General features: G+C 69.9%; 54 protein-coding genes and 1 tRNA gene (1 of these 55 cut by a window edge). 20 read left to right on the forward strand and 35 right to left on the reverse strand.

What is annotated here, in order from left to right; all coding sequences use genetic code 11:
- The 5 genes from holA to AB0269_RS05910 all read right to left on the reverse strand — a co-directional run.
- Positions 1-480 carry the beginning of a DNA polymerase III subunit delta gene (gene holA, locus AB0269_RS05890; protein WP_366210295.1) on the reverse strand. 579 nt of this gene lie to the left of the window's left edge, so only the first 480 of its 1,059 coding nucleotides appear in the window; its start codon is at positions 478-480; its stop codon lies off the left edge, out of view.
- Between the two features lie 9 nt (positions 481-489).
- Positions 490-2,874 (reverse strand): ComEC/Rec2 family competence protein, encoded by a 2,385-nt coding sequence (locus AB0269_RS05895; RefSeq protein WP_366210296.1) that lies wholly within the window; start codon positions 2,872-2,874, stop codon positions 490-492.
- Positions 2,875-2,885: 11 nt separating this feature from the next.
- The gene (locus AB0269_RS05900) at positions 2,886-3,482 is read right to left on the reverse strand and encodes a ComEA family DNA-binding protein (protein ID WP_366210297.1); all 597 of its coding nucleotides are present in this window, start codon (positions 3,480-3,482) and stop codon (positions 2,886-2,888) included.
- A gap of 117 nt (positions 3,483-3,599) precedes the next feature.
- On the reverse strand, positions 3,600-6,179 hold the full coding sequence (leuS, locus tag AB0269_RS05905; protein WP_366210298.1) for a leucine--tRNA ligase: 2,580 nt from the start codon (positions 6,177-6,179) through the stop codon (positions 3,600-3,602).
- Positions 6,180-6,225: 46 nt separating this feature from the next.
- Positions 6,226-7,578 carry an anthranilate synthase component I family protein gene (locus AB0269_RS05910; RefSeq protein WP_366210299.1) on the reverse strand — a complete coding sequence of 451 codons (1,353 nt, stop codon included), beginning with the start codon at positions 7,576-7,578 and terminating at the stop codon, positions 6,226-6,228.
- 32 nt (positions 7,579-7,610) lie between these two features.
- Here AB0269_RS05910 and AB0269_RS05915 point away from each other — a divergent pair, with 32 nt between their 5' ends.
- The 3 genes from AB0269_RS05915 to AB0269_RS05925 are packed head-to-tail and all read left to right on the forward strand — an operon-like array spanning position 7,611 to position 10,277.
- Positions 7,611-8,294 (forward strand): DedA family protein, encoded by a 684-nt coding sequence (locus tag AB0269_RS05915; RefSeq protein ID WP_366210300.1) that lies wholly within the window; start codon positions 7,611-7,613, stop codon positions 8,292-8,294.
- A gap of 5 nt (positions 8,295-8,299) precedes the next feature.
- Positions 8,300-9,328, forward strand: a complete 1,029-nt coding sequence (locus tag AB0269_RS05920; RefSeq protein WP_366210301.1) for a phosphatase domain-containing protein — start codon at positions 8,300-8,302, stop codon at positions 9,326-9,328.
- Between the two features lie 10 nt (positions 9,329-9,338).
- Positions 9,339-10,277: a 3-methyladenine DNA glycosylase gene (locus AB0269_RS05925; RefSeq protein ID WP_366210302.1), complete on the forward strand. Its 939-nt coding sequence runs from the start codon at positions 9,339-9,341 to the stop codon at positions 10,275-10,277.
- On the opposite strand, the gene AB0269_RS05930 is transcribed toward AB0269_RS05925, so the two are convergent.
- The 3 genes from AB0269_RS05930 to AB0269_RS05940 are packed head-to-tail and all read right to left on the reverse strand — an operon-like array spanning position 10,181 to position 13,121.
- On the reverse strand, positions 10,181-11,368 hold the full coding sequence (locus tag AB0269_RS05930) for a glycoside hydrolase family 3 N-terminal domain-containing protein (protein WP_366210303.1): 1,188 nt from the start codon (positions 11,366-11,368) through the stop codon (positions 10,181-10,183). The two genes, AB0269_RS05925 and AB0269_RS05930, sit on opposite strands and share 97 nt — an antisense overlap.
- Before the next feature lie 5 nt (positions 11,369-11,373).
- Positions 11,374-12,030, reverse strand: a complete 657-nt coding sequence (locus AB0269_RS05935) for an NAD(P)H-binding protein (protein WP_366210304.1) — start codon at positions 12,028-12,030, stop codon at positions 11,374-11,376.
- A 26-nt stretch (positions 12,031-12,056) separates the two neighbouring features.
- A complete protein-coding gene (locus AB0269_RS05940) occupies positions 12,057-13,121 on the reverse strand; it encodes an NAD(P)-binding domain-containing protein (protein WP_366210516.1) in 1,065 nt (354 codons plus the stop codon).
- Between the two features lie 127 nt (positions 13,122-13,248).
- On the opposite strand from AB0269_RS05940, the gene AB0269_RS05945 reads away from it, so the two are divergent.
- The 8 genes from AB0269_RS05945 (at position 13,249) to AB0269_RS05980 (ending at position 23,560) form a co-directional block, all read left to right on the forward strand.
- Positions 13,249-13,324, forward strand: a tRNA-Ala gene (locus AB0269_RS05945).
- Positions 13,325-13,442: 118 nt separating this feature from the next.
- Positions 13,443-15,779, forward strand: coding sequence for a hypothetical protein (locus AB0269_RS05950; protein ID WP_366210305.1), 2,337 nt, complete (start codon positions 13,443-13,445; stop codon positions 15,777-15,779).
- The gene (locus tag AB0269_RS05955; RefSeq protein ID WP_366210306.1) at positions 15,776-18,475 is read left to right on the forward strand and encodes an FtsX-like permease family protein; all 2,700 of its coding nucleotides are present in this window, start codon (positions 15,776-15,778) and stop codon (positions 18,473-18,475) included. Before AB0269_RS05950 ends, AB0269_RS05955 begins: the two co-directional genes overlap by 4 nt.
- Positions 18,476-18,504: 29 nt before the next feature.
- Positions 18,505-19,419: an ABC transporter ATP-binding protein gene (locus AB0269_RS05960; RefSeq protein ID WP_366210307.1), complete on the forward strand. Its 915-nt coding sequence runs from the start codon at positions 18,505-18,507 to the stop codon at positions 19,417-19,419.
- Complete coding sequence (locus AB0269_RS05965) at positions 19,416-20,096, forward strand: ABC transporter ATP-binding protein (protein ID WP_366210308.1); 681 nt, start codon at positions 19,416-19,418, stop codon at positions 20,094-20,096. Before AB0269_RS05960 ends, AB0269_RS05965 begins: the two co-directional genes overlap by 4 nt.
- Positions 20,097-20,209: 113 nt before the next feature.
- Positions 20,210-21,352, forward strand: a complete 1,143-nt coding sequence (locus tag AB0269_RS05970) for a calcium:proton antiporter (RefSeq protein WP_366210309.1) — start codon at positions 20,210-20,212, stop codon at positions 21,350-21,352.
- A gap of 413 nt (positions 21,353-21,765) precedes the next feature.
- Entirely contained in the window at positions 21,766-23,427 is a 1,662-nt protein-coding gene (locus tag AB0269_RS05975) for a sodium:solute symporter family protein (RefSeq protein WP_366210517.1), read from the forward strand.
- A gap of 1 nt (position 23,428) precedes the next feature.
- A complete protein-coding gene (locus AB0269_RS05980; RefSeq protein WP_366210310.1) occupies positions 23,429-23,560 on the forward strand; it encodes a putative transporter small subunit in 132 nt (43 codons plus the stop codon).
- A gap of 58 nt (positions 23,561-23,618) precedes the next feature.
- Here AB0269_RS05980 and AB0269_RS05985 read toward each other — a convergent pair whose 3' ends face one another.
- Positions 23,619-23,753, reverse strand: a complete 135-nt coding sequence (locus AB0269_RS05985; RefSeq protein ID WP_366210521.1) for a hypothetical protein — start codon at positions 23,751-23,753, stop codon at positions 23,619-23,621.
- Here AB0269_RS05985 and AB0269_RS05990 point away from each other — a divergent pair.
- The 3 genes from AB0269_RS05990 to AB0269_RS06000 all read left to right on the forward strand — a co-directional run bounded on the left by AB0269_RS05990 (position 23,709) and on the right by AB0269_RS06000 (position 25,177).
- On the forward strand, positions 23,709-24,050 hold the full coding sequence (locus tag AB0269_RS05990) for an ATP-binding protein (protein ID WP_366210518.1): 342 nt from the start codon (positions 23,709-23,711) through the stop codon (positions 24,048-24,050). The two genes, AB0269_RS05985 and AB0269_RS05990, sit on opposite strands and share 45 nt — an antisense overlap.
- A complete protein-coding gene (locus AB0269_RS05995) occupies positions 24,047-24,730 on the forward strand; it encodes a response regulator (protein WP_366210311.1) in 684 nt (227 codons plus the stop codon). The genes AB0269_RS05990 and AB0269_RS05995 overlap by 4 nt, the downstream gene beginning before the upstream one ends.
- Before the next feature lie 99 nt (positions 24,731-24,829).
- Positions 24,830-25,177: a LuxR family transcriptional regulator gene (locus tag AB0269_RS06000; RefSeq protein WP_175988140.1), complete on the forward strand. Its 348-nt coding sequence runs from the start codon at positions 24,830-24,832 to the stop codon at positions 25,175-25,177.
- A gap of 62 nt (positions 25,178-25,239) precedes the next feature.
- Here the strand turns inward: AB0269_RS06000 and AB0269_RS06005 are convergent, their stop codons facing one another.
- From AB0269_RS06005 to rplU, 12 genes are all read right to left on the reverse strand, one after another.
- On the reverse strand, positions 25,240-25,542 hold the full coding sequence (locus AB0269_RS06005) for a DUF2188 domain-containing protein (protein ID WP_366210312.1): 303 nt from the start codon (positions 25,540-25,542) through the stop codon (positions 25,240-25,242).
- On the reverse strand, positions 25,535-25,708 hold the full coding sequence (locus tag AB0269_RS06010; protein WP_366210313.1) for a hypothetical protein: 174 nt from the start codon (positions 25,706-25,708) through the stop codon (positions 25,535-25,537). Before AB0269_RS06010 ends, AB0269_RS06005 begins: the two co-directional genes overlap by 8 nt.
- 97 nt (positions 25,709-25,805) lie before the next feature.
- Positions 25,806-26,495 (reverse strand): SDR family oxidoreductase, encoded by a 690-nt coding sequence (locus AB0269_RS06015; protein WP_366210314.1) that lies wholly within the window; start codon positions 26,493-26,495, stop codon positions 25,806-25,808.
- A gap of 1 nt (position 26,496) precedes the next feature.
- Positions 26,497-26,874: a ribosome silencing factor gene (rsfS, locus tag AB0269_RS06020; protein ID WP_366210315.1), complete on the reverse strand. Its 378-nt coding sequence runs from the start codon at positions 26,872-26,874 to the stop codon at positions 26,497-26,499.
- A complete protein-coding gene (locus tag AB0269_RS06025) occupies positions 26,874-27,950 on the reverse strand; it encodes a hypothetical protein (protein ID WP_366210316.1) in 1,077 nt (358 codons plus the stop codon). The genes rsfS and AB0269_RS06025 overlap by 1 nt, the downstream gene beginning before the upstream one ends.
- Positions 27,947-28,549 carry a nicotinate-nucleotide adenylyltransferase gene (gene nadD, locus AB0269_RS06030; RefSeq protein WP_175988688.1) on the reverse strand — a complete coding sequence of 201 codons (603 nt, stop codon included), beginning with the start codon at positions 28,547-28,549 and terminating at the stop codon, positions 27,947-27,949. The genes AB0269_RS06025 and nadD overlap by 4 nt, the downstream gene beginning before the upstream one ends.
- A gap of 5 nt (positions 28,550-28,554) precedes the next feature.
- Entirely contained in the window at positions 28,555-28,779 is a 225-nt protein-coding gene (locus tag AB0269_RS06035; RefSeq protein ID WP_175988686.1) for a hypothetical protein, read from the reverse strand.
- 51 nt (positions 28,780-28,830) lie between these two features.
- Positions 28,831-30,084 (reverse strand): glutamate-5-semialdehyde dehydrogenase, encoded by a 1,254-nt coding sequence (locus AB0269_RS06040; protein ID WP_366210317.1) that lies wholly within the window; start codon positions 30,082-30,084, stop codon positions 28,831-28,833.
- Between the two features lie 27 nt (positions 30,085-30,111).
- On the reverse strand, positions 30,112-30,903 hold the full coding sequence (proB, locus tag AB0269_RS06045; RefSeq protein WP_366210318.1) for a glutamate 5-kinase: 792 nt from the start codon (positions 30,901-30,903) through the stop codon (positions 30,112-30,114).
- On the reverse strand, positions 30,900-32,411 hold the full coding sequence (gene obgE / locus AB0269_RS06050) for a GTPase ObgE (protein ID WP_366210319.1): 1,512 nt from the start codon (positions 32,409-32,411) through the stop codon (positions 30,900-30,902). The genes proB and obgE overlap by 4 nt, the downstream gene beginning before the upstream one ends.
- Positions 32,412-32,485: 74 nt before the next feature.
- Positions 32,486-32,743, reverse strand: a complete 258-nt coding sequence (gene rpmA, locus AB0269_RS06055) for a 50S ribosomal protein L27 (protein WP_175988678.1) — start codon at positions 32,741-32,743, stop codon at positions 32,486-32,488.
- An 18-nt stretch (positions 32,744-32,761) separates the two neighbouring features.
- Positions 32,762-33,070: a 50S ribosomal protein L21 gene (rplU, locus tag AB0269_RS06060; protein WP_366210320.1), complete on the reverse strand. Its 309-nt coding sequence runs from the start codon at positions 33,068-33,070 to the stop codon at positions 32,762-32,764.
- A gap of 214 nt (positions 33,071-33,284) precedes the next feature.
- Here rplU and AB0269_RS06065 point away from each other — a divergent pair, with 214 nt between their 5' ends.
- On the forward strand, positions 33,285-33,554 hold the full coding sequence (locus AB0269_RS06065; RefSeq protein ID WP_366210321.1) for a DUF4031 domain-containing protein: 270 nt from the start codon (positions 33,285-33,287) through the stop codon (positions 33,552-33,554).
- Here the strand turns inward: AB0269_RS06065 and AB0269_RS06070 are convergent.
- The gene (locus AB0269_RS06070; RefSeq protein WP_366210322.1) at positions 33,516-35,915 is read right to left on the reverse strand and encodes an Rne/Rng family ribonuclease; all 2,400 of its coding nucleotides are present in this window, start codon (positions 35,913-35,915) and stop codon (positions 33,516-33,518) included. The genes AB0269_RS06065 and AB0269_RS06070 overlap by 39 nt on opposite strands.
- Positions 35,916-36,194: 279 nt before the next feature.
- Here AB0269_RS06070 and AB0269_RS06075 point away from each other — a divergent pair, with 279 nt between their 5' ends.
- Complete coding sequence (locus AB0269_RS06075; protein WP_366210323.1) at positions 36,195-36,806, forward strand: vitamin K epoxide reductase family protein; 612 nt, start codon at positions 36,195-36,197, stop codon at positions 36,804-36,806.
- A 55-nt stretch (positions 36,807-36,861) separates the two neighbouring features.
- Here AB0269_RS06075 and ndk read toward each other — a convergent pair whose 3' ends face one another.
- The 7 genes from ndk to AB0269_RS06110 all read right to left on the reverse strand — a co-directional run bounded on the left by ndk (position 36,862) and on the right by AB0269_RS06110 (position 44,656).
- Entirely contained in the window at positions 36,862-37,278 is a 417-nt protein-coding gene (gene ndk, locus AB0269_RS06080) for a nucleoside-diphosphate kinase (RefSeq protein ID WP_366210324.1), read from the reverse strand.
- A 1-nt stretch (position 37,279) separates the two neighbouring features.
- On the reverse strand, positions 37,280-37,696 hold the full coding sequence (locus tag AB0269_RS06085; RefSeq protein ID WP_366210325.1) for a DUF4233 domain-containing protein: 417 nt from the start codon (positions 37,694-37,696) through the stop codon (positions 37,280-37,282).
- Positions 37,693-39,045 carry a folylpolyglutamate synthase/dihydrofolate synthase family protein gene (locus AB0269_RS06090; protein ID WP_366210326.1) on the reverse strand — a complete coding sequence of 451 codons (1,353 nt, stop codon included), beginning with the start codon at positions 39,043-39,045 and terminating at the stop codon, positions 37,693-37,695. The genes AB0269_RS06085 and AB0269_RS06090 overlap by 4 nt, the downstream gene beginning before the upstream one ends.
- Positions 39,038-42,388, reverse strand: coding sequence for an isoleucine--tRNA ligase (gene ileS / locus AB0269_RS06095; RefSeq protein ID WP_366210327.1), 3,351 nt, complete (start codon positions 42,386-42,388; stop codon positions 39,038-39,040). The genes AB0269_RS06090 and ileS overlap by 8 nt, the downstream gene beginning before the upstream one ends.
- 388 nt (positions 42,389-42,776) lie before the next feature.
- Positions 42,777-43,622 (reverse strand): DUF559 domain-containing protein, encoded by an 846-nt coding sequence (locus tag AB0269_RS06100; RefSeq protein ID WP_366210328.1) that lies wholly within the window; start codon positions 43,620-43,622, stop codon positions 42,777-42,779.
- Between the two features lie 192 nt (positions 43,623-43,814).
- A complete protein-coding gene (locus AB0269_RS06105) occupies positions 43,815-44,507 on the reverse strand; it encodes a hypothetical protein (RefSeq protein ID WP_366210329.1) in 693 nt (230 codons plus the stop codon).
- Entirely contained in the window at positions 44,504-44,656 is a 153-nt protein-coding gene (locus AB0269_RS06110; RefSeq protein ID WP_366210330.1) for a CopG family transcriptional regulator, read from the reverse strand. Before AB0269_RS06110 ends, AB0269_RS06105 begins: the two co-directional genes overlap by 4 nt.
- A gap of 39 nt (positions 44,657-44,695) precedes the next feature.
- On the opposite strand from AB0269_RS06110, the gene AB0269_RS06115 reads away from it, so the two are divergent.
- Positions 44,696-45,346, forward strand: a complete 651-nt coding sequence (locus AB0269_RS06115; protein ID WP_366210331.1) for a pentapeptide repeat-containing protein — start codon at positions 44,696-44,698, stop codon at positions 45,344-45,346.
- On the opposite strand, the gene AB0269_RS06120 is transcribed toward AB0269_RS06115, so the two are convergent.
- Genes AB0269_RS06120 through AB0269_RS06135 form a run of 4 tightly spaced genes read right to left on the reverse strand, consistent with a single transcriptional unit; the run spans position 45,343 to position 50,276 of the window.
- On the reverse strand, positions 45,343-46,947 hold the full coding sequence (locus AB0269_RS06120; protein ID WP_366210332.1) for an ABC transporter ATP-binding protein: 1,605 nt from the start codon (positions 46,945-46,947) through the stop codon (positions 45,343-45,345). The two genes, AB0269_RS06115 and AB0269_RS06120, sit on opposite strands and share 4 nt — an antisense overlap.
- Positions 46,842-47,654 carry an ABC transporter permease gene (locus AB0269_RS06125; RefSeq protein WP_366210333.1) on the reverse strand — a complete coding sequence of 271 codons (813 nt, stop codon included), beginning with the start codon at positions 47,652-47,654 and terminating at the stop codon, positions 46,842-46,844. The genes AB0269_RS06120 and AB0269_RS06125 overlap by 106 nt, the downstream gene beginning before the upstream one ends.
- Positions 47,651-48,637: an ABC transporter permease gene (locus AB0269_RS06130; protein ID WP_366210334.1), complete on the reverse strand. Its 987-nt coding sequence runs from the start codon at positions 48,635-48,637 to the stop codon at positions 47,651-47,653. The genes AB0269_RS06125 and AB0269_RS06130 overlap by 4 nt, the downstream gene beginning before the upstream one ends.
- A gap of 7 nt (positions 48,638-48,644) precedes the next feature.
- On the reverse strand, positions 48,645-50,276 hold the full coding sequence (locus AB0269_RS06135) for an ABC transporter substrate-binding protein (protein WP_366210335.1): 1,632 nt from the start codon (positions 50,274-50,276) through the stop codon (positions 48,645-48,647).
- A gap of 170 nt (positions 50,277-50,446) precedes the next feature.
- Between AB0269_RS06135 and valS the strand changes: the two genes are divergently transcribed.
- A complete protein-coding gene (gene valS / locus AB0269_RS06140) occupies positions 50,447-53,023 on the forward strand; it encodes a valine--tRNA ligase (protein ID WP_366210336.1) in 2,577 nt (858 codons plus the stop codon).
- Positions 53,023-53,256 carry a hypothetical protein gene (locus AB0269_RS06145; protein WP_366210337.1) on the forward strand — a complete coding sequence of 78 codons (234 nt, stop codon included), beginning with the start codon at positions 53,023-53,025 and terminating at the stop codon, positions 53,254-53,256. Before valS ends, AB0269_RS06145 begins: the two co-directional genes overlap by 1 nt.
- Positions 53,257-53,262: 6 nt before the next feature.
- Here the strand turns inward: AB0269_RS06145 and AB0269_RS06150 are convergent, their stop codons facing one another.
- Complete coding sequence (locus AB0269_RS06150; RefSeq protein WP_366210338.1) at positions 53,263-53,496, reverse strand: hypothetical protein; 234 nt, start codon at positions 53,494-53,496, stop codon at positions 53,263-53,265.
- Complete coding sequence (locus AB0269_RS06155) at positions 53,493-54,113, reverse strand: helix-turn-helix domain-containing protein (protein WP_366210339.1); 621 nt, start codon at positions 54,111-54,113, stop codon at positions 53,493-53,495. Before AB0269_RS06155 ends, AB0269_RS06150 begins: the two co-directional genes overlap by 4 nt.
- Before the next feature lie 79 nt (positions 54,114-54,192).
- Between AB0269_RS06155 and AB0269_RS06160 the strand changes: the two genes are divergently transcribed.
- Entirely contained in the window at positions 54,193-56,241 is a 2,049-nt protein-coding gene (locus AB0269_RS06160; protein ID WP_366210340.1) for a M3 family metallopeptidase, read from the forward strand.
- The last annotated feature ends 67 nt before the right edge of the window (positions 56,242-56,308 follow it).

Raw genomic sequence — 56,308 nt, forward strand, 5'->3', positions numbered from 1 at the left:
GCTGTCGCGCTTGATCGTCGGGCAGGCGATCTCGATGCCGTCGCCCGATCCGGCACGGAGTGCGTCGAGCAGTTTCTTGCCGCGCACGCTCGCCCCGGTGTGGCGGAGGATGACGGTAGCCCCCTCCTGCGGATGGTCGAGGTAGGCCACGGCCTCCTGGATGAACGCGTCGTTGCACTTCTCGACACCGGACACACGGACGAGCCGCGGCTCGCCGAACAGAGAAGGAGAGGTCAGCGAGAGGAGAGTTCCGGGCGCGTAGTCGTCGGCGCGGACGTCGCTCACCTCGAGTGCTGGGTCCTCGGCGCGCAGATAGTCGCGGATGCCGGCGATCGCCCGTTCGGCGCAGACCTCTTCAGGACCCGACACGAGCACGACCGGTGCCGGACGCGGTTCGCGCCAGGAGACCTGCGGAACCCTGGTCGCCTTCGCTCCGCCGCGGGCTGTGCCACCACGGGCTGAAGAACGAGGAGCGGCCATGGTTCGAGCCTACTCGGGGTGATCGACATCGGCGGTCTCGGCGGGGTTGTCTTCGCGCTCGGTCCAGACGGCGAGTTCGTCGCCGCCTCCGCCGATGAGGATGCGCCCCTGCCGATCGGTGCGAAGCGTGACGGCGCCTGCGGCCTCGGTGATCGCGATGGTCTCATCACGCGGATGCCCGTAGTCGTTGTCGACGCCCGCGCTGAAGATCGCGACGGCGGGACTGATGCGCGCGTACAGCGCAGGGTCCTGATCGGCGCTCCCGTGATGGGCGACCTTGACGACCGCGTACGTGCCGCGCAGCCGGGTGGAGAGCATGCGCTGCGGCGTCTCGGACAGGTCGCCGAGGAAGAGCGAGCGCGGAACTCCGCCGCCCTCGAACTCCAGGACGAGGCTGGCGTCGTTGCCGGTCGGGAACGCCGCCGAGTCCTTCTGCGGCCACAGCACCTCCCATCGCGCCGCGCCGAGCGACCCGTGCATGCCGGCCGACGCCGCGACGACCTCCGCACCGCCCTCCCGGAGCCGGGCGAGCAGACGCTGCTCGCCCGCTTCCTGCGCAGGGCCGTGCAGGACGATGTCGGTGCGGCCGACGATCGCCCCGGCCGCACCGACGTGATCCTCGTCGAAATGAGTGAGGACGAGCAGCTCGATCCGGTCCACTCCCAGAGCAGCCAGACAACTCAGGAGAGACTCCGGCTCCATGCCTGTGTCGATCAGCGCGATGCGCCCCTCCGACCGCACGACCAGCGCGTCGCCCTGCCCGACGTCGCACGCCGCGATCGCCCAGTCCTCGGGGATCGTGGCCGTGACGAGTGGTCCGGTCAGCAGCATCCGCGCGCCGAGCAGACCGCCGGCGAACACGAGGACCGCCGTGGCGGCCACACGCGACCACCGATCCAGACCGCCTGCGAACGGCGTCGTCCCCGCGAGTGCGACCCCGATCGCCGCGCTGAGCACGGCCACCACGACAGCCGAGCCGATCCCCGGGACGACCAGCGCCGTACCGCCCGGCACGGCCGACGAGACGGTCGCCGTCGTCGCGATCCATGCGGCGGGGAGCCAGGCCGAGGCCGCGAAGAGGTCGGCGAGCGGCGGAATCGGCGCGGCGAGGCACGCCAGCAGCCCGACGACCGTGGCGATGGGTGCGGCGGGGCCGGCCAGCAGGTTCGCGGGGATGCCGATGATGGACTGCTGCTCCGCGAACAGCGCGATGATCGGCCCGCACGCCAGCTGGGCCGCGACGGGGATGCCGATCGCCAGGGCGAGCGGTTGCGGCATCCATCGCGACATCCCTCGGGCGAGTGGCGGGGCGAGGACGATCAGAGCGGCGGTCGCCGCCGCGGACAGCGCGAAGCCGGGCGTCGTCGCGAGCCATGGATCGGAGATGAGGATGCCCGTCACGGCCAGGCACAGCACGCCGACGCCCGCACTCGGTCTGCCGCACAGGAGCGTCAGCATCGCCAGCGCCGCCATCACCGAGGCGCGGACCACGCTCGGCTCGGGAGTGACGAGCACGACGAAAGCGGCCAGCGCGGTCAGCGCGACAACGACGCGCAGCCGACGACCGCCGCCGCACAGGCCGACGAGCCAGAAGACCGCTCCCACCACGATGGCGCAGTTCGCCCCGCTCACCGCGGTGAGATGACTGAGCCCGCTCGTGAGCATCGCGGCGTTGAGCTCCTCGCTGACGGCCCTCGTGTCGCCCACGGCGAGGCCCGGCAGCAGACCTGCACCGGGTTCGGGAAGCCGCGTCGCCCGCTCGACGAAGTCCTCGCGGACCTGCGCCGCGATGTCGAAGGCGCCCTCCGCCGGGCGGAGGATCTCGACCCGCATGCCGAACACGACGACGGCGGCCCGCTCCCCCGGATCGGTAGCCATGGCATCGCCGGTCACGCGGATCAGGGCGCCGAGGTCGAGACCGGCAGCAGGATCGACACCCACCCGCATCGGCACGACGAGGGGCTCCGGCGCACCGAGAGTCCCGGCGCGCACGCTCTGCACGTCGAACCACATCCGCCCGTCACTGCCGACGGACGACGAGGACGAAACGTCTGCGATCACCTCGACCACGCGGCCGTCGAGATCGGATGCGGCGGTCCGCTGCGGCACCGCGAGGCCCGTTGTCACCGACGCCGCGGCCACCCCGAACAGCACGACGACGGCAACCCCGCCTCGCGCACGGTCGCGTCGCGCCGGCCCTGATTGCGCCGGGTCTGCTTCCCCATCAGGGTTCCGGCGGAGCATGAGGAGGAGCACCCCGATTCCCGCTGCCGTCGCAAGACCGGCGCACCACCAGGAGAGGTCCGGCACGAAGACGCATGCGAGCGCCGCGCCCCACACGAGCAGCGCGAGCGGAACCAGACGCAGGTCGCGCACTCTGGTCACGGCGTTCACGACTCCACCCGTCACACCCGCACCAGGTCGCGCAGCCCCGCCAGCAGCTTCTCGCCGATGCCGGGAACGGCGAGCAGATCGTCGACCGAACCGAACCGTCCGTTCGTCTCGCGCCAGTCGATGATCCGTTGCGCGAGCGCCGGGCCGATCCTCGGCAGCGTCTCCAGCGCCGCCTGATCCGCGTTGTTCAGATCGATGAGGCCGTCGCCGACCGGGGCGCCCTCGCCTCCTTCCGGGGCAGCGCCCACCGCGGGGACGATGAGCTGCTCGCCGTCGCTGAGGGTGCGCGCGAGGTTGACCGCCTGGAGATCGGCATCATCGAGCGTTCCGCCGGCTGCGGCGATGGCGTCGACGACCCTGGCATCGGGCTCGAGGACGTAGAGGCCGGGACGGGCGACTTCGCCCAGCACGTGCACGTACAGCTCTCCGCCGGCCACGACGCCCTCATCGGAGGCGTCGACCTGCACGGTCTGCGTGGGCTGCGCCTGCCCGCGCATGATGCCGAGGCCGACTGCCCCCGAGAGCACCACCAGACCGAGCACGACGGCTGCGCCGATGCTCAACCGCAGACGCGCGCGGGGCGCAGTCGCGGTCTCGGTCGCTGGCACCCCGCCACGCTAGGCGCGCGTGCGCGTCATCGGATGCCGGATGCACCGGTTCCGTGGATACCCGAGTGTTCGAGCCGAATGTGCAGGACGAACGGCTGCGATTCGCCTCGGGCCCGCTCAGCCCTTGACGGCGAAGTTCACGAGCTTCGGCGCGCGGACGATCACCTTCACGATCTCCTTGTCGCCGATCGCCCGGATCACGCGCTCGTCGGAGCGGGCCAGAGCCTCGAGCTCGTCGGCGGTGATCTTCGCCGAGACCTCGAGCTGCGCGCGCACCTTGCCGTTCACCTGCGCGACCGCGGTGATCGTGTCCTCTACGAGCAGAGCGGGGTCGGCCTGGCGCCAGGTCACGAGACCCACGGACGGCTCGTGACCGAGCGCCTCCCACATCTCCTCCGCCGTGTGCGGAGCGATCAGATCCAGCATCACCGCGACCGTCTCGACGGCCTCGCGCACGGCGGGGTCACCCGCGCCGGCACCGGTGTCGACGGTCTTGCGGGTGAGGTTGACGAGCTCCATCAGGCGCGCGACGAGCACGTTGAACTTCGTCTGCTCCACCAGGGCCGGCGCATCCGCCAGCAGCCGGTGCGTGCCGCGTCGCAGCGCTGCATCGCCGTCTTTGAAGACGACGTCGACGGGGCTCGCGACCTCGTGACTGAGCCGCAGAGCACGCGAGAGGAACTTCTGCGCGCCCGTGGTCGACACATCGGCCCAGTCCTTGTCGTCCTCGACGGGACCGGCGAAGGCCAGGCCCGTACGCAGCGCATCGGCGCCGTACTTGTCCAGCTCCTCCTGGAAGAGCACGAGGTTGCCCTTGCTCTTGGACATCTTCGCGCCGTTCAGGATCACCATGCCCTGGTTGATCAGGCTGGAGAACGGCTCGGTGAAGTCGATCAGCCCCATGTCGAAGAGGACCTTGGTGATGAAGCGCGCGTACAGCAGGTGCAGGATCGCGTGCTCGACGCCGCCGATGTAGGTGTCGACGGGCGCCCAGCGCGCCGCCTCGGCCGGGTCGAACGCGAACTGATCGCTGTTCGGCGAGAGGAAGCGCAGGAAGTACCACGAGCTGTCGACGAACGTGTCCATCGTGTCGGGGTCGCGCAGCACGGGATCGCCCGAGACGGGATCGACCGTGCGCACCCACGACTCGGCCGCGCCCAGCGGCGATGATCCCTTCGGCGAGAGGTCGAGACCGGCGGCGGCGGGCAGCTTGACCGGCAGCTGCTCGACGGGCACCGGCGTGACGGTGCCGTCATCGTGGTGCAGCATCGGGATCGGCGTGCCCCAGAAGCGCTGGCGCGAGATCAGCCAGTCGCGCAGCCGGTAGTTCTTCGCCGCACGGCCGGTCCCTGCCGCGGTCAGCTGCTCGATCGCCCTGGCGATCGCATTGCGCTTGGACAGCCCGTTCAGGTCACCGGAGTTGATCATGCGCCCCTCGCCGGACAGCGCGATGCCCGTGGATGCCGGGTGCTGCGCATCGAGCGTCTCGACGGGCTCGATCGGAACGCCGTCCTCGTCGAGGTCGATCACGGGGATGACGCCTGTGATGGGGGCCGTCGTGTCGACGACGACCTTGACGGGCAGGTCGAACGCACGGGCGAAGTCGAGGTCGCGCTGGTCGTGCGCCGGGACGGCCATGACGGCGCCGTGTCCGTAATCGGCCAGCACGTAGTCGGCGGCCCAGATCGGAAGCCGCTCGCCGCCCACCGGGTTGACCGCGTACCGCTCCAGGAACACACCCGTCTTCGGGCGGTCGGTGGACTGCCGGTCGATGTCGGTCGTCTTCTGCACGGTCGCCAGGTACTCGGCGAAAGCGGTCTGCACCTCGGCCGGAGCATCCGCCGCGATCTCGGCGGCGAGATCGGAGTCGGGGGCGACGACGAAGAAGGTCGCGCCGTGCAGCGTGTCCGGGCGCGTCGTGAACACGGTCACGGGCTCGTCGCGGCCCTCGATGCGGAAGTCCACGTCGGCGCCGATGGAGCGGCCGATCCAATTGCGCTGCATCTGCAGCACCTTGTGCGGCCAGCGGCCCTCGAGCTGATTCAGGTCGTCGAGCAGCCGGTCGGCGTAGTCGGTGATCCTGAAGTACCACTGCGTCAGCTTCTTCTTGACGACCTCGGCGCCGCAGCGTTCGCAGCGGCCGTCGACGACCTGCTCGTTCGCGAGCACGGTCTGATCGTTCGGGCACCAGTTGACCGGGCTCTTCTTGCGATAGGCCAGGCCGCGCTCGTGCAGCTGCAGGAACAGCCACTGGTTCCAGTGGTAGTACTCCGGGTCGGAGGTGTGCAGCTCACGGGTCCAGTCGAACGAGACGCCGTACGCCTTGAACCCGGTCTTCTGCTGCTCGATGTTCTGGTAGGTCCACTCGCGCGGGTCGGCGCCGCGGCGGATGGCGGCGTTCTCGGCGGGCAGGCCGAACGAGTCCCACCCGATCGGGTTCAGGACGTTGTGGCCCCGGTGACGCCAGAATCGCGCCACGATGTCGGAGTACAGGTAGTTCTCCGCGTGCCCCATGTGAAGGTCGCCGGACGGGTACGGGAACATGGCGAGCACGAACTTGCGGGGTCGGCGGTCGTCGTCGCCCCCGGCGAGGAAGGTCTCGTTCTCCGCCCAGTACTTCTGCCACTTGGCTTGGATGGCGTGCGCAGACGTGGACTCGTCGGCGGGCTCGGTGGAGGAGGCGGAGAATTCAGACAACGAACGACCAATCTCAGGAAAAGTCAGGAAGTTCCAGGATATCGGATCACCCGCGCCGCCAGGCCGCGGGAAGGCTCGCCCCCAGCGCAGCCAGCGGCGCCCGCGCCTTGGTCGCGGCCTCGTCCACCTCGTCGTCCGCGACGGAGCCCCAGGTGATGCCGCCGCCGGCGCCGATCACCGCGCGATCGGCGGTGAGGAGGATGCTGCGGATCACCATCGCGAGATCGATCGCGCCGTCCGCGCCGACGTAGCCGAAGCACCCGCTGTAGACGCCGCGCGGTCGTGCATCCTCGAGCCCGTGCAGCAGGGTCATCGCAGAGAGCTTCGGCGCACCGGTCATGCTGCCGGCAGGGAAGGCGGCATCCCACAGGGTCTGCACGTCGAGGCCACCGATCGCACGCCCGCTCACGGTGCTGACGAGTTGGTGCACGGCCGGGTACGACTCGACCTCCCAGAGACCGTCCACGCGGATCGACCCCGGCTCGCAGACCTGCGAGAGATCATTGCGCATGAGATCGACGATCATGACGTTCTCCGCGCGCTCCTTCGGGCTCGCGAGGAGCTCGGCGGCGAGCGCCGCATCGGAGGCCGCATCCGCTCCGCGAGGCCGCGTGCCCTTGATGGGGCGCGTGCGGATGCTGCCCCCCGAGGCATGCAGGAACGTCTCCGGACTCGCGCTGAGAAGCGCACGGTCGCCGATCCGGACGAAGCCGCCGTGATGGGCGGGGCTCGCCGTCCTCAGGCGCAGATACGTCTCGACGGCGTCGTGCGCGCCGGGGACCGTGAAGCGGGTCGTGAGGCACAGCTGGTACGCGTCGCCGGCGCGGATCGCGTCGCGGCACCGTTCGACGAGCGCGGCGTACTCGGAAGGCGTATGACGTGCCTCGGCTTCGACGGGCGTGGAGGCATCGACGGCCAGTCCGCCCTGCGGGGCGTTGAGCGAAGCGGCCGAAGGCCGCGCAGACGAAACGGGTTGAGCGACCGCAGGGAGTCGAAACCCCGCTTCTCCCCCCAGAAGCCGCTTCCCCAGCTCCCACACCGCGCCGATCGCGTGGTCGACCGCCACGGCGCCCGTGACCCGCAGCCAGGCCGGGCCGCCTTCGGACGGTGCGGCCGGCGCGCCGAACCGCTGTGCGCCGCTCTCGTAGTCCAGCCATCCGACCCATCCGCCACGGAACGGAGGCATGCCGGCCACGGCATCCTCTGCGGCGTCGAGCCGCACGTCTCCGGGGCCTGCGGGGTCCGGCTCTCCGACGCCGATGATGCTCCAGCCGTCCGCAGCTCCCGCACCGGCATCCAGCCAGAACACGTCCTCCTGCTCGGCGGCGAGAGCACGGAACAGCTCCGGGAGATCGACGGTCTCCCAGACGGGGCGGGCGGGCAGCAGGTCTCGGGGCACGGTCTCAGCGTAGGGTGCGTATTCTCGACTGCGTGGACGACTTCCTGCTGTGGATCCTGGATGCCGTGCAGGCGGTCGACCCGGTCGCCCGCACCCTCATCGCCGGGCTCGCCGTCATGCTCGAGACGAGCATCCTCATCGGTCTGATCGTCCCCGGCGACACGATCGTCATCATCGCGTCGATGGGTGTCGACGGCCCCGTCGAGATCGTCGCGATGGTCGTCGCCGTCGTGGTGGGCGCCCTGATCGGCGAGAGCATCGGCTTCTGGCTGGGGCGCTGGCTCGGTCCGCGCATCCGCCGCTCCTGGGTGGGCAGACGGATCGGTGAGGCCCACTGGGCTCGCGCCGAACGGTACCTGCAGCGTCGCGGCGGCCTGGCGATCTTCCTCTCGCGCTTCCTGCCGGTGCTGCACTCTCTCGTGCCCCTCACCGTCGGCATGAGCAGCTACTCGTACCGGCGCTTCCTCGCGTGGACGGCCCCGGCCTGTCTGCTGTGGGCGGCGGCGTACGTCAGCGTCACCTCGCTCGCCGCCGGCGGGTTCCGCGAACTCGTCGACCAGGTGCACTTCGCCGGTTACGTGTTCGTCGGCGTCATCGTCGTGTTCGTGCTGCTCGTCTACGTCGGCAAGAAGCTGCTGGAGAAGTGGGAGGCCCGGCACATGCACGTCACGGACGCCGCCGGCGACGAGGGCGCTCAGCCGGGCATGAAAGACTGAGGGCGATGTCCGAAGACACCGCCAAGAAGCCCAGGATCCACTGGTTCGCACGCCTCGAGCACCGTCTGCACGTGTGGCGCGAGAGCCGGGCGCGCCGACGCGGACGGACAGCGACGGTTCTGCCTTTCGCCGGCTACGGCGGCACGGGCTGGGTGCGTCTGGTCGGGCGCGTGCTGATCGTTCCCCCGCGCCGACGCGGTGCCGACGGCGAGTACGAGTCCGTGCGCGGCTGGCGCAGCTTCGTGGGCATCCCGGTCGGCTTCGCGAAGGTGAGCATCGTGATCGCCGGTGGCACGCACGAGGTGGTCGCCGACCGCGGCGGTGTGATCGACGCCGTCATCGATGCCGAGCTCCCTGCCGGATGGCAGAGCTTCACCATGTCGGTCGAGGGCCAGGCGCCCGTCGAGGGCACGGCGTTCATCGTGGGCGACGACGTGCGATTCGGCGTGGTCTCCGATGTCGACGACACCGTGATGGTCACCGCTCTCCCCCGGCCGTTCATCGCGGCGTGGAACTCGTTCGTCGTGGACGAGCACGCCAGGATCCCCGTCCCCGGCATGGCGGTGCTGATCGAGCAGCTGATGCGCCAGCATCCGGGCGCCCCGATGGTGTACCTGTCGACCGGCGCCTGGAACGTCGCCCCGACGCTGAGCCGTTTCATGAGCAGGCATCTGTTCCCGAAGGGCTCGATGCTGCTCACCGACTGGGGCCCGACGCACGATCGCTGGTTCCGCAGCGGGCGCGAGCACAAGCTGCGCAATCTGCGACGCCTTGCGGAGGAGTTCCCGAACGTGAAGTGGCTGCTCATCGGCGACGACGGTCAGCACGATGAGGCGATCTACACCGAGTTCATGACCGATCACCCCGATTCGGTCGCCGGCGTCGCGATCCGCCAGCTGTCCGTGACCGAGGCGATGCTCGCCGGTGGCCGCGCGACCTCCGACGACCACTCCGAGGACACCGCACCCTGGGTCGCTGCCTCCGACGGCGCAGGTCTCCGCGAACGTCTCACCGACGTCGGCATCCTGCACTGACGAGCCCACCATGGCGACCCTCGACCGCAGCGTCTGGTCCGAGCGCGAGCGCGCGCATCACGCACGCGCGGACGCCCTGACCGCTGCGCATCGCGAGCGCGCGAGCCGGGGCGAGAAGCATCCGGTGTGGGACTTCCTGTTCAGGTACTACTCGTACTCGCCGTCGCAGTTGCGGCGCTGGCATCCGGGTGCCGGCGTCGAGCTCGCGGACGCTCCGGAGCGCGGCGCGTGGCGCTGGTACGCGCCGGGGTCGGCGCCGGGGTCGGTCGTGCCGGATGCCGCGTCCTTCGCGCGCGCGAAGGCGCCGCTCGCCGGCCTCATCGAGCGGATGCTGCGCCGCACCGCCGCGCGGCCGGGACAGTTCGGCTGCTTCGGACTGCACGAGTGGGCGATGGTATACCGCGAGGCCGAGCATCGGCATCCCGCTCCCCTGCGCCTGGGTCAGGCGGGCACGGATGCCGTCGTGGAGGCGCACGACCTGCGCTGCACGCATTTCGACGCGTTCCGGTTCTTCACCCCTGAGGCGGTTCCGCGCAACCGGACGGCCCTCACCCGCGACGATCAGCCCGTCCTCGAGCAGCCGGGTTGCCTGCACGCCGGCATGGACCTCTACAAGTGGGCGATGAAGCTCGGGCCGCTCGTCCCGGGCGAGCTGCTGCTGGACGCGTTCGAACTCGCCCACGACATCCGGCTGCTCGACATGGAGGCGGCCCCGTACGATCTCGCCGACTGGGGCGTCGTCCCCGTGCGCATCGAGACGGCGGACGGCAAGGCGGAGTACGTGCGTCGGCAGCGGGAGTTCGCCGAGCGAGGCAATGCACTGCGCACCCGGATGCTCGACGCCTGGCTCGGTCAGGATCCCGGTTCGCACTCCGCGCAGGGCGCCCACACCGAGCCGGATGCCGCGAGTTCCAGTCGCAGCGTCATGACGCGCTCCGCCGCCTCCTGAAGACGGTCCGGCGGCAGCGTCCCCTCGTCGACCGCTTCGGCGATGCCCGCCGCCATCTGCCCGGCCGTGCTCGGCGTGGAGTGGGCGATCATGAGCACGAGGTCGCTACCCGCCGCGACGGCCGTCACGGCGTTGCGCACCGGATCGGCGTACTCCCGGATGCCTGTGGAGATGAGCATCCCCAGGTCGTCCGTCACGATCACCCCGTCGAATCCCAGTTCGTCGCGGGCGATCTCGTGCCAGCGCGGCGACAGCGAAGCGGGCGCGTCGTCGATCGCGGTGTAGGCGAGGTGCCCGAACATGAGGAGCCTCGCACCTTCGTCGATGCCCGCCTCGAACGGCACGGCGTCGGTGCGACGCCATTCGTCGAGAGACTCAGCAGTGCTCGGGATCAGCTCGTGCGAGTCGCCGGGCGCAGCCCCGTGGCCGGGGAAGTGCTTCAGCGTCGATGCGACGAACGGCTCCTCCGCACGGACGGCCGCCGCGACCCGATCGGCCGCCGCCACCGGATCGGCGCCGAGCGATCGACGGTGGATGAACGAGCCGGTGTCGCCGGTGGTGTCGGCGATCACGCCGAAGTTCACGTTCGCCCCGCCGCGCGCGACGAGTGAGGCGCGAGCGGCGTATGCTGCCGACGTCGCAGCGACCGGGCTGCCCTTGAGCGTGGCCGATGACGGCAGACGATCCCACGGCAGCCGCGAGACGTCGCCGCCCTCCTGATCGATGGCGATGAGCGGCGGGATGTCGCCCGTGGCGCCGAGCGCGGTGGTCACCCGTCGCAGCTCCGCCTCGCTCTTCGGCACGTTCGCACCCATGAGGATGAAACCGCCGATCCTGGTCGACGTCATGTAATCGCCCAGCCGCGCGGCATCCGTTCCGGGGATGTGCCCCATCACGATGCTCGCCGCCTGTTCGGCGGTGGTCATCCCCGCCACCAGGCGGGCCGCCTCCGCTTCGGGTCCGCTCGTCGGCGTGTCAGCGGCGGTGGCGGCGGTGGCGATCGGGGCTGCGGCGGATCCGGGTGCTGCGCCGGCGGTCGCTGCCAACGCGCACGAGAGCGCGACGACGGCGACCGTCAGCGTGCGGCGCATGGCGGTCAGCGCGCGAGCGCGGCGGCGATCGGCTCGGCGGTGGCCTGCGTGCCGTTGCCGAAGCGGATCGTGCGTCCGATCGTCAGCGGCTCGACCAGTGTCGCTGCGACGACCGCGGCGACGTCGGCGCGTGCGACCCGCCCGCGGTCAGGAGCCTCGAGTTCGATGAGTCCGGTCGGCTCGTCGAACGTCAGTGTTCCGGGGCCCAGGATCGTGCCGTCCAGATCGGTTCCACGGAGGTGCTCGTCCGCTGCCCACTTGGCGTCGGCGTACGGGAAGAACGAGTCGCCCTCCGGCACACCATGGTCTGCCGTGGAGCCCAGCCACGACACCATGACGTAGCGCTTCACGTCGGCAGCGGCCGCGGCATCCATCGAGCGGATCGCGGCGTCACGATCGACGGCGTAGGTGCGCTCCGGGGATCCGCCGCCTGCTCCGGCCGACCACACGACGGCATCATGTCCGCGGATCAGGTCGGCGATCCCGGCGGTGTCGAGATTCTCGATGTCGGCGACGAGCGCGGTGGCGCCGGTCTGCTCGACATCGGCGACGTGATCGGGGTTGCGGATCACCGAGGTGACCTCGTCGCCTCTGGCGACGAGGAGCGGGGCGAGCAGAAGCGCGATGCGGCCGTGGCCGCCGAAGACGATGACACGGGACATGACTCCAGGCTAACCCGCACCGAGCATCACGGCACGGGCGTCGGGATACCGCGCAGCGCGCGCTGCACGCCCACCGCGGCCGTGCGACCGGCGCGATTGGCCCCGATCGTGCTCGCCGACGGGCCGTACCCGACCAGCTGGATTCGCGGGTCCTTCACGGCCGTCGTGCCGCGCCCGTTGCGGTCGAGCTGGATGCCGCCCGCTCCGCTGCGCAGATGCAGCGGCGCCAGATGCGCGATGGCAGGCCGGAACCCGGTCGCCCAGAGGATGACGTCGACGCGCTCGAAGGAGCCGTCCGCCCACCGCACGCCGTCCGCCTCGATGCGCTGGAACATCGCCCGGCGGTGGGCGTATGCGCCGAGGCGCTCGGCCTCGCGCTCCTGGGGACGCAGCATGAGCCCGGTCACCCCGACGACGCTCTGCGGTGGAAGGCCCTGCGCCACCCGCTGCTCGACGAGCGCGACCGCCGCCGCGCCCGCTTCGGGGGTGAACTCGTCGTCGCGCCAGACCGGCTCGCGACGCGTCACCCAGATCGTGTCCGTGATCGGCGCGAGCGCTCCGAGGAACTGCACGGCGGATGCGCCGCCGCCGACGACGAGCACGCGCTTGCCGCGGAAGTGCTCCGGCCCCGGGTAGTCGACGGTGTGGAGCTGCTCTCCGATGAACGTCTCCATGCCCGGATAGTGCGGCAGGAACGGATGCGTCCACGTTCCCGTCGCGTTCACGAGCGTCCTGGTGCGCCATTCGCGCTCCGCCGCCCGCACGACGAGGATGCCGTCGTCGTCGGTGACCGCATCCACGCGCACGGGACGGAGGACCGGCAGCCCGTGACGCTGCTCGTAGTCCGTGAAGGATGCCGGGACGACGACGTTCGCACGCTGCGCGTCGCGTGCCGGCGCCTCGGCGTCGGGGAGCTCGGCGACGCCGTGCACGTCGTCCATCGTCAACGCGTCCCAGCGGTGCTGCCATGCGCCCCCGGGCGCGCCGTTCGCGTCGAGGACCAGATGGTCGATGCCCAGTCGCTTCAGGTGGAACGAGGTCGAGAGCCCGGCCTGTCCCGCGCCGATGACGATGCTCTCCCTGATCTGCATGTTCATGACAACGCATGGATCTGCGGGAGTGTTCCCGCTGAACCGCCCGGCCGTGCTCCGATTCGCGCGGACGCCGGAACGTGTTGTATTCTTTTCAAGTTGCCCCGGTCGCCCGGGGAAGCGAGATGGGCCTGTGGCGCAGCTGGTAGCGCACCTGCATGGCATGCAGGGGGTCAGGGGTTCGAGTCCCCTCAGGTCCACCATCAAACCCCCGGTCATCCGGGGGTTTTCTCGTTGCTGCGCCGAATCGCGGATTGCCCGTTGCGCGCCCGCGCGCACCGGACGAAGATGTTCTGCAGTGTGTGCACCGGATGAGGAGCGATGGCGTTTGAAGCGAGACGGGCGGGAGTTCACCTCGCCCGACTGTCACTCCTCGCCCTCGTGGCCGCCCTGTTCGTCCTCGGCGCCGGAGGCCTGGACGCGGTCGCCGATCGGCTGATCACGGCCGGCGCCGCACGCATGCTCGACGACGCCGAACCCGCATCGCAGACGGTGCGCCTGGTCGCGCTCGAGGCATCCGACGGCGCCGCTCAGGATGCCGAGATCCGCGACGCGATCGACGCCGCCTTCGACGGCGCACCCATCACGGTCTCGCGCCGGACAAGCCTCGAGGTCACCCTGGAGCCGCCGTCCGGCGAGCCGGTCGCGGTCCGCCTCATCGACGACGCCCGACTGACCGACCTCGCAGAGGTCACCGCGGGCGCGTGGCCGCGAACCGCGGATGAGCTCGCCCTCTCGGACCGCGCCGCTCAGCGACTGGACCTCGGCGTCGGCGACGAGGTCACGGTCGCAGACAGAGAGCTGACCGTCGTCGGCACCTGGAGCGCCGCCGATGCGACGGACCCCGCCTGGCAGAGCGATCCGTCCATCGCGTCCGGCCTGAGCGGAGAGACCTTCGGCCCCGCTGCGGTCGTCGAGGGCACCCTGGCCGATCTGCCGGGAACCCCGAGGACCACCTGGGCGATCGCCCCTGCGAGCTCTGCGCTGACCGACATCCCGCGTGTGATGCACGGCATCACCGCGCTGCAGGCGCTCCCGGAGTCCGTCGACCCGCAGCGGACCCAGAGCACCCGCGTGGAAGGCGGGCTCGGCGACACCATGCACCGTCAGGCGTCGGCGGTCGCGTCCGCGCAGGGTCTGCTCGTCGTCCCGCAGCTGTCCGTGGCGCTGCTGGCCGCTCTCGTGATCGGCACAGTGCTGGGTACCCTGACCGTCGCGCGCGGCGACGAGCTGGATCTCCTGCGCGCACGAGGGAGCTCGACACGCCGGCTCGCGCTGAGCGCCGCCGCCGAGGCCGCGCTGTTCGCCGCCGTCGGCGCGGCCTCCGCCCTCATCGTGCTGACGATCGCCGCAGGCATCGGCGCCGTCGCGCTGCTGTCAGCGGCCGGAGCCGTGATCCTCAGCGGCGCCGCGGCCTCCCTGCTCACAGTCCGGAGCGTGATCCGCACCCGCGCGTCGGCCGGGCGCAGCGATGCCGGCATGCGCTCCCTCCGAGCGCTGATCCTGCCCGCGGCCGTCGCGGTCGGTCTCGCCGCCCTCGCGAGCTGGCAGCTCTTCGCGACGCGTGCCGTCACACGACCCGACGGCACGCCCGACCCGCTCGCGACGTCGGCCCCCGCACTGCTCCTCATCGCCGGATGCTCCCTCGCACCCGTCATCGCCGTCCCCGTGGCTGCTCTCATCGAACGCCTCGTGCGACGCACCAGGGGCATCGCACCGGTCCTCCCGCTGCGGCAGGTCGCGCGCCGCATGGGCATCGTCGCCGTCGCGATCCTGTGCCTCGCGCTGGCCGCCGGATCCGCGACACTGGCGATCGCGGCCCCTGCCGCATCGGGCGCCGCTCAGCAGCGGATGCACACGGCTCTGCTCGGGTGGGACGTACGCATGATCGGTGCGTACGGCATCCAGGAGATCGCCGATGACGCGACGGCCTGGAGCGAGGTCGAGGCGGCGGCCGAGGTCGTGCACACGCCGCTCGCAGTCGGGTCCGACACCGCGACCCTCGTGGCCGCACCGCCGGAGGTCCTGGGGATCGACGCGACCTCGACGGGCGCCGGCGACGGACAGGTCCCCGTCGGTGTGACCCGCAGCCTGGCCGACCGGCTCGGCGCCGAGGTGGGCACCGTGTTCACGGCCCGCATCCGCTCGGTCGCCCGCCCTGTGCCGTTCGAGGTGCGCGGCATCGTGGATGCGCTGCCCGGAATCGGCGCCGGCCTCGGCGTGGCCGCCGATCCGGAGGGGCTGGAAGCGGCCGGTGTGAGCGTGGCCCCCGGCGAGCTCTGGATCCGCACAGAGGCACCCGAAGAGGTCGCCGAGCGACTGCGCGCCGAGGCGACGCATCCTGCGCGCATCCTGACCGTGCCGCAGGTGAGCGCAGCACCGGTGACCTCGGTGGTCCCGGCGATGCTGACGCTCGGGGCGCTCGGCGCGGCCGTCCTCGGCGTGTTCGGATTCCTCGCCGCGTCCTCCGCGGGTGCACGCGCGCGCCGGGATGAAGCGATCGTTCTGCGCGCACTGGGCCTGCGGAATGCGCGCAGGCGCCTGCTGCGACTGGGCGAGGTGACCGGCGTCGCCGTGTACGCCGTCGGCTTCGGTGCGGCCGTGGGCGTCGCCGTCGCGGCTGTCGTCCTGCCCCTCGTGCTGGGGGTCAGCGCATGAACGAGCGGATGTCGGTGCTGACCCGGAGCGCACGCACGACGCCGATGCTGTCGGTGTTCCTCGTCGTGGTGATCGCGGCGCTGTCGTTCCTGGGGGTCTCCGCACCCGTGCTGCTCGCGGACGGAAGGACCGCCACCGTGCAGCGCGCCGCGACCGCCCTGCCGCTGCTGGCCAGATGGCCCGCAGACACGATCCCGGGGCTGCCGGCCTTCGATGAGGGCGCGGACTCCGGGGCCGACGTGTGGAGTGCTCCTCTCGCCGCCGCCGAGCAGCTTCGGCAGGCGCAGCCCGAACCTCTGCGCAGCATGCTCGGGACGCCGCGGATGACGATGAGGATAGACCCCGTGCCGACGCTCGGCACCCCCGACGCTCCCGTCCCCCTGAACAAGATCGGGCTCGTCGCCGATCCCGGTCTCGAGGATCGCGCCACCCTGGTCGAGGGTCGCCTCCCGAACATCGTGCCCGCAGACGACGGCATCGAGATCGCCCTGACGACGACCGTCGCCGAAGATCTGGAATGGCGCGTGGGCGACACGCGGCAGTGGGACGGCACGACGCTGACGCTGACCGGACTCGTCGGCCCGTCCGGCCACGACGACGGCGACTGGTCGTTCATCGCGGGCTCGATCACCCCGCTCGTCGAGATCGGTGCCGCCGGCGACCGCATCCTCGTCGGCGCCGCATTCCTGAATCCCGCCCAGACGGATGCTCTCGCCAGTCGCGTCCGCAACGTCAAGATCACGTCCTGGATGCCGTTCGACACCGGCGCGATCGATGCCGCATCCGCCGCGACGACTGCCGCGCAATTGCGACTGCTCTCCGCCGATCCCGTCGAGCTCACGATGCACGACGAGACGTTCTTCGATGTCGGACTGTCGTTCAGCTCCTCGCTCCCCCGGGCCATCGACGAGGGCGTGTCCCGCGGCGACGCCCTGACGGCGGTGGTGTCCGTCGTGGCCGTCGGTCCAGTCGCGGTCGCGCTGGTCGTGCTGGCCCTCGTGAGCAGGCTCATCGCCGTGCGCAGAGTCACGACCACTCGTGTGCTCCGCGCGCGCGGAGCGTCCGTCGCAGGCCTGGTGGGGATGCTGGGCGCAGAGGGCGCGGCGCTGGGCGTCCTCGGCGCCGTGATCGGCAGCATCGCGGCAGCGGCAGGCGTCGGCTGGGCGGGCCCGCTGGTGCTGCTCATTCCGGTCCTTCTCGCCGCGGTTCCGGCGATCGTGGTGCCGTGGAGTGCGGTGACGGACGCAGAGCGGACCGGACGCCGTGACCTCGGCGACCCCGCTGACGCCGGGTTCGGCGGGCCCGGCCGGGGACGGCTGGCGCTGCGGCTCCTCGTCCTCGCTCTGACCGTCGCGCTCAGCATCCTCGTCGTCGTGCGCGGCGGCTCGGGAGGCGTCGATCCGCTGCTCATCGCCCTGCCCGTCCTCCTCGGCGGCACCGGCAGCATCCTGTCGCTGCGCCTGCTGCCGATCCTGCTGCGTCTGGCCGAACGCCGAGGGCGGCGCCGCGTCGCGCTCACGGCCCTCCTCGGTCCCGCACGAGCACGACGCGACCCCGTGGTGCGCACCGCGCCCGTGCTCGCCGCCGTGATCGGTCTGGGCGTCGCGGTGTTCTCGGTCGCGTTCGCCGCGACCGTCTCGAACGGCATCACCCGTGCCGCAGAGGTCGGCGTCGGTGCGGATGTGCGGATCGATGCCTCATACATCACCGACGACGGCGCCGAGCTCGTGTCCGCTCAGGGCGGCGTCGCGGCCACCGCCGCCCTGCGCGGCGTCTCGACCACGGATGCGAGGGCCGACGGGCAGAAGGAGCGGGCCACCGTGTACGCGGTCGATGCGGCAGACCTCGCGGACGTGCAGCGCGACTCCCCCGGCGCGATTCCGCTACCGCCGGAACTCGCGGCCGAGCAATCCGACGGCGCCGTGCCGGTCGTCGTGTCCGAAGCGCTGCTCGCCCGCCTGGGGATCGAGGACCCGGACGACGCCGAGCTCGAGATCGCCGGCGAGCCGGTCAGGATCATCGCCGTCGCGCCGTCGTCGGTCCCGTTCGGGTCCGCTGAGCAGTGGGTGATCGTCGACTCCGCGAATGCGTCGGCTCTCGGGGACCGCGGCAGGGGGATCTCACAGCTCTACATCGCTCTGACGGCGGATGCGGATGCCGATGCGGTCGGCGAGGCGGCCGTGGCCGCGCTCGCCGGGGACGCTTCCTTCTCGACGCCCGCCGCCACCGCGGCCGTGTACGAGCAGGATCCGGCATTCGGGCTCGTGCAGGGCGCGCTGCTCGCCGCGAGCGCGCTGGTCGCCGCGCTGCTGGCGGTGGCCATCGTCGCGACGCTCGTGCTCGGCGCCTCGTCGCGCGCGAGGATGCTCGCGATCCTGCGCACGCTCGGGCATCCGGTCGGAGGCGCGGGCCGCCTCGTGGCATGGGAGGTCGCCCCGGCGCTGCTGCTGGCGCTGCCGTTCGGCGTCGGCGCAGGGATCGGCATGGCGTGGCTCGTCATCCCGCAGCTGGATCTGCGCGGGTTCGTCGGCGGCTCGGCGCAACCGCCTGTCGTGCTCGGCGGTGTGTCGCCGGTGCTCGTGGTGATCGGGTTCGCGCTGGTGACATCGTCGGCGGTCGCTGCGGCGACGGTGCTCGCCTCGCGGGTGGGCACCGCAGCGACCCTTCGCGCCGACGGCGAGGAACGGGAGCAGTGATGGGAGAAGGACGCATGGGAACGGATGGCATGGCTGACGGAGCGATCCTCTGCGAGGGCGTGGTGCGCATCTTCACGGCGCAGGGCGTCGAAGTGCAGGCGCTGCAGGGTCTGGATCTGCGGATGACGACCGGTGAGATGGTCGCGCTGGTCGGCGCGTCCGGCTCGGGGAAGAGCACGCTTCTCGGCATCCTCGCCGGGCTCGATCGGCCGACGGCGGGGTCGGCGAGCGTCGCCGGCCACGACCTGACGACCATGCGCGGCGCCGAGCGTCTCGAGTACCGCAGGCGCAGCGTCGGGTTCGTCTGGCAGCAGTCCGCGCGCAACCTCCTCCCCTACCTGACGGCGAGGGAGAACGTGCGGATGGTGCACGAGGTCGCCCGCGTCGTTCCACGCTCGGAGCGCGAGGCGTACGGCGATGAGCTGCTGGAGCTGCTCGGTGCGGCGGAGGTGGCGGGCAAACGGCCCGCCGAGATGTCGGGCGGGCAGCGGCAGCGCGTCGCGATCGCCGTCGCCCTCGCGAACCGGCCCCGTGCGCTGCTGGCCGACGAGCCGACCGGCGAGCTCGACGAGCAGACCAGCGCCGAGGTGCTGGGGGCGATGGAGACGGTCAATCGGGAGCGCGGTGTGACCACGCTCATCGTCACCCACGACGCGAGTGTCACGGAGCATGTCGAGCGCACCGTCCGGATCCGCGACGGGCGCACCTCGACGGAGACGCTGCGCCGCACGAGCACGGATGACGACGGCCGCTCCGTGCGCACGGCGCAGGAGTATGCGGTGCTCGACAGGGCGGGGCGCATGCAATTGCCCGCCGACTTCGTCTCGGCCCTCGACCTGCGCGAACGCGTGCGTCTCACGCTCGAGCCCGACCATGTGCGCGTCGCACCGGGGCAGCATGCCTCTCGGAATGATGCGCGTGACGCGAACGGGGATGCATCGTGACCGCCGTGCTGCGCGCCGAGAGCCTGTCGCGCACGTTCGCGAGTCCCGCCGGTGACGTGGTCGCCGTGCGGGATGCCGATCTCGCGGTCTCCGCCGGCGAGCTCGTCGTCGTCGCGGGCCGGTCCGGTGCCGGTAAGACGACGCTGCTGACGATGCTGGGCGGCCTCGACCGGCCCACCTCCGGCCGCGTGCTCATCGACGGCACGGATCTCGCCGATCCCGCGACCGACGTCGCGGCGCTGCGCGGTGCGCGGATGGCCTCGATCTTCCAGACCGCCGGGCTCATCCCCGTGCTCTCCGCAGCCGAGAACGTCGAGGTGCCGCTGCGCATCCGCCGCGTGGACCCGTCCGAGCGCGATCGTCGCGTCGCGGATGCCCTGCGCGACGTCGGACTCGAAGAGCATGCCGGGCAGCGGCCGGGCGAGCTCTCCGGCGGCCAGCAGCAGCGGGTCGGCATCGCCCGTGCACTGGTCATGGCACCGGGCATCCTGCTCGCAGACGAACCGACCGCGCAGCTGGACAGCGAGACGGGGGCGCAGATCATGGACCTCATCGCGCGCCTCGTGCACGAGCGGGGAACAGCCGCGGTCGTGGCCACGCACGACCCCGCCATGCTCGCCAGGGCCGATCGCGTGTTCGATCTGCACGACGGCGTGCTGCGCCTGCGCGGGAGCTGAGCAGCCCGCGCGACACCATGTGAGACACTGGTCTGGTCGATCGGACATCGCCGCGCGGGACGACCCGCTGTGCACACCACGACCAGGGGACGGCCCCGCAGGAGGAGATCTCCATGCGCATCCGCATCCCGTTTCTCACCGCATCCGACACCGTCAGGATCGTTCTCGGCTGGGGAGCTTTCGGCATCCTGCTGCTCGCTCATCCGCTGCTGGCGGCGCCGGTCCCGGCGCCCGTGCTGATCATGACGCTCGTCGGCATCGTCGCGGTCATCCTCGTGTGCGCCTTCGGCGTCGTCAAGCAGGCCGAGGCGCTGGCCCACCGCCTCGGCGACCCGTACGGTTCGCTCGTGCTTACCCTGTCGATCGTGCTCATCGAGGTCGTGCTCATCTCCGCGGTGATGCTGGGGCCCGGCGAGCACACGACGATCGCGCGCGACTCCGTCATGGCGGTGTCGATGATCATCCTGAACCTCGTGATCGGCCTCGCGCTGCTCGTGGGCGGCACGCGTCATCGCGGGATGGCGCACAACCGCACCGGGACCTCGATGTACCTGGTCATGCTCGTCGTCCTGGCGTCGCTGGCGTTCGGGCTCCCCGCGCTCATCGGCCGCGACGGCGCCTACTCGACGGCGCAGGCGATCCCGGTCATCGTGATCACGGCCGGTCTGTACGGCTACTTCCTGTTCCGCCAGATGGGCGCGCAGGCATCCGATTTCACGGAGGTCGATCCCCGAGTGCAGAGCGCTGCTGCGACGGGCACGGATGCCGATGCGGGCGGCATCCGCCAGATCCTCCGCGATCACCGCACCGAAGTCGTCGTTCGCGTGGCGCTGCTTGTCGTGACCGTCGTGCCGATCGTGCTCCTCTCCCACGACATGGCGGCGCTCCTGGACGACGGGCTCGGCCGCTTGGGAGCGCCGGTCGCGCTCTCGGGCGTGCTCATCGCCGCCATCGTCTTCCTTCCCGAGTCGATCACCGCGATCCGCGCCGCGCTCGGCGGCGAGATCCAGCGCGTGATCAACCTCTCGCACGGGGCCCTGGTCTCGACGGTGGGCTTGACGATTCCGGCGGTCCTCGTGATCGGCATGCTCACGGGTCAGACCGTCGTGCTCGCCGAGACCCCGGCGGATCTTCTGCTCCTCGGCGCGACGCTCCTCATCTCGGTGACGACGTTCGCGGCGAAGCGCGTGACGGCGATCCACGGGTCGGCTCACCTCGCCCTGTTCGCGGTGTACCTCATCGTGCTGCTGGGCTGAGGCCGGTTCGTCCCCTTCCTGAGAGCTTGCTATGGTCAAAAGGATGCTTGTGCATGCATGAGCAGGGAGCGCATCGTGCGCTCTCGTGCGACGCGCCCGACTGCGCGCCCATCGCGATCAATCGACTTCCGCTGAGGATGCACCGACGTTCGGCGCGCCTGCGGACGACTGGAAAGGAGCCGCACCCCGGGCCTCTCGTCTGCGCGTTCCCACGCGCCTCAGTGGTCCAGGTTCGTTCGCCATGCTGACAGCATCAGATCGCCCCATGTCCATCTACGTCCCCCGAGTGCCCTCCCCCACCTAGCGAGCGCTTTCTCCTTCGACCGGCGGCTCCAGCCGCATCACGACGAGAAAGTGAGAACCATCCGGTGGGCGACCTCCAAACACTCTCAGGGCCAGTGACGGTCCTGCTCATGCTGCTGTTCTTCGGCGGCAGCCTTTACATGTCGATCCGCATCTCCCGCAAGAAGGAGAACGCCGACGGCTACATGACCGGCGGCGGCAAGATCGGCTTCGGCATCTCCGCCGCTTCCATGACCGCCACATGGATCTGGGCATCCTCGATGTACGCCTCCGCGACATCCGGGTACACCTACGGCATCTCCGGCCCGATCCACTACGGGCTCTGGGGCGCGCTGATGATCCTGCTGATCTATCCCTTCGGCCGGCGCATCCGGCAGGTCGCGCCGAAGGCGCACACGATCGCCGAGGTCATGTTCGCCCGGCACGGACGCTCCAGCCAGCTCATGCTCGCAGGATCCAACGTCCTCGGCAGCCTCATCAGCCTGACCTCCAATCTCATCGCCGGCGGAGCGCTCATCTCGATGCTCTCGCCGTTCACCTTCACGCAGGGCATCGTCGCGATCGCGATCGGCGTGCTCGCCTACACCCTCTGGTCGGGCTTCCGCGCCTCGGTGCTGACCGACTTCGCCCAGGTGCTGGCGATGCTGGGAGCCGTCGCCATCATCATTCCGGTGATCTTCTTCGCCGCCGGCGGCCCCGACCTGTTCGTGACGGGCGCTGCGAACCTCACCCCGCAGCAGGGCGACTTCTTCTCGTCCGACGCGTTCTTCAACCAGGGCGCGCCGTACATCGCGGCCGTCCTGGCGTACGCGATCGGCAATCAGACCATCGCGCAGCGCCTGTTCGCGGTGCGCGAGGACCTGATCAAGAAGACCTTCGTCACCGCCACGATCGGCTACGGCGCGACGATCATCGGCGTCGGGATGCTCGGTGTCATCGCCCTGTACGCGGGCATCGAACCCATGGGCGGCGACGTCAACAACCTCATCCCGCAGATGGCTGCCACCTACCTCAGCCCGATCCTCATCTGCGTGTTCTTCGTGATGATCATCGGCTCGCTGTCGTCGACCGCGGATGCCGACATGACCGCGCTGTCGTCGATCATGATGGCCGACATCTACGGCCAGAACATCGCCGGAAAGAAGAACGCGAACCCGAAGACGATGCTGCTGGTGGGGCGGATCACGATGGTCGGAGCGACCGCCGCGGCGCTCGGCTTCGCGTCGATGCAGTTCAACATCCTCGACCTGCTCGTGTTCGTCGGAGCGCTGTGGGGTGCGCTGGTCTTCCCCGTTATCGCCAGCTTCTACTGGAACCGCGTCACGAACGTCGCCTTCACCATCGCGGTCGTCGCCGGTCTCGCCGCGTTCCTGCCGGTGCGCTTCGAGTGGGTCGATCTCACGGGCGGTCTGGGGATCGTCAGCGACGTCGTCGCCGTCATCGGCATCGGCGTCGTGCTCGGCCTCATGGCGTTCGGGTTCTTCGGTCTCAGGGTCGCCCTGGTGGTCGGAGCCGTCGCCGCCGTCGCATCCGCGCCGTTTGCGATCGGGTTCCTGCACACCTATCCCGTGCTCTCCGGTTCTCTGGTCGCCTACGCCGTCAGCACGGTCGTGTGCGCTGCGCTCACGATGCTGAACACCGACAAGCGGTTCGACTTCTCGGTGATCCGGCACCGCACGGGCGACTTCGACACCGCCGAGACCGAGATCATCGCCAGCGCGGAGAACGTCGTGCACGACGCCGATGCCGCCTACTCCGGAAAGGAGCAGTGACATGGAGACCATCCTCATGACCGCGTATGCGCTCGTGTGGCCGGTGATCGTCATCGGAACCCTCGCCGTGATCATCCGCGCGTTCGCGAAGGACGCGCGGGAGGCGAAGAAGGAGGGGCGTCAGATCATCTGAGCGCCCGCAGGGGACGGCCATGTCCGCGGCCGTCCCCTGTTCCGTCGAGGATGCGCTCTCAGCGGTCGCGCAGCTGCTCGGCGATCTCCTCATCCACGGTGCGGATCGTCGCGGTGTCGACCTCGGCCAGTGCCTGCTCGAACCGCGCCTGACGGCGCTTGAGCCAGACGCCGAGGACGATGATGACGATCATGACGCCGCCGGGCGCGGTGGGCGGGTCGCGGTGACGATCGCGCGAGACGACGAGGGCATGACGGTGCTCGAGATCTCGGACGACGGGCCCGGCGTCCCGATCGAGCACCGCGGCGACGTGTTCCGGCTCGGATTCTCGACGAAGAGCGACGATCGCCAGCGCGGCTACGGGCTCACGCTCGTCGCGCGGGTCGTGGAGCGCCGCGGAGGGACGATCGACCTCTCCCCCGCAGCGCTCGGCGGAGCGCGCTTCGTCGTGCGGCTTCCGGTCAGGGATCTCGCCGGGGCAGCGCGATGAGCCGGCTGCGCACGCTCATCGTCGAGGACGACTTCGCCGTCGCCCATGTGACGCGCGGGTTCGTGGAACGGCATCCGCATTTCGAGGTCGTCTCGGTCGCACCGACCGGCGGTGACGCACTGCGCGCGCTCGACGATCTACGTCCCGAAGTCATGCTGCTGGACGTGTATCTGCCCGACATGTCGGGCATCGACGTGCTGCGACGGCTGCGCGCGACGGGAGCGCACGTGGAGGTCATCGCCGTCACCGCCGCGCGGGACCTCGACACCGTGCGCCGCGCCCGCGCGCACGGCGTCCATCACTATGTCGTCAAGCCCTTCCCGATGCAGGCTCTGCACGAGCGTCTCGACGACGTCTGGCGCGTTCTCGCCCGCGATGCCGAGTTCAGCGACACCGGCGAGCTCGATCAGGTGACCGTCGACGCGCTGATGCGACGGGATGCCGTCGCCCTCGCCGGCAATCGCAAGGGGGTGTCACGGGTGACGCTGCAGCGCGTCGCGGAGACCATGGAGGAGCAGGCTCACCCCGTCTCGGCGACCGAGGTCGCCGAGGTCCTCGGCATGTCGCGCGTCAGCGCGCGGCGCTACCTGGAGCGGCTCGTGGAGTCCGGACTCGCCGCGAGCACACCGACCTACGGCGGTGTGGGCCGCCCGGAGCTGCGCTACCAGCTTCGCGCGTGACGGACCTCAGACCCCGGGCCGGACCGGCGGCCGCCGTCTTGCATTTCGCGGGTTCGATGCGACGATGGCAGGGATGTCGCTCATCGAAAGGAGCAGGTCATGACCGGATCTCCGCTGACGCCCACCAACCTCGCAGAACTCGAGGAGAAACTGCTCGGAAAAGCTCGCGGATCGAGCTCCCGCAGGGCAGCCGAGACGCTGTACGGCGACCGCGATGCGGTGCTGCGGCAGACCGCCATGGCGCTGCTGGGCGAGGCGGAGCTCCCCGAGCATGACAGCCCGCCGGAGGCGACCCTGCACGTGCTCACCGGTCACCTGCGGCTGACCGGCCAGGGACGGTCCTGGGAGCTCACCGCCGGGCACATCATGCCCATTCCCCCGGAGCGGCACAGTGTCCTCGCGCGGGAAGACAGCTTCTTCCTGCTGACGGTGCGCCGCTCCGTGTGAGGCGGCGGGCCGGTTGCGCTACCGGCTGCGCGCCTGATCGGCGAGATCGGCCGGAGTTCCCATCATCCTCCGGAAGGATTGTCCAGCGGCATCCCGTTCTGGTCGGTCGTGTCCGGGAGCGGGCCGTCCAAATCCTTCTCCCCCACGATCACCGGCGCCTCGCCTTCACCGCCGCCGTCGCCGATGCCACCGGTCGGCTCCGTTTCCTCGACGATATGCCGGGTGCCACGCTCGGAGGCGAAGCTCGCGCCGGCGATCACGGCCTCCTCGCGGTTGCTGAAGCTCAGCGAGTTCTCCGGTTCGCCTTCGACGTGGTTGACCCACTGACCGTTCTTCGAGCGGGTGATCACATCTCCGTCAGCCATCGGTGTCCTCCGTCGTGTCTTCGCCTTCCGCCTGCGATGGGTGCCCGTCGAGCGCCGGATCCGGGTGCTGTCCTGCGCGTGCGGGATCCTCTCCCTCTGCCTGCGAGGGATGCCCGCCTTCGGCGTCGGGCGTCTCGTGCGGACGATGCTCGTCCATCTCATCCATGGGTCAGCCTCCTTGGTCGATTGATCCCACGCTAGGTCGCAGCCCGAAGCCCTTCGAGGGCCTTGCGCGCCTGCCGGCGAAGAGGTAGTCCGCGACGTCAGACGCCGGGCCGGACCGACAGCTCGGTGATCTGCGCGTCACGAGGCAGATCGAGGGCGGTGAGGATGGCCGTCGCGACGGATTCGGGATCGATGAAGCGCTCGGGCACGTAATCGGCACCCTCCTGCTGGTGCACCCGCTCCTGCATGGGCGTCGCGGTGCGCCCGGGGAAGACCGAGGTGACCCGGACCCCGTTCGCGGCCTCTTCGGCCCGCAGCGCGTCCGCCAGTGCCTTGAGGCCGTGCTTGGAGGCCGCGTACGCACCCCAGTCGGCATGGGCACGCAGCCCCGCTCCCGAGTTCACGAACAGCACCTGCCCGCGCGAAACCCGGAGCACCGGCAGGAACAGCCGGGTCAGCTCGGCCGGAGCGACGAGGTTCACGGCCAGCTGCTGCTCCCACAGCGTCGGCGGAAGATCGGCGACGGGACCGAGGTCGACGATGCCGGCCACGTGCACGAGCGAATCGATGCGCTCAGGCAGCTGCTGCTTCGAGAACGCCCAGGACAGGCGCCCTGGCTGCGCCAGATCTCCCACCAGCGTGGATGCTTCGGGAAACCGCGTCGCGAGTTCTCGCGCCCGGCCGGCGTCGCGCGCGAGCAGCACCAGGTCGTCACCGCGTTCATGCAGCCGTCGCGCGACTGCCGCGCCGATACCGGAGCCGGCACCGGTGATCAGGTGCAGCGCCATCTCAGGAGCGCTCTGCGCCCTCGGTGAGCTCGATCGGCACGACGGGGCAGTCCTTCCACAGCCTCTCGAGGCCGTAGTACACGCGCTCCTCGCCGTGGAAGACGTGCACGATGAGGTCGCCGAAGTCCATCAGCACCCAGCGGGCCTCTGCACGGCCCTCGCGGCGCACCCGCTTGTGGCCGGCTGCGACCAGGCGATCCTCGATCTCGTCGGCGATCGCGGCGACATTGCGCTCGCTGTTCCCGGTCACGAGCAGGAAGATGTCGACGAGCGGCAGCGGCTCCGAGACGTTGAGGGCGACGAGGTCCTCTCCGCCCTTGGAGACGGCGGCGTCCGCCGCGATCTGCAGCATGGCCTCGGCGTTCTCAGGTGATTGCATCATCCCAATACATTCGTGGTGAATGCGACGACGAGCGCCGCGGCGACGAGAAGGGCGAGACCGCCGGCGGTGATCGCCAGCGTCAGCATGAGCTTGTTGCCCTTCTCGGGGGCAGGAGGGCGGATGACCTCGCCGGCGGGGCGGATCGTGCTCACCGCGGAGCTCGCCGCGATCGGCGTCGGCGAGGATGCCGGCGGCAGTTCGCCGTCGATGAGGACGGCGTCGATGTCCTTGCCGTCGGTCGTGCCGTGCGCGTGTCCCTGGGATCCGAGGCCTTCCGGCAGGTCGTAGCTCCCGGTGATGAGGATCTCGCCGGTCGAGGCCACGGGACCCGACAGCGAGCCCTCTCCGGGGTGGGTGAAGATCAGAGTGTTCGGCGCGCGGTTCGAGCCGCCGGAGTCCGAGGTGATGAGGTCGTCGAACGAGGGCGCGAACGCGGGGACGTCGGCCTGCTCGCCGAGCACCTGCTTGCCGAACGCGGGGCTGACGACCGGACGCTCCTCGACGGCCTCGTCGTCTGCTTCGTCGTCGGCAGGCGCCTCGTCCTCGCCGGTCTCGGTCGCCGTCTCGACGTCGGCATCCGTCTCGACGTCGGCGTCAGCAGCGTCGTCTGCTTCGTCGTCCGCCTCGACCGCGGCGTCCTCCGCGGCGTCCTCGGTGCGATCCCCGGTGTCCACGGCGCCGGCACCGACCGGGGCGAACGTCGGCACGGCAGAGACGAGCTCGGAATCCTCAGTCTCCTCGGCCTCGGTCGCCTCAGCGGGCTCGGACTCGGGCTCAGCGGTCTGCTCCGGCTCGACCACGGGGACCGACGCCGTGCGCAGCCGCTCGAGCGTGCGGGCCTGGCGGCGCGTGAGCGGAGCGGCGTCCGGATCGGTGATGACCTCGGCGGGAGCCGGCGCGACCTCTGCCGGTTCGGCGGCGCGCGGAAGGGGCGCGGCCGGTGCCGGGGGCGTCTTCTTCGCGGCGGCCGCGGCTTCGTCTTCTCCGATCACCGGCGTCGCGCCGGTGAGACGGATCTCCCGCAGCTGCTTGCGGGTCAGCGGCTGATTGCCCTGCTGATCCGATGTGCTCATGCCTTGCTCCGATACAGATGATGCTTCGCGATGTACTGAACGACTCCGTCGGGAACCAGGTACCACACGGGCTGGTCCTCCTCGACGCGCTCTCGACACGCGGTGGACGAGATCGACAGCGCGGGGACCTCGAGCTGGCTGACGTTGTCGCTCGGGAGGCCGTCGGTGCTCAGAACATGTCCTGGGCGGGAGACCGCGACGAAGTGGGCCAGTTCCCACAGTTCATCATGGTCCCTCCAACTGAGAATTTGCGCTACGGCGTCGGCACCCGTGATGAAGAACAGCTCGGCGTCGGGACGCTGCGTCTTCAGATCGCGGAGCGTGTCGATCGTGTACGTCGGGCCTTCGCGGTCGACGTCGACGCGGCTGACCGTGAATCGCGGGTTGGATGCCGTGGCGATCACCGTCATCAGGTAGCGGTGCTCACTGGGTGAGACGTTCGACTTCTGCCATGGACGCCCCGTCGGAACGAACACGACCTCGTCGAGGTCGAACTCGTGCGCGACCTCGCTGGCCGCGACCAGGTGCCCGTGGTGGATCGGGTCGAACGTCCCGCCCATCACTCCGATGCGTGGGGCACGCGTGGCCGTCGTCTCCATGCGCCCTAGTGGCCGTGTCCTGCCCCGTGAGCGTCAGCGCCGTGCTTCTGCGCCCAGGCCTCGGCCTTGGCGGAGTGGCGGTTGGCGACGTGGCGGTACGAGAACGTGACGAGCCCGAGAACGGCGAACAGCGCGGCGGCGATAACCCCGAAGATCAGGGTCTCGAGCGCCACGTTGCCGTGATGCTCCGTTTCAGCGGCTGCCATCGCGATCTGTGCGACGAGGTTCATCCTGACTCCGTTTCGTGGCGGGTGCGAGAAGAGGCTCACCCATCCTATCGCTCAGGCGCGGGTCTGACCCGACCCACGCGCGAGCCATTTGGTGCTGGTCAGCTCGGAAAGCCCCATGGGACCGCGGGCATGCAGCTTCTGCGTGGAGATCCCGACCTCCGCCCCGAATCCGAACTCGCTCCCGTCGGTGAAGCGAGTGGAGGCGTTGGCCATCACGACGGCGGAGTCCACCTCGGCGAGGAACCGCTCAGCATTGCGGGCGTCGGCCGTGACGATGGACTCGGTGTGACCCGTGCTGTAGCGGCGGATGTGGGCGAGCGCGTCGTCGAGGGTGTCGACGACCTTCATGGCCACGTCGAGGCTGAGGTACTCGGTCGCCCAGTCCTCCTCCGTCGCGGGGATGACGTCGCTCACGAGTCCGCGGACCATGTCATCCCCGTGGACGGCGACGCCCTCGCTCTGCAGGGCGCTGGCCACGAGGGGAACCAGGCGGGGTGCGGCCTGGCGCAGCACGAGCACGGTCTCGACGGCGTTGCAGACGCTCGGCCGCTGAACCTTGGCGTTGACGACGATCTCGCGCGCCCAGTCGTCGGGCGCGGTCTCGTCCAGCACGATGTGCACATTGCCGGCGCCCGTCTCGATCACGGGCACGGTCGATTCGGTGACGACGGTCTCGATGAGTGCGGCGCTGCCGCGCGGCACGAGCACGTCGACGTATCCGCGACCGTGCATGAGGGCCTTGGCGCCGTCGCGGCCGAAGTCGTCGACGGTCTGGACGGCCTCGGGCGTGACGCCGGCGCTCTCCAGCGCGTCGCGCATGACCCGGACGAGGACGGTGTTCGACTCGCGTGCGGCACTCCCCCCGCGCAGAACGCTCGCGTTGCCGGATCGCAAGGCGAGGGCTGCGATGTCGACCGTCACGTTGGGACGCGCCTCGTAGATCGCACCGACCACGCCGAAGGGCACCCGGACCTGCTGGAGGTTCACGCCGTTCGGCATCCTGTGCCCGCCGACGACCTGGCCGACGGGGTCGGGCAGCGCGGCGATCTCGCGCACGGCCGATGCGAGTGCGGCGACGCGCTTGTCGTCGAGGCGGAGCCGGTCGATCAGCGCGTCGCCGATCCCGTTCTCCCGTCCGGCTTCGATGTCCTGCGCGTTCGCGGCGATGATGTCCGCGGCGTTCGACTCGAGTGCACCGGCGACGGCCTCGAGGGCGCGGACCTTCTCATCACTCGTCAGCCGCGCGGTGGCCCGGGAGGCCTCCTTGGCGCGCGCGAGACGGTCCTGAACGGTGTCGGTGGTCATCCGCTCAGCTTACGAGACCCGGTGGGGTCACCGGGCCTGGATGACGGGTTCGAACCAGGTGCCGATCTCGTCGCCGTGGAGCGCACGGTCGATGAGGTCGGCGCTCGTGACGAGAACGCCGATGCCGGATGCCGCAGCCAGACGCGCCGCGGACACCTTGGTCGCCGCTCCCCCGGTGCCGACGCTGTTGACGACGGTCGCCCCGAACTCGAGGCCTTCGAGGTCCGCGTCGGCGGCGATGATGTCGATCGGCTCCGCCGCGGGATCCGTCGGCGGCTTCGTGTAGAGGCTCTCGACGTCGCTGAGCAGCACGAGAGCGTCCGCCCCGATGAGCTGGGCGACGAGGGCTGCGAGCCGGTCGTTGTCGCCGAAGCGGATCTCCTGCGTGGCGACGGTGTCGTTCTCGTTCACGATCGGCAGGATGCGCAGGCCGAGCAGCCGCTCCATGGCGCGGCGGGCGTTGCTGCGGGAGGTCGCGGTCTCGAGATCGCTCGTCGTCAGCAGGACCTGTCCCGCCGTGATGCGGAACGGGCGCAGCGCCTCCTGATAGCGGTACACGAGCACGTTCTGGCCGACGGCGGCCGCCGCCTGCTGAGTGGCGAGGTCGGTGGGCCTGGCATCCAGATCGAGAAACGGGATGCCGGTGGCGATCGCTCCCGACGAGACCAGCACGATCTCGCAGCCGCGCGCGTGGGCGCCGGCGAGGGCGTGCACGATCATCGGGATCCGCCACGACGATTCGCCGCTGATCGATGAGGATCCGACCTTGACGACGATGCGCGGAGCCGTTGAGAGCTCGGCACGCGTCATCGCGGTCACGCGTCGTCTCCGTCGAAGTCCTGCCCCGCCGTCGCACGGCGCTTCTCGTCCTGCTCCGCGCGGTACGCGGCTCTGGCGTCCATCCGCTCGTAGTACTGCTCGCGGCGCTCGCCCGTGGTGCGTCGCGAGTTCGGCGCGAGACGCGGATCGGTGCCTCGCGGCGCGGTCGCGAGCTCCGCGGCCGAGCGCATCGAGGGCTCCCAGTCGAAGATGAGGCCCTCGCCTTCGCCGATCACAACGGTCGCACCGGGCGTCGCGCCGAGACGGAACAGCTCGTCCTCGACGCCGAGACGCTCCAGGCGGTCCGCCAGGTACCCGACGGCCTCCTCGTTCTGGAAGTCGGTCTGCTGCACCCAGCGGACCGGCTTCTCGCCGAGGATGCGGTAGTAGGTGCCGTACGAGCCGCCCTCGACGCGGATCGTGAAGGGCTGGTCCGCGCCCTTGGGACGGATGACGACGCGCGGCGCCTCGACCTCGACGGCCGTCTCGGAACGGTGCTTCTCGACGATCTCGCCGAGCGCGAACGTCAGCGGGCGGAGACCCTCGTGCGAGACCGTGGAGATGTCGAACACCCGGAATCCGCGCTCCTCGAGCTCGGGGCGGACGAGGTCGGCGAGATCGCGGGCCTCGGGCACATCGATCTTGTTGAGCGCGACCAGCTGCGGGCGCTCCAGCAGCGGCTTCTGCCCCTCGGGGACCTCGTAGGCACCGAGCTCGGCGAGGATGACGTCGAGGTCGGAGATCGGATCGCGGCCGGGCTCGAGCGTCGCGCAGTCGAGGACGTGCAGCAGCGCCGAGCAGCGCTCCACGTGACGAAGGAACTCCAGTCCGAGACCGCGTCCCTCGCTCGCCCCTTCGATGAGACCGGGCACGTCGGCGACCGTGTAGCGGAAGTCGCCCTGCTGGACGACGCCGAGGTTCGGATGCAGGGTGGTGAACGGGTAGTCGGCGATCTTCGGCCGTGCGGCCGAGACCGCGGCGATCAGACTCGACTTGCCCGCAGAGGGGTACCCCACCAGGGCCACGTCGGCGACGGTCTTGAGCTCGAGGACCACGTCGCCCTCGAAACCGGGAGTGCCGAGCAGAGCGAAGCCGGGAGCCTTGCGCTTGGGACTCGCGAGCGCCGCGTTGCCGAGGCCTCCTCGGCCGCCCTGCGCCACGACGAAGCGCTCGCCGGGCGTGACCATGTCGAGCAGGACCTCGCCGTCGGTGTTCTTGACGACCGTGCCGACGGGGACGGGCAGCTCGAGCGTCTCGCCCGCGTAGCCGGATCGGTGGTCGCCCATGCCGAATCCGCCGTTGCCGGACGAGCGGTGCGGAGAGTGGTGGTACGACAGGAGCGTCCCGGTCTGCGTGTCGGCGACGAGGACGATGTCGCCGCCGTCACCGCCGTTGCCGCCATCGGGACCGCCGAGCGGCTTGAACTTCTCGCGGTGCACGGAGACACAGCCGTTGCCGCCCTTGCCGGCGCGCAGATGCAGCGTCACCGTGTCGACGAACGTGACCATGTCTTACTACTCCCTGGATACGCGGACGGGGCGAGCCGAAGCCCGCCCCGAACCGGATGTCTTGTCTGCTGCGATTACTGAGCAGCGGCGACGATGTTGACGACCTTGCGGCCGCCCTTCGCGCCGAACTCGACAGCGCCCGCCTCGAGGGCGAACAGCGTGTCGTCGCCGCCACGGCCGACGTTCACGCCGGGGTGGAAGTGCGTGCCGCGCTGACGGACGAGGATCTCGCCCGCGTTGACCTGCTGGCCGCCGAAGCGCTTCACGCCGAGTCGCTGAGCGTTGGAGTCACGACCGTTGCGAGTGGAGCTCGCGCCCTTTTTGTGTGCCATGTCCTGTGCCTCTTCTGCTTACTTGATGCCGGTGATCTTGACGCGCGTGAGCTCCTGGCGGTGGCCCTGGCGCTTCTTGTAGCCGGTCTTGTTCTTGTACTTCTGGATGACGATCTTCGGGCCGCGGAGGTTGCCGATGACCTCGGCGGTCACCTTGACCTTGGCCAGCTTGTCGGCGTCGGTGGTCACCGTGGAGCCGTCGACGAGGAGCACTGCGGGCAGCTCGATCTTCTCGCCCTGAGCAGCCTGAACACGGTCGAGCTGAACGATCGTGCCGACCTCGACCTTCTCCTGCCGCCCACCGGCGCGCACTACTGCGTAAACCACTTGATACCTGTTTCGTTGGGGAGCGGGAGCTCCGGAAATCTCACGGGAAGACTGTGCCTGCGTTCGTCGCAGGTCTGACGGGTGTGAGCACAGGACTTCAGCCCGTCGCCCTCTGGGGACGACTCAGCTCACGCACCAAGGGACTACTTTACCGGATCGGCCACACTCTCGCAAAGCGAGTCCGGCCCGTGTCGCGCGGCCGTAGGATCGCGGAGTGACCGTACTGATCGATGACCCCGTCTGGCCCGCCCACGGGCGCCTCTGGGCCCATCTGGTCAGCGATCGGAGCCTCGAGGAGCTGCACGCGTTCGCGCGAGCCAACGATCTGCCGGCGCGGTCGTTCGACCGCGACCACTACGACGTGCCGGAGGACGCCCTCCCCCGGCTCATCGCCGCCGGCGCGGAGCGCGTCGGCGGCAAGGAGCTGGTCAGGCGGCTGATCGCCTCAGGACTCCGCATCCCCGCCCGCGACCGGCGCGGGTGAGGAGTTCACGGCGACGGGCGTGCCGGTGAGGGCCGCCGTCGTCACGCGCCGACGGTTGCGCCCCTGACCAGGAGCCTTCGGCTCGGGCAGCGCGTCGAGAACGGAGTCGAGCAGCTGCTCGGCCTCGGTCTTGGGCGCGGCGTTCCGATCTCCGCCGCGCTTGCGGCGCGGCTTCTTGGGACGCTCCTGCTCGGTTGCGGGTTCCGCATCGACGACGGGGGCCGCCTCGACGACGGGCTCGACGGTCGGGGCGAGGGTGGACGCGGCGATCTGCGCGAGCGCGGACTTGGCGCCCTCGGGGATGCCGTGGGCGACGGAGCTGTTCTGCTGCGTGCTCTGGCTCTGCTGACCGTTGCCTCCGCGCTGGCGCCGGTTGCCGCCGGACTGCCCGCCACCCGAGTTCGAGCGGTGCTTGACGACCGGGTCGTGGTGCACGATGACGCCACGGCCGGCGCACACCTCGCACGCCTCGCTGAAGGTCTCGAGAAGGCCGAGGCCCAGCTTCTTCCGGGTCATCTGGACCAGGCCGAGCGAGGTGACCTCGGCCACCTGGTGCTTGGTGCGGTCACGGCTCAGGCACTCGACGAGTCGGCGCAGCACGAGGTCGCGGTTGGACTCGAGCACCATGTCGATGAAGTCGACGACGATGATGCCGCCGATGTCACGCAGCCGCAGCTGGCGGACGATCTCCTCGGCGGCCTCGAGGTTGTTCTTCGTGACGGTCTCTTCGAGGTTGCCGCCCGATCCGACGAACTTGCCGGTGTTGACGTCGACGACCGTCATGGCCTCGGTGCGGTCGATCACGAGAGAACCGCCCGAGGGCAGCCAGACCTTGCGGTCGAGGGCCTTCTCGATCTGCTCCGTGATGCGGAACGCGTCGAACGGGTCGGTGTCGTCCTCGTAGGACTCCACGCGCTCGAGCAGGTCGGGGGCGACGCTCTCGAGGTAGGCGCGGATGGTCCGCTGCGACTCCTCGCCCTGAATGAGCATCTTCGTGAAGTCCTCGTTGAAGACGTCGCGGACGATCTTGACGAGCAGGTCGGGTTCGGCGTGCAGCAGCGCCGGAGCCTGCTGGTTCTCGACCTGCTTCTGGATGTGCTCCCACTGCGACGTGAGGCGCTGGACGTCGCGCGTCAGCTGCTCCTCGGTGGCGCCTTCGGCGGCCGTGCGGACGATGACGCCGCTGGACTCGGGCAGCACCTCCTTGAGGATGCGCTTGAGGCGGGCGCGCTCGTTGTCGGGGAGCTTGCGGCTGATGCCGTTCATCGATCCGCCGGGCACGTACACGAGGTAGCGGCCGGGCAGCGAGATCTGGCTGGTGAGGCGCGCGCCCTTGTGCCCGACCGGGTCCTTCGTGACCTGCACGAGCACGCGGTCGCCCGGCTTGAGCGCCAGCTCGATGCGGCGGGGCTGGTTGCCGGTCTCGACGCCGTCCCAGTCGACCTCGCCGGAGTACAGCACGGCGTTGCGGCCGCGACCGATGTCGACGAACGCGGCCTCCATGCTCGGCAGCACGTTCTGCACGCGGCCGAGGTAGACGTTGCCGATCAGAGACGCGTCCTGGTTGCGCGCGACGTAGTGCTCGACGAGCACGGCGTCCTCGAGCACGCCGATCTGGGTGCGTCCGTTCTTCGAGCGGACGATCATCTTGCGGTCGACGGACTCGCGCCGGGCGAGGAACTCGGCCTCGGTCACGACCGGGCGGCGGCGTCCGGCGTCGCGTCCGTCGCGGCGGCGCTGCTTCTTGGCCTCGAGACGCGTGGACCCCTTGATGGCCTTGGGCTCGGTGATGTATTCGACGGCGCGCTGGCGCTGACGCGGCTCGCCCTGCTGGTCGTCGCCGTCTCCTCCGCGACGGCGGCGTCCGCGTCGTCCGCCGGACGTCTCGTCCTGGTCGCTGTCGCGCACGTTGTCGCGATCGCGCCCCGGCCGCGCCGGAAGCGGCGTGATCTCGGGAGCGTAGAAGTGCAGCTGGGTCGACACCCGCGAGACGAAGACCTCGGGGATGAGCCCGAGGCTGACCGCGGTGAGCGCCTCGGGCTTCGCAGGCTCGGCGGCCTTCTCGGCCTCGGCAGGCTTCTCGGGCTCGGCAGGCTTCTCGGGCTCGGCAGGCTGTGCAGGAGTGTCGATCCCTGAGCCTGTCGAAGGGTCGACCCCGTCCTCCGCCGGCACTTCGACAGGCTCAGCGACCGGCTGGGTTGCAACGTCGGTGACGGGCTCGTCGACCGGCTGCGCCTCAGCATCCGCCTGCGGCTCCTCGGCCGGCTGAGACTTCGCTTCGACCGCCGCATCCGGTGTTACCGGAAGCGCGTCATTCGCGTCGAGGGTAGGGGTGTTGTTGTCATTCGTCTCATCGGCCATCTCTGGCGTACTCCCTGCGCGAGCACTGCGTGCCGCGAAATCTCGTGCGGCACCCGCGGGTGCCGCGAACTCACTCGGTGTGCGACCGGCTCATGGCTCTGATCGCGAGGGGCATGGGGCCCCGAAGTCTGCGTCGATGCCTTCCGCGGCCGAACCGCGTGGTGCATCACAGGCCATTATCGCACCATGTGGGCCACTTCGTGGCATCCCGCCGTCGAACCGCGGTTCTCCCGGTCCGTCTCACGCCCCATCCATAGCCGTCACTGGGATAATCCACATATGAGCGAGCAGCGCACCCGCCCCGTGTTCTACGCCGTCTGGCTGATCATCGCCGGTGTCATCGGCTGGTGGGCGGCGTTCCAGCTCACGGTCGAGAAGTTCGTGCTGCTCGCCGATCCGGATGCCGCGCTCAGCTGCGACCTGAGCAGTTTCATCCAGTGCGGCAAGAACCTCGAATCCTGGCAGGGCTCGGTGTTCGGGTTCCCGAATCCGATTCTCGGTCTGACGGGCTGGATGGCTCCGATCGTCGTCGGCGTCGCGGTGCTCGCCGGTGCGCGCTTCCCCCGCTGGTTCTGGGCCACGTTCGGCGCCGGCATCCTGTTCGCCTTCGGGTTCGTGTGCTGGCTGATCGGTCAGAGCATCTACGACCTCGTCGTGCTGTGCCCGTGGTGCATGGTCACGTGGGCCGTGACGATCCCCACGTTCTTCGCCACCGTCGTGCATCTGTTCCGCAACGGCACCTTCACGTCGTCCGAGAAGGTGCAGGAGCGCGCAGGGCGCCTGATGGCGTGGGTGCCGCTTGCGACCATCGTGGCCTACGCGATCATCGTCGTGATGGCCCAGCTGAAGGGCATCGACTTCCTCGGCGAGATCGCGCGACTGCTGTTCTGAAGACGACGAAACCCGCCGGTCGCATGACGGACCGGCGGGTTTCTCGTGTCAGGGCTCAGCTGAACCAGATGCCGAGCTCGCGTGCGGCGGACTCCGGCGAGTCCGAGCCGTGCACGAGGTTCTGCTGCACGGCGAGGCCCCAGTCGCGGCCGAAGTCGCCGCGGATCGTCCCCGGGGCGGCCGTGGTGGGGTCGGTGGTGCCGGCGAGCGAGCGGAATCCCTCGATCACGCGGTTGCCGGCGAGGCGGATCGCCACCGACGGGCCCGACATCATGAACTCGAGCAGCGGCTCGTAGAACGGCTTGCCCTCGTGCTCGGCGTAGTGCTCGGCGAGCAGGTCGCGGTCGGGCTCGACGAGGCGGATGTCGACGAGCGCGTAGCCCTTCGCCTCGATGCGGGCGAGGATGCTGCCGGTCAGGCCGCGGGCGACGCCGTCGGGCTTGACGAGGACGAGGGTTTCTTCGGTGGCCATGTCAGTCGCTCTCTGTGTGAGGGTCGGTGGTCGTCGGGGCCCCCGATGGAGGTCGTGCATCCATTCGGGCCCCCATGATCGTCGCATATGCCCACATCCCGCCGAAAACCACGACGACGAAGAGAATGGCCGGCACGAAGATCGCGGACAGCGCGACGATGCCCTGCAGCACCCATCCGGCAGGGATCGCCCACGGCCGGGTGATCATTCCGGCGAGGCCGATCATCGCGACGGCCACGATCGCTGCGCCGACGATCGCCCACCATTGCGGGACGGCCGGCGGCAGCGCCCTCAGACCGAAGATCGTGAGGCCGGCGAGCAGCACGACGATCGCCTCGAAGCCGAGGACGATCGGGGCGAGCTTCTGAACGAGCGTGCGCGGAGGCCGGGCGGGCCGGGGTGCGGATGCTTCGCTCACGCGCGCCACCCCGACTTCCAGTCCTCCTCCTCGGACAACGCGATCGCCTCACCGGCGAGCACGACGGATCCGGCGATCACGACGGCGCGGCGGTCGGACGAGGCGGCCCACTCGCGGGCGGCGTCGGCGGCATCCGCGAGAGACGGATGCACCGTCGCGCGGAAGCCGGCGTTCTCGACGAGGTCGGCGATGGCGTCCGCGTCGCTCGCCCGGTCCGATTCAGGGGCCGTGGCGAACACGTGCGCTGCCGCAGGGGCGAGCGCCGCGACGATTCCCTCGGCGTCCTTGTCGGCGAGCACGCCGAGGACGAGTCCCCACTCGTCGAAGTCGAAGCTGTCATCGAGCGACTGGGCCAGCGCCGCGGCGCCGTGCGGGTTGTGGGCGGCGTCGACGACGACGGTCGGTGCGATGCCGATCAGCTGCAGCCGGCCAGGGGACGTCGCGCCCTGCAGGCCCTCGGTGATGATGTCGCCGGCGATCGGCTGCGTGCCGCCGCGGATGAGCGACTCGACGGCGGCGATCGCCAGGGCGGCGTTGTGGCCCTGATGCGCGCCGTACAGAGGCAGATACTCCTCGACGTAGGGCCCGGCGAGACCCTTGACCGTCAGCAGCTGCCCGCCGACGGCGAGCTTCTGCTCCGCGAGCCCGAACTCGTCGCCCTCGAACGCGATCGTCGCATTGAGTTCGGCGGCGACCCGCCGCAGAACCTCGGCGGCCTCAGCGGGCTGCTGCGCCGAGACGACGGCGGCGCCCTCCTTGATGATCCCGGCCTTGACACCCGCGATCTTCTCGATCGTGTCGCCGAGGCGATCCGCATGGTCGATCGCGATCGGCGCGAACACCGCGACGTCGCCATCGGCCGTGTTCGTGGAATCCCATTCGCCGCCCATGCCCACCTCCAGCACGAGCACGTCGACAGGAGCATCCGATGCCGCGACGAACGCCAGCACCGTGAGCAGCTCGAAGAAGGTCAGCGGCGCATCGCCTGCGGCCTCGAGCTCGGCGTCCACGATCCCGACGAACGGCTCGATCTCGTCCCATGCGTCGGCGATCGCGGCATCCGCGATGGGTTCGCCGTCGATCATGACCCGCTCGGTGAACCGCTCGAGGTGCGGGCTCGTGAACAGTCCCGTGCGCAGTCCGTGCGCGCGCAGCAGGCTCTCGATGATGCGGGCGGTCGACGTCTTGCCGTTCGTGCCGGTGATGTGCACGACGCGGTACGTCTTCTGCGGGTCGTCGAGCAGCTCGAGGATGCGTGCGGTGCGCTCCTTGCGCGGCTGCACCCAGCGCTCCCCCGCCCTCGCCAGCAGCGCCTCGTAGACGGCGTCCGCGCGGTCGCGGTCAGACATTCGCGGCTCCTTCGAGGTTCGTGTCGATCGTGACGACGATCGGGGCCTTGTCGGATCCGAGGGCGGTCGAGCCGCTGCGGAACACGCCGTCGCCGGGGCTCGTGACGCCGGACACGAGGCCCGCCATGTCGTCGGTCGCCTGGATCGCGATGGCCACGGCCAGCGTTTCCCCCGCGATCAGCTCTGCATGCGCCTGCAGCGCCACGGCGTCATCCGGCGAGACGTTCAGCGCCAGGACGATGCGGTCGCTGACGTCGAGGTCGGCGTTCTTACGCGCCTCCTGCACGACGCGGATGGCGTCTCGCGCCATGCCCTCCGCCTCGAGCTCGGCCGTGGTCTGGGTGTCGAGCAGCACGAATCCGCCGCCGGGGACCAGCGCCAGGGCCTCGCCTTCCGGCCGGCCCGCCGTCTCGAGCACGAGTTCGTACTCCTGCGGCTCGAGCGCGATGCCGTCGACGACGACCATTCCGTCCTGCTCCTCCCAGATGCCGGCACGGGCACCGGCGATCACGTGCTGCACCTGCTTGCCCAGACGCGGGCCCGCGGCGCGGGCGTTGACGCTGAGGCGGTGGCTGATGCCGTACTCCCCCGCGGTCGTGTCCGTGAGTTGCACGAGCTCGACCGACTTCACGTTGAGCTCATCGCGCAGGATGTCCTCGAACTGGGCCAGCTGGTCCGCGACCGGCGACACGACGGTGAATCGCGCGAGCGGCAGGCGCACGCGCAGCTTCTCCTTCTTGCGCAGCGCGTTGCCGACGCTGGAGAGCTCGCGCACGGCATCCATGGCGTCGCGGATGTCGTCCGCTGCCGGGAACGCGTCGGCATCCGGCCAATCGGTCAGATGCACGCTGCGCCCGCCGGTCAGGCCCTGCCAGATGCGTTCGCTGATCAGCGGCACGAGAGGTGCTGCGACCCGGGTGAGCGTCTCGAGCACGGTGTAGAGCGTGTCGAACGCATCGGTTCCGCCCTCGGCGCCGACCCAGAAGCGGTCGCGCGACCGGCGGATGTACCAGTTCGTCAGCACCTCGGCGAAGTCGCGCAGGCGTGCGGATGCCGTGGTCGAGTCGAGTCCGTCGAGGTCCGTCGCGACGTCGCGGACGAGCTCGCCCAGGCGCGACAGGATGTAGCGGTCGAGCACGTCCGTGGAGTCGGTGCGCCACTTCGCCTCGTATCCCCCGTCGCCGGAGGCGTTCGCGTAGGTCGCGAAGAAGTACCACGAGCTCCACAGCGGCAGCAGGAATTCGCGGACGCCGGCGCGGATGCCCTCCTCGGTGACCGAGAGGTTGCCGCCGCGCAGCACCGAGCTCGACATGAGGAACCAGCGCATGGCGTCGGAGCCGTCGCGGTCGAAGACCTCGGAGACGTCCGGGTAGTTGCGCAGAGACTTCGACATCTTGTAGCCGTCGTTGCCGAGCACGATGCCGTGGCAGCTGACGCCGGTGAACGCCGGTCGGTCGAACAGCGCGGTCGAGAGCACGTGCATGACGTAGAACCAGCCGCGGGTCTGCCCGATGTACTCGACGATGAAGTCCGCCGGCGAGTGCGAGTCGAACCACTCCTGGTTCTCGAACGGGTAGTGCACCTGTGCGTAGGGCATCGACCCGGAGTCGAACCAGACGTCGAAGACGTCCTCGATGCGGCGCATGGTGCTCTTGCCCGTGGGGTCATCGGGGTTGGGGCGGGTCAGGTCGTCGATGTACGGCCGGTGAAGATCGACTTCGCCCGCAGCGTTGCGCGGCAGCGCGCCGAAGTCGCGTTCGAGCTCCTCGAGCGACCCGTACGCGTCGACGCGCGGGTACTCGGGGTCGTCGCTCTTCCAGATCGGGATGGGCGAGCCCCAGTACCGGTTGCGGCTGATCGACCAGTCGCGCGATCCCTCGACCCACTTGCCGAACTGGCCGTGCTTGACGTTCTCGGGAACCCAGGTGATCTGCTCGTTGTTCGCGAGCATCTTGTCCTTGATGTCGGTGACCCGGATGAACCAGCTCGACACGGCCTTGTAGATCAGGGGGTTGCGGCAGCGCCAGCAGTGCGGGTACGAGTGCACGTAGCTCTGCTCGCGCAGCATCCGGCCGTTCTCCTTGAGGAGGCGGATGAGCGGACGGTTCGCGTCCATCCAGAGGGTGCCTGCGACATCTGTGACGCTGGGGAGGAACTTTCCGCCGTCGTCGAGCGAGAGGATCGTCGGCATGCCGGCGGCGGTCGTCACGCGCTGGTCGTCCTCACCGTACGCCGGGGCCTGGTGGACGATCCCGGTGCCGTCGGTGGTCGTGACGTAGTCGTCGACGAGGATGCGCCAGGCGTTCTCGGTGCCCCAGGTCTCGGCATCCGCGTAGTAGTCGAACAGGCGGTCGTAGTGGACGTCTGCGAGGTCGGTACCGCGATGGGATGCCTCGACCGCGGCGAGCGCGTCGGCCGGCGACTCGTAGCCGAGGTCCTTGGCGTAGCCTCCGACAAGGTCGCGGGCGAGCAGGTACCGGTGCGCGTCGGATTCTGCGACGTCGTCGCCGGGGCGGATGTCGGCTGCGCCGCCGGGACCAGCGGGCAGCACGACGTACTCGATGTCGGGGCCGACGACGAGGGCGAGGTTGGTGGGCAGGGTCCACGGCGTGGTGGTCCAGGCGAGCGCGCGGACGGCGGTGAGGCCGAGCGACTCCGCCTTTGCACCCGTGAGCGGGAAGGTGACGGTGACCGAGGGGTCCTGACGGTCCTGGTAGACGTCGTCATCCATGCGCAGCTCGTGGTTGGACAGCGGCGTCTCGTCGCGCCAGCAGTACGGCAGCACGCGATATCCCTCGTACGCGAGGCCCTTGTCGTAGAGCTGCTTGAACGCCCACAGGACGCTCTCCATGTAGCCGAGATCCAGAGTCTTGTAGCCGCGGTCGAAGTCCACCCAGCGCGCCTGGCGGGTGACGTACTCCTTCCACTCCTCGGTGTACGCGAGCACGGAGTCACGGGCCTTGCCGTTGAAGACCCCGATGCCCATCTCCTCGATCTCGCTCTTCTCGGTCAGGCCGAGCTGCTTCATCGCCTCGAGTTCGGCGGGAAGACCGTGCGTGTCCCAGCCGAAGACGCGGTCGACCTTCTTGCCGCGCATGGTCTGGAAGCGCGGGAAGAGGTCCTTGGCGTACCCGGTGAGCAGGTGGCCGTAGTGAGGGAGACCGTTGGCGAAGGGCGGGCCGTCGTAGAAGACCCACTCGTCCGCGCCGTCGCGCTGCGCGATGGATGCCCGGAACGTGTCGTCCTGCTTCCAGAACTCCAGGACGTCGCGCTCGATCTCGGGGAAGCGCGGGGATGCGGCGACGGCGGCGGGGCCGAAGGCGGAGGTGCGGGGGTAGGTCATGTATGGCTCGCAGTGTCGTGGGCGGATGCTGCTTGCGAGGACGATCCTGTTCTCACACGGACCGCGGTACCACCTCGCGTGCCGCGCCTCACGGCGCTGCCACTCTCACTGCGGCGATGACGGGCCTGCCCCGCTCGGTTCTACTGGCCTCTCGCGCTCGCTGAGCCTGTCGAAGCGTTCTTCCGAGAGCTCCCCGGTGATGGCCGGATCAACGCTGGTGCGTCCATTGTACGCGGCATCCGGGCCCGACGGCATCCGCGCCTCGGCGACGGAGCCGTACCCTTCCCTCGGAGAATCGCACGTTCTTCGGAGCCGAACAGGCGATTGGATCCGAAGAAGATGCAACTCTCCGAAACTGATGCACGGGCCCAGGCCGCAGTGCACGGGTTCAGGCCGCCAGGTGCAGCCCCAGTGCCACCGCGCGCATGATCAGATCCTGAACCAACGGCCAGTCGTGAATCAGTTGCTGATAGCCGACTCGAATGACGTGGTACCCCATGAGCCGCAGCTCGGCGTCATGCCGGATGTCTTCGCTCCGCTGCGCCCCGACATGATGCTTGCCATCGATCTGCAGCACGAGTCGCGCACCGAGAAGCACGTCGACGCGATGGCCGGCGATCCACGTCTGGATGAGGATTCTCACGCCCAGCCACCTCAAGCGCTCCCGCAGATAGGTCTCCGTCCCGGCGTCGGCGAAAGGATTCGCGACATCGAGCAGTTCGCGCGCGGCGCCCGTCCACGGGTACTCGGCCAGTCCGGCCAGCGTCACCAGACCCTTGTGGAGCGCCGACTCCCACGTGGCCAGGGCGTGCTCGAACGGTTCGCAGTCGGCGACGATCGCGAGAACGTTCTCTATCGGGTCGGCAAGGGCATCGGGATGCCGGGGAACCATGGGCTTCGACCAGTGCACATGAGCGCGTTCCGTGCGCGCCCCCGCGCTGTGCGGAGCGACTCCGACGTGGAACTCCTGCGGAGCCTCATGCACCCAGAGCTCCAGGCGGGCCGCCTGCGAGACGCACGTGACCACGACGCCTGCTCGAGCGGCGGCGATGAGGACGGGATCCGCCCCGCGAACCGCGACCCATCCACGGCGGACTCGGAAGAGGCCTCCCGTCGCGAGCGCGCGCTCGAGAACGCGTCGGCTGATGCCGAGCTCCTTCAGCCGCTGTGTCCGCACGACACCGCCGAGGTCCACGACGAGCTCGACGGGGTCAGGTGCGTTCGGGTGCAGCATCCAGGCATCTTCCGCGATCCGCCACGCGGACTCGACCTCGCGCCGCACGTTCTGTGGAATGTCCCCTCGAATGGCCGGCTGTGGACAGCGAACCCGAACGCGCTTCGCTCGGAGCACTACAGCTATTTCGGACCTGAATCTCTGATCCGCTCCGAATTTGGTGCGATTCACCGAAGAACCTGCTCGCGCGGGTCAGGACTCCCGGTGGTAGCCGTGCAGGTCGTCCTGGACTCCGTTGATCCAGATCTCGTCGCCGCCGTCGGGGTCGGGGACGCGGATCGTGCGTGCGAACGCCTCGTCGACGACGGATGCTTCGAACCCGGCATCCCGCAGCCGTGATGCGAGTGCGTCGAGGTCTCCGCGCGCCTCGAACGACAGGCCGCTGCGCGGAGCGCCGGCGTGCAGGCCGATCGACCCCCCGTCGCCGAGCATCTCGATCCATCCCGCGCGATCCGATGCGATCCCCGCGCGGAAGCCGAGCGCTTCGAGGATCACCCGCGACTCGTCGAGATCCTCCTGGAACCAGATCGGCTGCACGGCGATGCTCCCGGCTCCGCTCTGCGCGGCGCCCTCGGACACTGAGATCCGGACGCCGGATGCCGCGCGCACGACGAGCATCTCCCCGACGCCGTCCATCACTGTCTGCTCGACATCGAAGGAGGAGAGCGCGGATGCCGCGGCATCCAGACTCTCGACGATGAGGTGGATGTCGACCGTGCCGGGGCGGTGGTCATCTGTCTCACCCTGCACAGCCAGGATTCCGTCGGCGTGGAACTCACCCCATTCCGGCGCAGGCGGATACGGCGCGACGAATCCGAGCGCCTCGGCGAGCGCCCACCAGCGCCGCGGCTGCTCGGTGTACAGGATCTGCTGCACCACGGTCATGAGTTCTCCTTCAGGTACCGGCGCAGCGCCGCCTCGACGAGTGCCGACAGGCTGGTTCCCTCGTCTATCGCCTGGTGCTTCACCGCACGTATGAGATCGGCGGGCAGATACACGTTGAACTGCGCCTTCTTCGACTCGCTTGCTTGCATGCTAGCAATGTAGCAAACACCACGCGATAGCCTCAAGACATGGCCCGCACTACGGACTCCCCTGCCGCCCCACGCGTCTCGCCGCCCGACCTGCCGGACGATCTCGACGACGCCGAGCCTCACCGCGGGGCCGACCTCATCGCCGCGCGGCTCGGCCTCGCAGGCAGCGCAGATCTCGCCCACTCCTCGCTCGAGCAGTGCGTGCTCACCGGCGACGCCGAAACCCTCGACCTCACCGGTGCCACGCTCCTCGACGTCGACATGCGCGACGTGCGCGCGGCATCCGCGCCTGTGCGCAATGCGAGCATCCGCCGGTTGCGTGTGATCGGCGGGCGCATCGGCACCCTCGACCTCAGCGGCGCGCGCATCGACGAGCTCGAGATCCGGGACGTCCGCATCGACTATCTGAATCTCGGAGGGGCGAAGGCCACGGACGTTCTGATCTCCGCCAGCATGATCCGCACACTCGACATGCCCCAAGCCGAACTCACCCGCGTCGCGTTCGAGGACTGCCGCAGCGATGAGGTGGACCCGCGCGGTCTGCGCGCGACGGATGTGGACCTCCGCGGACTCGACGCCATCGCCTTCACGGACGCGAACAGCCTGCGCGGCACGACCCTCACCACGTTCCAGGTGCAGCAGCTCGCCCCCGTGTTCGCCGCGGGGGTCGGAATTCAGGTGCGGGACTAGCGGGCGGCCGCGATCAGCTCCTGGGTGAACGGATGCTGGGGAGCAGCGAACACCGCCGCCACCGGTCCCTGCTCGACGATCGCCCCGTGCTGCATCACGAGCACGTCGTCCGACACGGCGGCGACGACATCCAGATCGTGCGAGACGAAGATCATCGTCAGCCCCCGGTCGCGCTGCAGTCGCGCGAGAAGCTGCAGCACCTTCTCGCGCACCGAGGGGTCGAGCGCCGAGACCGGTTCGTCGAGCACGAGCACGTCGGGTTCCGCGGCGAGCGCCCGAGCGATCGCCGCCCGCTGCCGCTGCCCGCCCGACAACCGGGCAGGGCGTCGCCGAGCGAGCTCCGGGGCGAGATCGACCTCCGCCATGAGCTCGGCCACCCGCGCGGCACGTCGGGATCGCGGAACGCCTCCCGCGGCGAGCGCCTCGCGCAGCGACCGCCCGATCGTCCATCGCGGGTCGAACGCGCCCAGCGGGTTCTGGTGCACGAGCTGGACGCGGTGCTCGCCGCGCCAGCGCAGATCACCCGCGTCCGGTCTCTCCACGCCGACGATCATGCGCGCGAGCGTGGTCTTCCCCGACCCCGACTCCCCCACGATCCCGAGCGTCTGACCCTCGAGCAGCGTGAAGGACGCATCCGCGACGGCCGGCACGCCCGAGAACGACTTGGACACGTCGATGCCCGTGAGCACGGCATCTCGGTCCCTGAGCCTGTCGAAGGGCCCGAACCTGTCCGAGCGCGGCTCATGATCCGTGGCTGCGATGAGCGCTCGCGTGTACTCCTCGGTCGGGGCATCCAGGACCTCGGTCACCGCGCCCTGTTCGATCACGCGCCCCCCGCGCATCACGAGGACCCGATCGGCGACACGGCGGACGGCCGCGAAGTCGTGACTGATGAAGACCACAGCGGTTCCGGCATCCGCGATGTCGCGCAGCAGAACGAGCACACGCGCCTGCACCGTGGCATCCAGGGCCGTCGTCGGCTCGTCCGCGACGAGGACGGCCGGGTCCCCGGCGAGCGCCGACGCGATCAGCGCCCGCTGGCGCAGGCCGCCGGAGAGCTCGTGCGGGTACTGCCGCGCGCGCTGCGCCGGCGCAGGCATCGCGACGGACTCGAGGAGGTCGATCGCCCGCTCCCGCCGCTCGGCGCGCGACAGACGCGTGTGGATCGCGAGGGGCTCGGCGATCTCCGCACCGATCCGCCGCAGAGGATCGAGCGAGACGAGCGCGTCCTGGGAGACGAGGGCGATCCGGGCGCCGCGCACCTCCCGCCACTGCGATTCCGACAACCGCCGCACGTCGACTCCGTCGACGTCGAGGACAGACGCCGTCATGCGCCCCGGCGCGAGACCGAGGAGCGCCGACGCCGTGAGCGATTTCCCCGCACCGGACTCGCCGACGATCGCCACACACTCTCCCGGCGAGACCGAGAACGAGACGCCGTCGACGAGCACGCGCCGCTCGATCGCGACCGACAGGTCCTGGACCACCAGAGCGCTCACGCGGCCCTCCCCTCGAGGCGTGCCCGCAGCGTGCGGCCGACGACGGTCGCCGAGACGACCGTGAGCGTGATGGCGAGCCCGGGGAACACCGCGATCCACCACGCCGTGCCGAGCGTGTTGCGCCCGCCGGCGAGCATGAGACCCCACTCCGGCACGGGTTCGGTCGGGCCGAGCCCCAGGAAGCTGAGTCCGGCGACGGCGAGGATGCTCGAACCGATGCCGATGGTCGCGAGGACGCTGAGGGTGCCGAGCACTCCGGGGGCCACATGCCGGGTGAACGCCAGCACCCTGGGCACGCCGAGGATGCGCGCAGCCTCGACGTGCTCGGCGAGCACGAGCGTGCGCGTCTGCACGCGTGCGAGGCGGACGTACACGGGAACGGCGGCGAGCGTGACCGCGATCGCGACGTTGACAGGACCGGGTCCGAGCACGGCGACGACGACGAGCGCGACGAGGAACTCGGGGAACGCCATCAGCACGTCGTTGACGCGCATGGCCGCGGCATCCACAGCGCGCGGCGCGATGCCGGACAGTGCGCCGAGCACGAGGCCCGCGACGAGTGCGAGAGCCGTCGCGAGCAGGCCGATGCCGACGGACCGACCGGCACCGTGCACGACACGGGAGAACACGTCGCGCCCGCTCTGGTCGGTACCGAACCAGTGCGCGGCGCTCGGCGCTTCGAGAGCGGCCCGCACATCGGTCTGCAACGGGTCGGCCGGTGCGATGAGGCCGGGGAACAGCGCCATCGCAGCGATGATCGCGAGCACGACCAGGGCCGCGCCGAGGAGCGCGCGGCGCGCGGCGCTCATCGCGGCACCAGCCCGTCGGCATCCTGCCCGAGGGTGCCGTGCCCGACGGCGACGCGCGATGCCTGCCGCTGACGCGGGTCGAGCAGCGGATGCAGCAGCTCGACGACGACGTTCACCACGACGAAGACGAGCGCGCTGAACAGGATGATGCCGCTGATCACGGGCAGATCCCGGTCGGTGATCGCGGCCAGCGTCACGCGTCCGAGTCCCGGCCGGGCGAACACCGTCTCGACGAGCACGGCTCCGCCGAGCAGCGACCCGACGAGGTAGGCCGTGAGCGTGAGGGCACCGGCCGCACCGTGCCGCAGTGTGTGGTGGGCGGTCAACCGGACGTGGCCTGCACCTCGGGCGCGCACGATCGTCGCGAAGGGCTGCCGCTCGGCGGCCTCGATGCCGTCGCGCAGCACCTGCCCGAGCAGAGCTGAGACGGGCAGGGCGAGCGTGACCGCGGGAAGCACGATCGTCGCGGGGTTGCGGGTGCCGGACACCGGGAACCACCCCAGCCCGAACGCGAAGACCGTCAGCAGCAGGATGCCGATCCAGAAAACCGGCGACGAGAGCACGACGAGCTCGATCCCCGCGACAACCCCGCGCGCGGCCCTGCCCCGCACGAAGAGCGCGCCGGCGAGCGCGAGCACGACGGCGATCACCAGCGCGAGCGCGGTCAGCTGGAGGGTCGACCCGAGCTGCCGGCCGATGACCTCGGCCACCGGCATCCGCAGCTGATACGACTCGCCGAGGTTCCCCTGCACGAGCTGCCCGAGGTACGCGACGTACTGCTCGAGCGGCGGTCGGTCGAGCCCGAGCTCGGCGCGGATGCCGTCCTTGACCGCCTCGCTCACCTGCGCCTGCGGCCCGAGCATGACCGACACCGGGTCGCCGGGGATCACCCGGAACGCGAGGAACGCCAGCGTCGCCGCGCCCCACAGGACGACGATGACGGATGCCGCGACCTGCGCGATCCGGACGAGGAGCGGTTTCACGACCGGATCAGCCGACCGTGACCCCGTAGAACAGCGGGCGGCCGTACAGGTCGTACTGGAGTCCGTCGATGGTGCCGTTGTACGCCGTGATCAGCGACGGGCTGTACAGCGGCACGATCGCGGTGTAGTCGGCGTTCCACTGCTGCAGCTGCGCGTAGATGTCGGCGCGGGCGTCGACGTCGCTCGTGGAGATGCCCTTCTCGAGCAGCTCGTCGATCTCGGGGTCGGACACCTGCGACGCGTTCTGGAAGCCGTCGGTGTGCAGGTGGCTGCGCAGAAGGTCGCCGTCGACGCCCGAGAAGCCCCAGTCAGTGAGGTCGAACGTCTTCGGACCGTACTGCTCGTTGTAGGCGCCGGGCTCGAGCACCTCGCGCTTGACCTCGAAGCCGATCTCCGCGAGGTCCGACTGGATCGCGTTGCCCAGCGCCGCCTTGTCGTCGGGCACAGGGGTCCAGGCGATCCAGCGCACCGAGAGGCGCTTGCCGTCCTTCATGCGGATGCCGTCGCTGTCGCGGTCGGTCCAGCCGGCCTCGTCGAGCAGAGCGTTCGCGGCATCCTGATCGAACGGCCAGGTGCCCTCGAGCGACGCGTCGTAGCCGGGCGTGGTCGAACCGAGGATGCTCCACGCACGCGGGAACTGTCCGAAGTAGATCTCTTCGACGGCGGCGTCGATGTCGATGCCTCGGGCGAACGCCTGCCGCACCTTCTCGTCGGCGAAGACGCCGTACTTCTCGTTCAGGTACAGCGAGTACGGCAGGCCGGGGTACTCGACCGAGTCGACGGTGAGCGTGTCCGGCAGGTCGACCGCGAGATTCGGCGGGATGTTGCTGGCGAGATCGGCCTCGCCGCTCTCGACGACGCCGGCCCGCACGGACGCCTCAGGCAGGATCTCGACACGCAGCGTCTCGAACTTCGCAGCTCCCGCGCCGTCAGGACCCCAGGCGTAGTCGGGGTTGCGCGTGTAGACGAGCTCCTGGTCGGGCGTGTACTCGGTGAGCTCGAACGGACCGGTGCCGACCGTGACGCCGGGGCCGCCGGCCTTCAGCTGATCGGCCGACTCGGCGAGAACCTTCGGCGAGTAGAAGCCGAGGAGCGCCGTGCTCGCGGCCTGCAGGAACGGAGAGTACGGCTGACTGAACTTCACCTCGACGGTGTAGTCGTCCTTGACGGTCGTGCCCTCGTAGAAGTCGGCGCCGAGCATGCTGGCAGCCTGCGCCGAGGCGGTCTCGGGGTCGACGATGCGGTCGAAGTTCGCCTTGACGGCCGCGGCGTCGAAGGGCTCGCCGTCGTGGAAGGTGACATCGTCGCGCAGCTCGAACGTGTACGTGGTGCTGTCGTCGGAGACCTGCCAGTCCTCCGCGAGCCACGGCGAGAACGATCCGTCGGCCTCCTGGTAGACCAGCGAGTCGAGGACGGCGCGCTGCACCATGCCTGAGACGTCGAGCTGGCTGGTCTGCGGGTCCATGTGCCCGGCCGCGAGGTTCGCGCCCTCGATGGCCCAGACGACCTCGCCGTTCGCGTCGCCCGCGCTCGTGTCGCCGGAGCCGCCCGACGTTCCGGCGCAGGCGCTGAGCAGCAGAGCGGATGCCGCCGTGAGGGCGGTGACGGGCAGAATGCGACGCACGAGCGAAGTGGGCATGCGAGTCCTCAGGAAGGGTGAAGGGGGTCGGTCCAGTCTACCGGTGGTTTTTGGACGGGGTCGATCTACCGACAGTCTCCTTCACCCGTCCGCTTCGTTAGACTGGCAGCACAACCCACACACTCAGGCACGTACACACCGTGCCGCATACATCGCTCAAGGAGACCCTCATGTCATCGATCCCCGACAAGCCCGCACTCGAAGGTCTCGAAGCGAAGTGGGACGGCGTCTGGGCCGATCAGGGCACCTACCTGTTCGATCGCCTGCGCGCCGCCGAACTGGGCCGCGAAGGCGTCTACTCGATCGACACGCCCCCGCCCACGGCATCCGGGTCCCTGCACATCGGCCACGTGTTCTCCTACACGCACACCGATGTGAAGGCCCGCTACGAGCGCATGCGTGGCAAGAGCGTCTTCTACCCGATCGGGTGGGACGACAACGGTCTTCCGACCGAACGCCGCGTGCAGAACTACTACGGGGTGCGGGTCGACGTGACCCTCCCCTACGACCCGGACTTCACGCCGCCGTTCGAGGGCAACGCGAAGAGCCTGAAGGCCGCGGACCAGCAGCCGGTGAGCCGCCGCAACTTCATCGAGCTCTGCGAGAAGCTCACCGTCGAGGACGAGAAGCAGTTCGAGGACGTGTTCCGTCAGCTCGGCCTCAGCGTCGACTGGACGCAGACATACCGCACCATCTCCGACGAGACGATCCGCCAGAGCCAGCTCGGGTTCATCCGCAACCACGAGCGCGGCGAGGCCTACCAGGCGCTCGCGCCGACGCTGTGGGACGTCGACTTCCGCTCCGCGATCGCCCAGGCCGAGCTCGAGGACCGCGACCAGCAGGCCGCGTACCACCGCATCGCCTTCCACAAGACCGATGGGTCGGGTGACGTCCACATCGAGACCACCCGCCCCGAACTGCTCGCGGCCTGCGTCGCCCTCGTCGCGCACCCCGACGACGAGCGCTACCAGCCCTACTTCGGATCCACCGTACGCACGCCGCTGTTCGACGTCGAGGTGCCCGTGCTCGCGCATCACCTGGCGCAGCAGGACAAGGGCTCCGGCATCGCCATGGTCTGCACCTTCGGTGACGTGACCGACATGGTGTGGTGGCGCGAGCTCGACCTGCCGATCCGCACGATCCTGGGCCTCGACGGCCGCGTGGTGGCCGATGCCCCCGCCGCCATCGTGTCGGATGCCGGAAAGGCCGCCTACGCGGAGCTCGCAGGCAAGACCGTGTTCAGCGCCAAGAAGCGCGTGGTGGAGCTGCTGGAGGAGACCGGTGAGCTGCTGGAGGTGTCCAAGCCGTTCAACCACGCCGTGAAGTTCTTCGAGAAGGGCGACCGCCCGCTCGAGATCGTCTCGACGCGCCAGTGGTACATCCGCAACGGCGCCCGCGACGGCGAGCTGCGCGAGCAGCTGCTCGCCCACGGCAAGCAGCTCGAGTGGCATCCGGACTTCATGCGCGTGCGCTACGAGAACTGGGTCGGCGGCCTCACCGGAGACTGGCTCGTGTCGCGTCAGCGCTTCTTCGGCGTGCCGATCCCGGTCTGGTACGGCCTCGACGAGAACGGCGAGCGCGACTACGGCCGCGTGCTCGTCGCATCCGCTGAGCAGCTGCCCATCGACCCGACCGTCGACGTTCCCACCGGCTACACCGAGGACCAGCGCGGCGTCGCCGGCGGCTTCGAGGCCGAGATCGACATCCTCGACACCTGGGCGACGTCGTCGCTGACCCCGCAGCTGGCCGGCGGCTGGCAGCGGGATGAGGAGTTGTGGAACCTCGTGGCGCCGTTCGACGTGCGCCCGCAGGGGCAGGACATCATCCGCACCTGGCTGTTCTCGACCATGCTGCGCTCGACGCTCGAAGACCAGCGTTCGCCGTGGAAGCACGCCTCGATCTCGGGCTTCATCGTCGACCCCGACCGCAAGAAGATGTCGAAGTCCAAGGGCAACGTCGTCACCCCGGCCGACATCCTCGAGAAGCACGGCTCGGATGCGGTCCGCTACTGGGCGGCGTCCAGCCGCCTCGGCGTGGATGCCGCGTTCGACCCGCAGAACCCGACGCAGATGAAGATCGGGCGCCGCCTGGCGATCAAGATCCTCAACGCGGCCAAGTTCGTGCTGTCGTTCCCCGTGCCCGCCGGCGCCCAGGTGACGCACGCCCTGGATGCCTCGATGCTGGCCGCCCTGGATGAGGTCGTGGCCGAAGCGACGAAGGCATTCGACGCATTCGACCATGCACGGGCGCTCGAGGTCACCGAGTCGTTCTTCTGGACGTTCTGCGACGACTACCTCGAGCTCGTCAAGGAGCGCGCCTACGACCAGACCGACGTCGGTCAGCCGTCGGCGGCGCTCGCGCTGCGGATCGCCCTCTCGACCCTGCTGCGCCTTCTCGCCCCTGTCGTGTCGTTCGCGACCGAAGAGGCGTGGAGCTGGTTCGAAGGGGGCTCGGTGCACACCGCCGCGTGGCCGACCGCCGGCGAGCTCGCCGGCGGCGACGCATCCGTGCTCGCTGCGGCCAGCGCCGCGCTCATCGGCATCCGCCGCGCGAAGACCGAGGCGAAGGCATCGCAGAAGACTCCGGTCTCGCGCGCCGTGATCACGGCTCCCACCGAGTCCCTCGAGGCGCTGCGGGCCGCCGCGGGCGACCTCAGTGCTGTCGGCCGCATCGCCGAACTCGAGATCGTGGAGGGCTCCGAACTCGCCGTCACCGAGATCGTGCTGGCCCCCGTGGAGCAGAGCTGATGCAGCTCGGCACGCGGTGGGCGGCGGGATCGGATGCTCCGGCATCCGTCCCCGCCGCGCTGCTGCCCGCGATCGCCGAGGTCGAGGCGCAGGCCCTTCGACAGGCTCAGGGACCGACCCCCTGGTGGACGCTGACCTGGCTCGAGGGGCGCCCGATCGCCGAGTTGGATGCCGGGTGGGAAGTCCTGCTCACAGCTTCCGGCGAGATCCTCGCCCGTCCGTTCCAGGACTGAGGACGCTCAGCGCCCCCTCAGGCCCATCTGCGACAGCATCCGGTCGGCGGCACGCGGGTCCGCCTTCGCGGTCTGCTCGGCCTGGATGGCGGCGAGCATCGCGTCGTGACGCTCCTGCCGGCGCTCCGCGCGGGCGGTCGCCCAGCGGGTGACGGCGTCGGCGACGCGGATCGTCCCTCGTTCGAGTGCGGACGCGCCGCGCGGCAGTGCGACGGTTCGGGTGATGGCGACTGCGCTCATGATGCCGACTCCTTGGTGCTGGTGCGATTGGTGAGCGGGAAGACATCGGCGCGCACGCTCACGCGCCGCACGCCCTCGCCCTTCTGCCCGCGGTACTTCGCGAATGCTTCGTCGATGATGGCCTCGAGCTTCTTCACGAGCTCGGTCGTCTGAGCCGCCGTCATCGGGATGCCGCTCGTCATCGACGAGCTCGCATCGACCCACTCCGGCGTCTCCTTGCCGATGCCGCGGCCGAGGTACTCCATGAGTTCGTCGTTGCGGCGCCGCATCGTCTCGGTCATGACGACCTGGAGCGCGGCTTCACCTGCGGGCGACCCCTCGACGGCGCGGGAGTCGTAGACGACCCCGCCCTCGGGTCGCTCCCACCAGCGCTCGCGCCCGGAGCGCTCCCCCGCGACCTCACGGATGAGATCGTGACGCGCGAGCGCTCGAAGGTGGTAGCTGGTCGCACCGGACGACTCGCCGAGGATGTCGGCGAGCGTGCTGGCCGTCTGCGGCCCCTCGCTTGCAAGAAGATCGAAGATCCGCACGCGCAGCGGGTGCGACAGCGCGCGGAGCGCGCCGGCATCCAGAACACGACGTTCCTTCGCGGCGGGGGCCTTCTCGTTCTCGGTCATGATGCAAAGATATCCTTGCAAACCAATCTTTGCAAGTGTTTCTTTGCGAGCGGCGTCGTCGTGGACGTAGGCTCGTCAGATGACCGACGCAGCGAACCCGCTCCTGACGCCCTCTGCCCTCCCCTACGCACTTCCTGACTACGCCGCGATACGCCCCGAGCACTACCTCCCGGCATTCCGCACCGCCTTCGAGGAGCACTTGGCGGAGATCGCCGCCATCACACGCGTGCGCTCGATGCCGACCTTCGAGAACACGATGGTGCCGCTCGAGCAGGCAGGGGCGATGCTCGACCGCGTCGCTCACGCGTTCTACACGGTCAGCTCGGCGGATGCCACGACCGAGATCCAGGAGATCGACGAGCAGCTCGCACCTCTCATGGCCGCGCACGAGGATGCGATCCGGCTCGACGCCCGGTTGTACTGGCGCATCAAGACGCTGCACGACCAGCTCGACGCCCTGAGCCTCGATGCCGAGAGCCGGTATCTCGTCGAGCGGCACTTCCGGGAGATGACGCACGCCGGCGCCGGACTCGACGACGACGCCAAGGCGCGACTGACCGCCCTGAACCAGAAGATCTCGACGCTCACGACGACGTTCGAGAAGAATCTGCTGGCCGACACGAACGACCTCGCGGTGTACTTCGAGACCGCCGACGAGCTCGACGGCCTGGCCGAGGGCGAGCTGTCGGCCGCGGCACGCGCGGCGCACGGTCGCGGCCACGACAGCGGCTACCTGATCACGCTGCCGCTGTTCACCGGGCATCCGTATCTGGCGACGCTGCGGAATCGCGAGAGCCGCCGTCGGATCATGGAGGCATCGCGATCGCGGGCCGCGCGCGGCAACGCGAACGACAATCGCGCCGCCCTCACCGACATCGCGACGCTCCGGGCGGAGCGCGCCGCGCTCCTCGGCTACGACTCGCACGCCGCCTACGTGACGGCTGATGAGACGGCCGGGACCCCGGATGCCGTCGCCGATCTCCTGAAGCGGCTCGCGCCCGCCGCGGCATCCAATGCCCGCGCCGAACAGGCCGCCCTGCAGGCGATCATCGACGAGACCGAGGCCGAGCCGTTCGACCTCGAGGCACACGACTGGGCTTTCTACACCGAGAAGGTGCGGGCCGCGCAGTACGACATCGACACGGCGGCGCTGCGCCCGTGGTTCGAGGCGGAGCGCGTGCTGCAGGACGGCGTGTTCTTCGCCGCGACGCAGCTGTACGGCGTGACGTTCGCCGAGCGCAGCGATCTGGTGGCCTACCACCCCGGCGCGCGCGTGTTCGAGGTGTTCAACCCGGGCGGTTCGCCGCTCGGCCTGTACGTTATCGACCTCTACACGCGCGACGCCAAGCGGGGCGGCGCGTGGATGAACCCGATCGTCAGCCAGTCCGCGCTGCGGGGAACGGCCCCGGTCGTCGTGAACAACCTCAACGTGGCGCAGCCCGGCGACGCCGAACCGACCCTCCTGACGCTGGACGAGGTCACGACCCTCTTCCACGAGTTCGGGCATGCGTTGCACGGGCTCTTCGCGACCGTGAACTACCCGCACTTCGCCGGGACGAACGTGTTCCGCGACTTCGTGGAGTTCCCCAGTCAGGTCAACGAGATGTGGATCCTCTGGGCCGAGGTGCTCGACAACTACGCCCGCCACTACGAGACCGGCGAGCCCTTGGATGCCGCGATCGTGGATCGCCTGCGCGCCACGGAGACGTTCAACCAGGGTCACGACACGAGCGAGTACCTCGCGGCCGCGTGGCTGGATCAGGCCTGGCACCGTATCTCCGTCGGCGACGCGGTCGGCGATGTGGCCGCGTTCGAGGCACGGGCGCTGGCGGAGATCGGGCTGGACAACCCCGGGGTGCCCACCCGCTACTCGTCGACGTACTTCGCGCACGTGTTCTCGGGCGGCTACAGCGCCGGGTACTACTCGTACATCTGGAGCGAGGTGCTCGACGCCGACACGGTCGAGTGGTTCCGCGAGAACGGCGGGCTGACCCGCGAGAACGGCGACCGGTTCCGGGCTCGGCTTCTGGGCGTCGGAGGTTCGAAGGATCCCCTGGAGGCGTACCGCGACTTCCGCGGTCGAGATGCCGAGATCGCGCCGCTGCTGAAACGCCGCGGGCTCGGCTGAGCAGCGGCATGCGCCCCCGTTCCTGTGCACAGCTTCGGATTCCGCGTCCGACACGCCGCGCGGAACG

The sequence above is a fragment of the Microbacterium sp. NPDC077644 genome, from assembly GCF_040702785.1.
GTDB lineage: Bacteria > Actinomycetota > Actinomycetes > Actinomycetales > Microbacteriaceae > Microbacterium.

Bases quoted from the DNA above. Each gene is read 5' to 3' on its own strand.
- valS (WP_366210336.1), top strand. From the start codon at position 50,447: ATGTCATCGATCCCCGACAAGCCCGCACTCGAAGGTCTCGAAGCGAAG.
- AB0269_RS06025 (WP_366210316.1), bottom strand. From the start codon at position 27,950: ATGAGCACATCGGATCAGCAGGGCAATCAGCCGCTGACCCGCAAGCAG.
- nadD (WP_175988688.1), bottom strand. From the start codon at position 28,549: ATGGAGACGACGGCCACGCGTGCCCCACGCATCGGAGTGATGGGCGGG.
- AB0269_RS06075 (WP_366210323.1), top strand. From the start codon at position 36,195: ATGAGCGAGCAGCGCACCCGCCCCGTGTTCTACGCCGTCTGGCTGATC.
- AB0269_RS06005 (WP_366210312.1), bottom strand. From the start codon at position 25,542: ATGGCTGACGGAGATGTGATCACCCGCTCGAAGAACGGTCAGTGGGTC.
- AB0269_RS05995 (WP_366210311.1), top strand. From the start codon at position 24,047: ATGAGCCGGCTGCGCACGCTCATCGTCGAGGACGACTTCGCCGTCGCC.
- AB0269_RS05935 (WP_366210304.1), bottom strand. From the start codon at position 12,030: ATGTCCCGTGTCATCGTCTTCGGCGGCCACGGCCGCATCGCGCTTCTG.
- AB0269_RS06145 (WP_366210337.1), top strand. From the start codon at position 53,023: ATGCAGCTCGGCACGCGGTGGGCGGCGGGATCGGATGCTCCGGCATCC.
- AB0269_RS06105 (WP_366210329.1), bottom strand. From the start codon at position 44,507: ATGACCGTGGTGCAGCAGATCCTGTACACCGAGCAGCCGCGGCGCTGG.
- AB0269_RS06010 (WP_366210313.1), bottom strand. From the start codon at position 25,708: ATGGATGAGATGGACGAGCATCGTCCGCACGAGACGCCCGACGCCGAA.
- AB0269_RS06125 (WP_366210333.1), bottom strand. From the start codon at position 47,654: ATGAGCGCCGCGCGCCGCGCGCTCCTCGGCGCGGCCCTGGTCGTGCTC.
- AB0269_RS06015 (WP_366210314.1), bottom strand. From the start codon at position 26,495: ATGGCGCTGCACCTGATCACCGGTGCCGGCTCCGGTATCGGCGCGGCA.
- AB0269_RS06040 (WP_366210317.1), bottom strand. From the start codon at position 30,084: ATGACCACCGACACCGTTCAGGACCGTCTCGCGCGCGCCAAGGAGGCC.
- AB0269_RS06155 (WP_366210339.1), bottom strand. From the start codon at position 54,113: ATGACCGAGAACGAGAAGGCCCCCGCCGCGAAGGAACGTCGTGTTCTG.
- AB0269_RS05925 (WP_366210302.1), top strand. From the start codon at position 9,339: ATGGCGACCCTCGACCGCAGCGTCTGGTCCGAGCGCGAGCGCGCGCAT.
- AB0269_RS05985 (WP_366210521.1), bottom strand. From the start codon at position 23,753: ATGATCGTCATCATCGTCCTCGGCGTCTGGCTCAAGCGCCGTCAGGCG.
- AB0269_RS06090 (WP_366210326.1), bottom strand. From the start codon at position 39,045: ATGTCTGACCGCGACCGCGCGGACGCCGTCTACGAGGCGCTGCTGGCG.
- AB0269_RS05970 (WP_366210309.1), top strand. From the start codon at position 20,210: ATGCGCATCCGCATCCCGTTTCTCACCGCATCCGACACCGTCAGGATC.
- ileS (WP_366210327.1), bottom strand. From the start codon at position 42,388: ATGACCTACCCCCGCACCTCCGCCTTCGGCCCCGCCGCCGTCGCCGCA.
- obgE (WP_366210319.1), bottom strand. From the start codon at position 32,411: ATGGTCACGTTCGTCGACACGGTGACGCTGCATCTGCGCGCCGGCAAG.
- rsfS (WP_366210315.1), bottom strand. From the start codon at position 26,874: ATGCAATCACCTGAGAACGCCGAGGCCATGCTGCAGATCGCGGCGGAC.
- AB0269_RS06150 (WP_366210338.1), bottom strand. From the start codon at position 53,496: ATGAGCGCAGTCGCCATCACCCGAACCGTCGCACTGCCGCGCGGCGCG.
- AB0269_RS06035 (WP_175988686.1), bottom strand. From the start codon at position 28,779: ATGAACCTCGTCGCACAGATCGCGATGGCAGCCGCTGAAACGGAGCAT.
- ndk (WP_366210324.1), bottom strand. From the start codon at position 37,278: ATGGCCACCGAAGAAACCCTCGTCCTCGTCAAGCCCGACGGCGTCGCC.
- AB0269_RS05930 (WP_366210303.1), bottom strand. From the start codon at position 11,368: ATGCGCCGCACGCTGACGGTCGCCGTCGTCGCGCTCTCGTGCGCGTTG.
- AB0269_RS05940 (WP_366210516.1), bottom strand. From the start codon at position 13,121: ATGCAGATCAGGGAGAGCATCGTCATCGGCGCGGGACAGGCCGGGCTC.
- AB0269_RS06100 (WP_366210328.1), bottom strand. From the start codon at position 43,622: ATGCTGCACCCGAACGCACCTGACCCCGTCGAGCTCGTCGTGGACCTC.
- AB0269_RS05955 (WP_366210306.1), top strand. From the start codon at position 15,776: ATGAACGAGCGGATGTCGGTGCTGACCCGGAGCGCACGCACGACGCCG.
- AB0269_RS06000 (WP_175988140.1), top strand. From the start codon at position 24,830: ATGACCGGATCTCCGCTGACGCCCACCAACCTCGCAGAACTCGAGGAG.
- AB0269_RS05920 (WP_366210301.1), top strand. From the start codon at position 8,300: ATGTCCGAAGACACCGCCAAGAAGCCCAGGATCCACTGGTTCGCACGC.
- AB0269_RS06135 (WP_366210335.1), bottom strand. From the start codon at position 50,276: ATGCCCACTTCGCTCGTGCGTCGCATTCTGCCCGTCACCGCCCTCACG.
- AB0269_RS05975 (WP_366210517.1), top strand. From the start codon at position 21,766: ATGCTGCTGTTCTTCGGCGGCAGCCTTTACATGTCGATCCGCATCTCC.
- AB0269_RS06070 (WP_366210322.1), bottom strand. From the start codon at position 35,915: ATGGCCGATGAGACGAATGACAACAACACCCCTACCCTCGACGCGAAT.
- AB0269_RS06110 (WP_366210330.1), bottom strand. From the start codon at position 44,656: ATGCAAGCAAGCGAGTCGAAGAAGGCGCAGTTCAACGTGTATCTGCCC.
- AB0269_RS06115 (WP_366210331.1), top strand. From the start codon at position 44,696: ATGGCCCGCACTACGGACTCCCCTGCCGCCCCACGCGTCTCGCCGCCC.
- AB0269_RS05960 (WP_366210307.1), top strand. From the start codon at position 18,505: ATGGCTGACGGAGCGATCCTCTGCGAGGGCGTGGTGCGCATCTTCACG.
- AB0269_RS05950 (WP_366210305.1), top strand. From the start codon at position 13,443: ATGGCGTTTGAAGCGAGACGGGCGGGAGTTCACCTCGCCCGACTGTCA.
- AB0269_RS06160 (WP_366210340.1), top strand. From the start codon at position 54,193: ATGACCGACGCAGCGAACCCGCTCCTGACGCCCTCTGCCCTCCCCTAC.
- rpmA (WP_175988678.1), bottom strand. From the start codon at position 32,743: ATGGCACACAAAAAGGGCGCGAGCTCCACTCGCAACGGTCGTGACTCC.
- AB0269_RS05980 (WP_366210310.1), top strand. From the start codon at position 23,429: ATGGAGACCATCCTCATGACCGCGTATGCGCTCGTGTGGCCGGTGATC.